Source organism: Microvirga arabica (genome assembly GCF_016811235.1).
Classification (GTDB): domain Bacteria; phylum Pseudomonadota; class Alphaproteobacteria; order Rhizobiales; family Beijerinckiaceae; genus Microvirga; species Microvirga arabica.
This window is the reverse complement of the sequence record NZ_JAFBID010000012.1, coordinates 54806-109961: the sequence shown is the minus strand read 5'-3', so window position 1 is coordinate 109961 and position 55156 is coordinate 54806. Positions and strand designations below refer to the sequence as shown.

The following is a 55156-nucleotide window of genomic DNA, read 5'->3' as shown; positions in this document are numbered from 1 at the left end:
GCATCGTGCGCCTCCAGAAGATCGCGGGCGCGCCGGTAGGGATGCGCGAACGTGATGGATTCCTGCGGACGCAGGAAGAGCGTCTTGCTCGTGCAGGCATCGAGAAAATCACGGTCGTGGCTCGCCACCACGATGGGCGCGGTATAGCCCGCGTTGTTGATCCACGTCTCCAGCTTGAACAGCTTTTCAAGGTCGAGGTGGTTCGTGGGCTCGTCGAGCAGCAGGATGTCCGGCTCGGTAATCCAGGCGCGCGCGATAAGCGCCAGGCGCTGCCATCCGCCGCTGAGTGCCCGCATGGGCAGGCGGCGTAGATCGGCCGGCGTGTCGAATTCATCGAGAACCATGTCGACGCGCCATTCCTGGCTCTCCCGCTCATCTGCCGGGAGCGCCCGATGCAGGACATCGTGGAAGGACAGATCGAGGAGACCGGCAGGAACATCCTGCTCGACGAGCGCGACACGCAAGCCCCGCGAGCGGATGATGTCGCCATGCGTCGGCTCGTCAAGGCCGGCAAGGCATTTCAGGAGGGTGGACTTGCCGGCGCCATTGGCTGCCACGAGGCCGAGGCGGTCACCCTCGCCGATGACGAGGTTCAGGTTCTGGAACAGGGGCGTGTGGGCAACGATGCCGACATTGCGAAGGCTCAAAGAGGGCATGGGGTGAATCTCTGGTGCAGCGCGCTCAGGCCTTGGCCTCAAGGAGCGCGAGGAATCGTGAACGTGTCAGACGCGCCGGATCCTTGCGGAGCCTGGGCGCGAAAAGCCGTTCAGAGCTGACCAGAATGGGATGAAGCGGTTTTCAGAGAACCGTCAGATCCGTTCGATGGCCGGCCCTGCAACAAGTGGCTGCAGGGCGTGCCCAGGGCCGAACGTGCGTTGATGCATCGCTTCAATCATGCAGCCCTCCCCGGTTCGAGTCGTGATCGATCTAATAAGCTTAACCGCAATGAGATCCAGATGCAACGGCCAGAGGTCCTTCGGCTTTTGTGCGCGTGTTGCGGCCTGTGTGATACCTCACGTAAAAATTCCCTTAGGCTGCCTATATTCCTGAAGACTACCCTCCAACAGAGTTATCCTTTGTCATGAGCCCGCGCCCTTTCTTCCTCCATGGCTTCCTGAGCATTGGGATCCTCGTGGCGGCTCCTCCGGCGGCCATCGCCCAGGCCCTGGGAGAATGGCGCGCGCTCACAGCCGAGGAGGAGCAGGCTCGCATCGGGGACACGCCGAGCGGCGAGACTGATCCGTCGATGATCGAAGCTGACTTCGATGGAGACGGAAGACAAGACAGGGCCTTGGTCGCGGTCAGGAGGTCCAACGGCGCCCGAGGACTCGTCGTCGCCACGAGGGGCAAGGTTCAGGTGATCAAACCTGAAGACGTGGAGCCACAAGACGGGCTGCGGCTTGCCGCGCCTGGACCCTGGGATACGGTCTGCGGCAATGCCTTTCGGGCGTTCCATCAGGGGACCTGCAACGATGGTTATCCCAGCCGGGTGGAGCTCAGGAATCCGGGCATTCTCTGGATCGGCAACGGCCGAACCGTTCTTTATTATTGGGACGGAAAAACGAACCGCTTCAGCGGTGTCCTGATGGTCGACTAACGCCTCAACGGTTCGTCCGGCTCCCGAAGATCGCACTCCCCACCCGCACATGGGTGGCGCCGAGCTGGATGGCCGCGTCGAAATCGGCGCTCATGCCCATGGAGAGCACCGTCAAGCCATGCCGCCGGGCGATAGTGTTGAGGAGGGCGAAATGCGGCGATGGCGGGTCCTCGGCCGGCGGGATGCACATGAGGCCCTCGATCGTCAGGCCGTATTTCGCGCGGCAGGCTTCGAGAAAGGCATCGACCTCGGTCGGGATCACCCCACCCTTCTGCGGCTCCTCGCCGGTGTTCACCTGAACGAGAAGACGCGGCGTCTTTCCCTGCTTGGCGATCTCTTTCGCCAGCGCCTCCGCCAGCGACGGGCGGTCGAGGGTGTGGATCACGTCGAAGAGCTCCACCGCTTCCTTCGCCTTGTTGGACTGGAGCGGTCCGATCATGTGCAGTTCCACGCCATCGTAGCGCTCGCGCAGGGCCGGCCACTTCGCCTTGGCCTCCTGCACGTAGTTCTCGCCGAAGATCCGCTGGCCGGCGGCGAGCACCGGCTCGATGGCGTCCGCCGGAAACGTCTTCGAGACGGCCACGAGGGTGACGGAGGCAGGGTCCCGGTCATAGTCGGATGCCGAGCGCCGGATGCTCTCCTGCACCTGCCTCAAGCCTGCGACGGCGTCGTTCTCGCTCATGGAGATGTCCCTTCTTGTGCGCTGTCCCGCCGCGTTCCCCTCCCCCTTGCAGGGAGGGAGAGCCGCGCAGCGGCCGGGTGGGGGTGGTGCGACGGGGTGAGAGCTTTCGAGATCAGGCGCTGTATCAGCCTTGCAGCTTGATCGCTGAAGCGCTGCGCTCCGACGTTCCAACCCCCACCCCTAACCCCTCCCCGCAAGGGGGAGGGAACACACCGAATCGAATCTCGACCGCCTCCACAACGCGAAACCGTTGACCGCGCGGGAGAGCTGTGTCCTAGTCCGCCGCAACGTGGCGGCGCAAGCCGCTTGAATCTTCAAACGACGGATAAAGACGGAAAATGAGGCCCGAGCGCTACAACGCCAAGGAAGCCGAGCTGAAATGGCGGAAGGTCTGGAACGACCGCGACCTGTTCAAGACCAACAACGACGACCCGCGTCCGAAATACTACGTGCTCGAGATGTTCCCATATCCGTCGGGGCGCATCCACATGGGCCACGTGCGCAACTACACCATGGGCGACGTGGTGGCGCGCTACAAGCGCGCCCGCGGCTTCAACGTGCTCCATCCCATGGGCTGGGACGCCTTCGGCATGCCGGCGGAAAATGCCGCCATGCAGAACAAGGTCCACCCCAAGGAGTGGACCTATGCCAACATCGCGACCATGCGCGCCCAGCTGCAGAGTATGGGTCTGGCCATCGACTGGAGCCGTGAGATCGCCACCTGCGATCCGAGCTATTACCGGCACCAGCAGCGCATGTTCCTGGACTTCCTGGAGGCCGGGCTGGTCGACCGCAAGACCGCCAAGGTGAACTGGGATCCGGTGGATCACACGGTGCTCGCCAACGAGCAGGTGATCGACGGGCGCGGCTGGCGCTCGGGCGCCCTGGTGGAGCAGCGCGAGCTGACCCAGTGGTTCCTGAAGATCACCGATTTCGCCCAGGACCTGGACGACCGGCTCGATACCCTGGACCGCTGGCCCGAGAAGGTGCGCCTGATGCAGCGCAACTGGATCGGCCGCTCCGAGGGCCTGCTGGTGCGCTTCGCGTTGAGGCCGGAGACCGTGCCGAACGGCGAAACCGAGCTGCAGATCTACACCACGCGCCCCGACACCCTATTCGGCGCGAAATTCATGGCGGTTGCGCCCGATCATCCGCTGGCGAAAGCTGCGGCCGAGAAGAACCCGGAGCTCGCCGCCTTCATCGAGGAGTGCAAGCGCGTCGGCACGGCCCAGGAGGCCATCGACAAGGCGGAGAAACTCGGCTTCGACACCGGCATCCGCGCCGAGCACCCGTTCGATCCGAGCTGGACCCTGCCGGTCTATGTGGCGAACTTCATCCTGATGGAATACGGCACCGGCGCCATCTTCGGCTGCCCGGCGCACGACCAGCGCGACCTCGACTTCGTCAACAAGTACGCCTTAGGCAACACGCCCGTGGTCTGCCCGCCCGACGTGGATCCGGCTACCTTCGTGATCACCGACGTGGCCTATGACGGCGAAGGCCGGATGATCAACTCCCGCTTTCTCGATGGCATGACCATCGCAGAGGCCAAGGAGGAGGTCGCCCGCCGCCTGGAAACACAGACCCGCGGTAACCATGCGGTCGGCGAGCGCAAGGTGAATTTCCGCCTGCGCGACTGGGGCATCTCGCGCCAGCGCTACTGGGGCTGCCCGATCCCGGTCATCCATTGCGATGCCTGCGGCGTCGTGCCGGTGCCGAAAGACCAGCTGCCCGTGGTGCTGCCGGAGGACGTGTCCTTCGACATGCCGGGCAATCCGCTCGATCGTCACGCAAGCTGGAAGAATGTAGATTGCCCGCAATGCGGCGCCAAGGCCCGGCGCGAGACGGACACCATGGACACCTTCGTGGATTCGTCCTGGTACTTCGCCCGCTTTACCGACCCGACCCTGGTCGATCAGCCGACAGATCGCGCGACGGTCGATGCATGGTTGCCGGTCGATCAATATATCGGCGGCATCGAGCACGCGATCCTGCACCTGCTCTACTCGCGCTTCTTCACCCGCGCGATGAAGAAGACCGGCCATGCCGGCCTCGACGAGCCGTTTGCCGGCTTGTTCACGCAGGGCATGGTGGTGCACGAGACCTACAAGGATGCGAGCGGCGCCTGGGTGCTGCCCTCCGACGTGCGCTTCGAGACGGAAGGCGGCGTGCGCAAGGCCTTCCATGTGGAGACCGGCGCCCCGATCGAGATCGGCTCAATCGAGAAGATGTCGAAGTCGAAGAAGAACACGGTGGACCCGGACGAGATCATCGCCTCTTACGGGGCCGATACCGCCCGCTGGTTCATGCTCTCCGACTCGCCGCCGGAGCGCGACGTGATCTGGACCGAAGAGGGCGTGCAGGGCGCAGGCCGCTTCATTCAGCGCGTGTGGCGCCTGATCGGCGAAATTGCGGACCGGATGGCAGGCGCTAAGGGTGCCGCTGCCGAGGGTCCGATTGCACTCGCCGTGCGCAAGGCCGCCCACAAGGCGCTCGCCGCCGTCGAGGAGGATGTGGAGCGCCTGCGCTTCAACCGCTGCGTTGCCCATCTCTACGAACTCGCCAATTCCCTGCAGGATCTGGCGAACCAGGCGAAAAGCACCGACGAGCCGGGCGTCGGCACGGCCTTTGCCGAGGCCGGGCGCATTTTCGTGCAGCTGCTCGCCCCCATGATGCCGCATCTGGCGGAGGAATGCTGGGAGTCCTTGGGCCAGTCCGGCCTCGTGGCCGATGCGGCTTGGCCGCAGGTGGACCGTTCGCTGCTGGTCGAGGACACGGTGACCCTGCCGGTGCAAGTCAACGGCAAGAAGCGTGCCGACGTGACGGTTGCCCGCGACGCGGATCAGGCTACAGTCGAGGCTGCCGTGCTGTCCCTCGAGGCCGTGCAGAAGGCCATGGAGGGCAAGCCCGCCCGCAAGATCATCGTCGTTCCCCAGAGGATCGTGAATGTCGTCGCTTAACCTGAAGGGCCTCGCCCGCGTTGTTGTCGTGGCAGGCTTGTCTCTCGGCTTGTCTGCCTGCTTCCGGCCCCTCCACGGCCCGACGGCGTCTGGGCAATCGCTCCAGACGGAGCTTGCCTCCATCGACGTGCCGGAGGTGGAATGGCCGCCTCAGCTGGCCAATGCGGGCCATTACCTGCGCAGCGAACTGATTTATGCGCTGAACGGCTCGGGATCGGCGACGCCGAAGCGCTACAACCTGCGTCTGGCCTTCACGAAGTCGCAGACGAGCCCGATCGTCGACTCGCAATACGGTACGGCGAGTTCCGTCATCGTCGGCGGAACGCTGACTTATACGCTGACCACCCTCGACGGAGCCACGGTGATCACCCAGGGCACGGCCACCTCCACGGCGAGCTTCGACCGCTTCCCGCAGCGCTTCGCCAATATCCGTGCGGCGCGGGACGCGGAGATCAGGCTTTCCAAGGATCTGGCCGACCAGGTGAGAACCCGGCTGTCGGCGGTGCTCGCCACCCGAACCTGACATCATGGTGGCCGTCAAAGCCGGTGACGTGGAGGGGGCGCTGCGGCGTCCCGATCCGCGCATCGGCGTCTTCCTGTTCTATGGGCCCGACATGGGTCTCATCAACGAGCGTGCCCGCATGGTGGCCGAGCGCTCCGTGGACGACGCCTCCGACCCGTTTCAGCTCATTCGCATCGACGGCGACGACATCGCGACCGATCCCGGACGCCTGGCCGACGAGGCCGGCACCATGGGGCTGTTCGGGGGCAAGCGCGCCATCTGGGTCAAGTCCACCTCGCGCAACATCGCGCCAGCCGTGGACGCGGTGCTGAAAGGCGAGTTGCAGGATACGGTGATCGTCATCGAAGGCGGCGACCTGCAAAAGTCCTCACCCCTGCGCACTCTCTGCGAGCGCTCGCAGAAGGCCCTCGCCCTGCCCTGCTATGCGGACGAGGCCAAGAATCTCGGCGCCGTGGTCGACGAGACCTTGAAGGCGGGCGGCTTTTCGATCCAGCGCGACGCCCGCACGGCCCTGATCGCGAGCCTCGGGGGCGACCGCCTCGCCACGCGCGGCGAGCTCAACAAGCTCATGCTCTATGCCCATGGCCAGCGGGAAATCACGCTGGCCGACGTGGACGCCATCATGAGCGACGTGTCGAGCCTTGCCATGGATGCGGTGATCGATGCGGCTTTCGCCGGCGAGGGCACGGGCCTTGAGACCGGCTCCCGGCGTCTCGCGGCCGAAGGCGTGAATGCGAGCGTGCTGCTCGGTGCGGCGCTCCGCCATGCTCTGATGCTGCTGACGGCCCGCCTCACCGTCGAGGAAGGTCGCTCGATCCCGGCCGTCATGGAAACCATGCGCAGTCTGCATTTCCGGCGAAAGCCCCTGGTCGAGCGCCATCTCCAGCGCTGGACCGGCGACAGCTTGAAAAACGCGATCTCCCTGCTGCAGGCCAACCTGCTCCAGACCCGCCGCATGGCCGATCTCGGCGATACGATTGCAGCGAAGACATTGCTCGACATCGCCCGTACTGCGCGGCGTTGAGCTGTTTTTGGGACTATCTTTGTTTAAGCTAGAACGCGAGCGGTTTAGCCAGCTTGTCGTAGATCGGAATGCGCCAGTTGTCATAGTCCGATCTGTCGGGCTCATCGTAGAGAGACTTGAGGAAGTTCTCGAAAGATGATGCTTGGTACCAAATGTGATCGTTGCCGTCGGTGCCCCAAATGTTGGTGTTATGCACCCAACAGAAAATTTGCCCGAACTCTTCAGCGCGCAGAGACATGAGAATCTGCAAGCCACCTGGGGTGGAGCCGATGAACAGCATGTCCGGCGGGTTGCCTCTGCCGTAAACGTCGCCGCCCGAATACTTCCTGACATCAGACCAGGAATAGAATAAATCAACGAAGGTGACCGGCTCTGTGGAAGGGTAATACTCCAGCGGGACGGCATAGAAGAAGAGACGCGGATAAACGCAGCCCCCGTTGAAGGCAAGCATGAACCGGCGGTAGCCGTCGGGCAATCTCGTGCCGTTCGTCTTCTCCCAGATTCGGATGTCGTGGCTCGGATCCTTAACAAAGGACCAGTCCTGCTCGCCCTCGTTCTAGCGCTCAGTGACGGGAACGATCAACCGTCGGATCGTCTTCATCGCTCCCCACGCGTCTCGACCAAGCTCTTATAGATCCTTACGGATTCAACCGACGGCAGAGCCCGTCGAGCTGGTCCAAGGTCTTGTACTTGATGCGCAATTCGCCGCCCTGACCTTTGTGGTCGATGCTGACGGTGAGGCCGAGCACGTCCTGCAGGGCCTTCTCGAGCGCGCGGGTGTCGGGGTCCTTCTCCGCCGGGCCGGGCTTGCCGGCTTTCGCCGCTGCCTTCGACGAGCCGCCTGTATCGCTCTGCGCGATCTCCTCGACCTGGCGCACGCTCATGCCCTCGTCGATAACGCGCTTGGCCACCTGAACCGGGTCGTTGACGGAGAGCAGCGCGCGGCCATGCCCGGCTGTGAGCTTGCGGTCGATCAGAAGCTTGCGCACCGGAGCCGGCAGCTCGGTGAGGCGCAGCATATTGGCGATGTGGCTGCGGCTCTTGCCGATGATCTTCGACAGGTTCTCCTGCGTGTAGGAGAACTCGGCCATCAGGCGCGAATAGCCCTCCGCCTCCTCGATGGGGTTGAGATCGGCACGCTGGACGTTCTCGAGGATGGCGTATTCGAGCGAGGTTTTGTCGTCGATCTGGACGACCACCACCGGCACCCGATGCAGCCCCGCCTTCTGGGCCGCGCGCCACCGGCGCTCGCCGGCGACGATCTCGTATTCGTCCCGATGGTTCGGCAAGGGCCGGACGACGATGGGCTGGATGATGCCACGGTCCTTGATGGACTGGGTCAGCTCGCTCAGGTCCGTGTCATCGAACACCTTGCGCGGGTTGCGCGGGTTCGCGCGCAGGAACTCCACCGGCACGGATTTCGGCGTGAAGCCCTTGCGCTCGAGATTGCCCATTTCCTCGCCGACTTCGCCGATCAGGGCGGCCAATCCACGGCCCAGCGATTTCATCTCTTTAGCCATTGCGGTCTCTCACACTCTCAGGCGGCGCGCAGCGCGCGCTCGCGCTGGATGACTTCAGAGGCCAGCCGCAGATAGGCCTGCGAGCCGGCGCATTTCAGATCGTAGAGCAGAACCGGCTTGCCGTGGGACGGCGCCTCGGACACGCGCACGTTGCGCGGGATCATGGTCTCGTAAACCTTAGCGCCCATGAACTGGCGCACGTCGGCCACCACCTGTCCCGACAGATTGTTGCGCGGGTCGAACATGGTCAGCACGACCCCGTGGATAGTAAGCTCGGGGTTCAGGGCCGAACGGACCTGCTCGACGGTCTTGAGCAGCTGGCTGAGACCTTCCAGAGCAAAAAATTCGCATTGGAGCGGCACCAGAACCGCGTCAGCTGCGGTCAGGGCGTTGATGGTCAGGAGATTCAGCGATGGAGGGCAATCGATCAAAATATAGGTAAAAGGTTCGATTACTTCCGAGGCAGAAAGTTCCTGGATGGCCGAGCGGAGGCGATGAGCCCGGTTGCGCTCGTTCGCGATCTCCAGCTCGACGCCGAGGAGGTCGAGAGTCGAGGGCGCGACCGACAATCCGGGCACCACCGTGTCGGTGATGCTCTCCTCCAGCGAGGCTTCGCCGGCGAGCACATGGTAGGTCGAGGTCTGCCGGTTCTTGCGGTCGATGCCGAGACCCGTGGAGGCGTTGCCCTGCGGGTCGAGATCGATGATCAGCACCCTCTCGCCGATGGCGGCGAGTGCCGTGCCGAGGTTGATCGCCGTCGTGGTTTTGCCGACTCCGCCCTTCTGGTTGGCGAGCACGAGAACGCGCGGCGTCACCCCACGCGTGCCTGCTTCGGGTCCGTTACGGTCGGTCATCATGAATGGCTCTCGATGGAGGTTATGCGAAGAATCCTGGCGCTGGAATCGGTCGAGCTCGGCAGGGTCTCCGCCTCGAATGTCCACTTTTTCCGAGCCTCGGTCAATTCGATCTCGGCGTCCCGGCCCTTGGGGAAGAGGCCAATTGTCCCCGCTTTCAACACAGGCGCGGTCCAGTCCAGGAGCTGAACCAGCGATGCCAGGGCGCGGGCTGAGACCACATCGGCCTTGCCCACGAAGCCCGGAATGACGGTCTCCAGCCGCGCCTCATGCACCGTCGCGGCGGAGCCGGTCACCCGGGAGATGTGCCGGAGGAAGGCACATTTGCGCGAATTGCTCTCGACGAGGTGGACCTTCAGCCCCCTCTCCGCCCCCGCGATGGCGAGGACGAGGCCGGGAAAACCGGCTCCGGAACCGAGATCGAGCCACGTCTTGGCCTCAGGCGCGAGGTCGAGAAGCTGGAGCGAATCGACGATGTGGCGCTCCCAGATCTGGTCGAGCGTCGCCGGGCCGACGAGGTTCTTGATCGCCTGCCAGCGGCGAAGCTCGCGCTCCAAGAGCTCAAGCTTCACGAATGTTTCACGTGAAACATTCAGATCGGATGCCGTGATCCCGGAGGTCATGCCTGCACCGGATCAACAGACCGAACCGAACGTGCCGGCGCTTTACGGGCATGGGCGGCCAACAACGTCAGGGCTGCAGGCGTGATGCCTTCGATACGGGCGGCTTGACCGATGGTTCTCGGACGCACCAGATCGAGCTTGGCCTTGATCTCGTTCGACAGGCCGGGAAGCCTCTGGAAGTCGATGCTCTCCTCCAGCACCACGCCCTCATCGCGCCGATAGGCAGCGATGTCCGCCTGCTGCCGGTCAAGATAGACCGCATAGGTAGCATCCGTCTCCAGGCGCTCCTGCACGGACGATGAGACTACAGCGAGATCAGGCCAGACCCGCTCCAAATCGCTCCAGCCAATGGTTGGATAGGACAGAAGCTGATAGGCGGAGCGGCGGATGCCGTCCTGGTTCAGCCCCAGTCCATGCCGCGCCGCTTCCTGCGGGGTGACCGCCAAGGTCTGAAGCCGCTGCCGGGTCCCCCGGATTTCCTCCTGCGAGCGCCGGAAATATGCCTCGCGCTCGGAGCCGACGCAGCCGATCTCCAGCCCCTTGCCGGTCAGCCGCTCGTCCACATTGTCGATGCGCAGGCTGAGCCGGTACTCGGACCGGGAGGTGAACATGCGGTAGGGCTCGCTCACCCCGCGGGTAATCAGGTCGTCGACCAGCACCCCAATATAGGATTCGGCTCGATCGAACACGATACCGTCCTGGCCGCAAGCGCGACGGGCCGCATTAAGTCCAGCAACCAACCCTTGGGCGGCCGCCTCCTCATAGCCAGTGGTGCCGTTGATCTGGCCGGCGAGAAACAGCCCCTGCACGGCCTTGGTCTCAAGCCCTGCGTTAAGGTTGCGCGGATCGACGTAATCATACTCGATGGCATAGGCCGGCTGGAGCATGCGCACCCTCTCCAGGCCAGGAATGTGCTTCAGAAACTCAAGCTGCACATCCTCCGGCAGGGAGGTGGAGATGCCGTTCGGATAGACCGTGATGTCGTCGAGGCCTTCCGGCTCCAAGAAGATCTGGTGCCCGTCTCGGTCGCCGAAGCGCACCACCTTGTCCTCGATGGAGGGGCAGTAGCGCGGTCCCGTCCCCTGGATTTCGCCCGAATACATGGCTGAGCGGTGCAGGTTGTTCCGGATCAGCGCATGCACCTTGGCCGTGGTGCGGGTGACGCCGCACTCGATCTGCGGGTTGGTGATGCGGGTGGTGAGCAGGGAGAACGGCACGGGCTCGTCGTCAGCCGCCTGCTTGTCGACACCGGCCCAGTCGATGGTGCGGCCATCAAGGCGGGGCGGGGTGCCGGTCTTGAGGCGGCCGAGATTGAAGCCGAGCCGCGCGAAAGTCTTGGGCAGGCCGAGCGATGGGCGCTCGCCCATGCGACCGGCCGGGATCTTCCTCTCGCCGATATGGATCAGGCCGGACAGGAAGGTGCCGGTGGTGATGACCACAGCACCGGCCCCAAGCTGCCGCCCATCCGTGAGCAGCAGGCCGGCGACTCGGTCGTCGCAGACGATAAGGTCGTCAGCCTCGCCCTCGACGATGGTGAGGTTGGGCGTGTTCAGGAGTTCCGCCTGCATGGCGCGGGCATAGAGCTTGCGGTCGGCTTGGGTGCGGGGCCCGCGCACGGCAGGCCCTTTACGGCGGTTGAGAAGCCGGAACTGGATGCCGGCCCGGTCGGCGATGCGGCCCATGATGCCGTCAAGGGCATCGATCTCGCGCACGAGATGGCCCTTGCCGAGACCGCCGATGGCCGGGTTGCACGACATGGCACCAACGGTCGAGAGCTTGTGGGTGACGAGAGCCGTGCGGGCGCCCATGCGCGCGGCAGCCGCAGCCGCTTCGGCTCCGGCATGGCCGCCGCCCACGACGATCACGTCGAACGAAGAACTCATGATGCTTTCCATAAACAGGGGTCTACGCAGCGCCGGGTCTCAGGTCAAAAGGGCAAAATGTTTCACGTGAAACATTTTGGGCGATCCCCATCACCACACACCTGATCCACAAGCTATCCAGAGCGGATTCAGCACCGTTCCACCGATTCGTGAACAGCCGAAATCAGGAGTTGCAAAGATTCGCCGGATGGTTAGCGGCACGGCTCGCCTGCAAGCTTATTTGCCGATGCAGAAGCTGGAGAACAGCCGGTCGAGCACATCCTCCACATCCACCCGCCCGGTGATCTCGCCGATGGCACGAGCTGCAAGCCTAACCTCTTCGGCGGCAAGCTCCAGAGGACCCCGGGTCGCCAGCATATCCCGTGCCCGGATCAGGCATCCTTGAGCGCGGTCCAAGGCTTTTCGATGACGCTCGCGGGTAATCACCGCATCCCCCTGCCCCATCAGGCTGCCGGCTTCCGCCTCAAGGCGGGCGATCAGGTCCCGCAGCCCCTCGCCGGTTGCTGCCGCGATCATCAGGTCGCAACCGGGTCGGACTCCACTCACATCCGCCTTGGTCCCCACCTTCAGCACGCGTCGCGCCGGAGGAGGTGCGCTCTCCTCCCCCTCCGGCGGCACGAGCCAGAGAACCAAGTCGGCATCCTGCGCCCGCGCCCGCGCGCGGGACACGCCCTCCTGCTCGATGAGGTCGGCGCTTTCCCGCAGGCCGGCCGTGTCGACGATGATCACCGGCAGGCCGCCAAGATCGCAATGAACCTCGATCACGTCGCGGGTGGTGCCGGCAATCGGCGACACGATGGCGACATCCCGTTGGGCGAGCGCATTGAGCAGGGTCGACTTGCCGGCATTGGGCGGCCCCGCAAGCACCACTGTGAGTCCCTCCCGCAGCCGCTCGCCGCTGCGGTTGGCCAGCGCCCGGCCGATCTCGCCCTGGACCCCGTCGATCATCCGCAGGATGTCCGCCTCCAGATCCTCCGGCACATCGCCTTCATCGGAGAAGTCGAGGCTCGCTTCGAGCAGCGCCAGAACCTGAAGGATGCTCTCGCGCCAGCCCTCGGCCGCATTCCCGAGCCGCCCACCGAGCTGGAGCATCGCCTGACGACGCTGGGCTTCCGTCTCAGCATCGATGATATCGGCGAGCCCCTCCACCTGGGAGAGATCCATCCGCCCGTTGAGAAAGGCCCGGCGGGTGAACTCGCCGGCCTCGGCCGGACGACAGTTCTCGACAGAGCCGAGCGCCCGCAGCACGGCGACACGCGTGGCAAGTCCCCCATGGATGTGCAGCTCGGCCTGATCCTCGCCGGTAAAGCTCCCCGGCCCCGGCATCCAGAGCACGAGGGCCTGATCGAGGGGATCGCCGGTTTCAGGGTTGCGCAAAGTCCGCACCACCGCCCGCCGGGGCTCCGGCACGTGGCCTGCCATCCGCTCCAGGATTGTGCGGCTTTCCGGGCCGCTGATCCGGATCAGGCACACGGCGGACCGGCCGTGGCCGGAGGCGATGGCGAAGATCGTATCGTCAGACCGCATGCGCGTGAACCTCGTGAGGATAACAGGACTTAACTCTGGCAAACCTTGAAACAAACAGGCATCCGGGATCGGTTCGGATCGATCATCCCAGCCGGGTTAGCCCGGAATCAGGAGCAGGACCCATGAACCGCCTCAAGGACGCCTCCTCCCCTTATCTCCTGCAGCACCGGGACAATCCTGTCCATTGGTGGGAATGGGAGCCTGAAGCCCTGGCCGAGGCCAAGCGGCAGGGCAAGCCGATCCTGATCTCCATCGGCTATGCCGCCTGCCACTGGTGCCATGTGATGGCGCACGAGAGCTTCGAAGATCCGGATACCGCCGCGGTCATGAACGAGCTGTTCGTGAACATCAAGGTCGACCGGGAGGAGCGGCCCGATGTGGACCACGTCTATATGAGCGCCCTGCATCTTCTGGGCGAGCCCGGCGGCTGGCCGCTGACCATGTTTCTCACGCCGGAGGGCGAGCCGTTCTGGGGCGGCACCTATTTCCCAAAGGAGCCGCGCTTCGGCCGCCCCGGGTTCGTTCAGGTGCTGCGCGAGATCAGCCGCCTCTATCATGCAGAGCCCGAGCGGGTTCTCAAGAACCGCGACGCCATCAAGCAGCACCTCGCCAAGGTCGAGGCGGGCGACGGCGGTGTCCTCGGTCTTGCGGATCTCGACCGGATGGGTTTGCGCCTCACAGAGCTCATCGACACGGAGCATGGCGGGCTTCAGGGCACCCCGAAGTTTCCCAACCCGCCGATCCTCGAATATCTCTTGCGCTATGCCCGGCGAGCCAATGACGGCGCGGCGCGACATCGCTTTCTCCTGACCCTGGAGCGCATGGCGCTTGGCGGCATCCAGGATCATCTCGGCGGCGGCTTTGCCCGCTACTCCGTGGATGAGCGCTGGCTCGTGCCGCATTTCGAAAAGATGCTCTACGACAATGCGCAGCTGCTGGAGCTCTACGCCCTGGGCTTCGCGGAGACCGGCCGCCCCCTCTTCCGTCAGGCGGCGGAAGGTATCGTCACCTGGCTCGAGCGGGAGATGACCACGCCGGAGGGCGCCTTCGCGTCGAGCCTCGATGCGGATTCGGAGGGCGAGGAGGGCCGGTTCTATGTCTGGAGCCTGGCCGAGATCCGCGAGACCTTGGGCGAGGAGGACGCCGCCTTCTTCGCCAAAGTCTACGACATAACCGAAGCGGGCAATTTCGAGGGCCACAACATCCCGAACCGGCTCATCTCCGGCGAAGCCCCACCTGCTGCCGAGGAGCGGCTGTCGGCCATGCGGGCAAAGCTCTTGGAGCGGCGCGAGTCGCGGGTGAGGCCCGGCCTCGACGACAAGGTGCTGGCCGACTGGAACGGGCTGATGATCGGAGCCCTCGTGCGAGCCGCTCCCCTGCTTGGCCAGCCTGAATGGATTGCCCTCGCGCAACAGGCTTATCGTTTCGTAGCCGAGTCCATGAGCCGCGATGGTCACCTCGGTCATTCCTGGCGGGCCGGGTCCCTGATCTTTCCCGGCTTCGCCCTCGACCATGCCGCCATGATGCGCGCGGCGCTCGCACTCTTCGAGGCCACGTCCGATGCCGCCTACCTGCGGGATGCGCTGACCTGGCGGGACGTCCTGCTCAACGAGTTCATGGTCGAGGAAACGGGCTGCCTCGCCATGACGGCGAAAGGCGCAGACCCCCTCGTCGTGCGTCCCCAGCCGGTTCATGACGAGGCGGTGCCGAACGCCAACGGTGTCTTTGCAGAGGCCCTCGTGCGGCTGGCCCAGATCACGGAAGCCACTGACGACATCCAACAGGCCGCCGACACCCTGGACCGGCTCATCGGCGTCGCCCGCGCCTCGCCCCTCGGCCACACCTCGATCCTCAACGCCCTCGACCTGCACGTGCGAGGCCTGAGCATCGTGGTCACGGGCAATAACGCGCTATCGCTCTATGAGGCGGCCCTGCAGATTCCCTATCCCGACCGCAGTGTCCGCTGGCTGCGCGAGGACGAAGCGCTCGACGACAACCACCCGGCCAAGGCCCTGGCCACCTCGGATGCGGATGCCCAGGCCCTCGTCTGCGCCGGTCAGCGCTGCTCGCTGCCAGTCACGGATGCGGAGGGGTTGAGGACGCGGGTGCGGGAGATGCTAGCGTTGCCGGCCTGAGCCTGCGTCTCAGCAATCCAGCGCTCGTTTAACCTCTTCCCGCTTCAGATGCGTCAACGGAAGAGCCGTATCGGACTTCACCCGGGTCAGGGCAAAATTCGAGCGGATGTCGCCGATCATCGGCAGGGTCAGAAGCTTCTCTGTCAGCAGCCGCTCGTAAGCCTTGAGGTTCGGCACCACGATCTCGGCCATGAAATCGGCCGTGCCGGACACCATGTGGCAGGCCACCACCTCGGCCATGCCTAAGAGCGCCTCCTGCAGCGCCTGCGCATTGTCGCGGGAATGTTTTTCGACCTTGATCTCGACGAAGACGGTTAACCCGAGACCGACCGATTCCCGGTCGAGCACGGCCCGATAGGTGCGGATGAAACCGTCGCGCTCCAGGCGGCGGACCCGGCGCAGGCACGGCGAGGGCGAGAGACCGACCTGATCGGCGAGTTCCTGGTTGGTCAGGCGTCCGTCAGCCTGCAAGGCGTTGAGGATTCGCAGATCGATGCCGTCGAGATCGATGTAGGGCATGATTTCACCGCTACTGAGGTTTCGCGCAATCTTCTGCTAAGAAGAGACGCCCCGCAAGCCGAACTTCGCAAGGACATGCCCTGCCCCGCAAGCCTATGCTTCAGAGCATCGAAGGAGGCTTGCCATGTCCGACCTCGGTTGCACCCCCTCTCCCCGCCAAGTTCGTCCCGCTCTCCTTGGCTGGATCACCGCTCTGGCCACCGTGACGATCTGGGCCCTCTGGGCCGTCGGCACCCGCCATGCGGTCACCCACGATATGCCGCCCGCTGCCATCGGCCTGGTGCGGTTCGGCGTCCCGGCCCTGGTGTTGCTTCCCTTCAGCTGGCGAGCCGGTCTGTTTCCGAAGGGCCTGAGCCTGGCCAAAGGCCTCGGTCTTCTCGGCTCCGGAGCCCCGTTCTTTCTCATCGTTGCGTCGGGCATGCAGTTTGCCCCCGCGGCGGAGATTGGACCGCTTCTGCCGGGCACCATGCCGCTCTTCGTAGCGCTGATTGGCTGGTTGGTTTTCGGAGAGCGACTCGCAGGCGTGCGGGTCTTCGGCTTTGCTCTCATCCTGACCGGCATCGTGTGCATCGGCGGCTATGGTGTGCTGTTTGCCGCCGATGGCGCCTGGCGGGGCCACCTTCTGTTGCTCACCGGCGCCTGCCTGTGGGGGATCTACACCCATGCCTATCGCCGCAGCGGCTTGTCGGCCCTGCAGGCAGCAGCCCTCATCGGACTCTGGTCGTTCCTCATCCTGCTGCCTTTCGGCCTTCCCGCGCTCGTACAGGTGCTCGGCAAGGGTCTGGCCGGACCGATCCTTCTGCAGGCGCTTCTCCAGGGCCTCCTCTCGGGCGTTGTCGGAATCATTCTCTACGGCATGGCCATCGACCGCCTCGGCGCATCCCGGGCGGCCGCCGTGTCGCCCCTATCCATCGTGCTCGCGGCTCTCATCGCCATTCCGGTATTGAAAGAAATCCCAAGTCCTGCCGCCTGGACCGGGATAGTTTTGGCCACTCTCGGCGTTGTGTTGGCTAGCGGCGTCTTTAGCCAGGGCTCCAAGCCTTGAGGGTGCACAGGTCTCGGACAACACAGGAGCGTCGATGTTCTTTTTCTTCTCGAACCGCATGGGCTGCGCGGGCTCGCTGCTGGTTTCAGCCGTGCTGACCCTGATCGTGCTGGCGTTCCTGGGGGTGTTCTGACGCGGCCGCAGCTTCGGCCCTCGCCTTCTCGCAGGCCTCGATCGCCTTCAGGAAACTGTGCTCGACATCGTTGCGGTCCGCGGGTTCTGCCACATCGCGCTCGGCGGCGGCCTTGATCAGATGGGCGTGGCGGAGGAGCCCATCGCGTTGCTCCTCCAGACGAATATGCTCGGCAAGACGCCTGATGGCTTCGAGCATGTGGATCAGCACCGCCGGATGGGTGGACGCTGCCTGGCGGATCTGATGGAAGGCCGCGTCGAAGATCCCCTCGTAAGTGGTGACCTGCCGATAGATGCGGACACGTCCTGCACGGTCGCGCACGGTCTCAGCGGGAAGGCACCGCCCCATGACCTCGGATAAGCCGGCCCGCAACCGGTCGACCACGACGGTCGCGGTAAAGGGATCGTTGATCCCCGGCGAGAGGGCACGCAGAGCCACCTCCACCAGATGGCGAATGGGAAACTCCAGATCCTGGGTCGGGGTGCGCTCGTCACCGCTGACGATGAACTCGCCGATCTCCTTGCGAACCTTCATAGGGTCACCGGTCGGCGGGTAGACCAGAACGCGCTTGTCGCCGTTGACGATGAAATCGCCGGCGCGGAAATCGAGCCGCGCGATGACGTTGCGCTTCTCGGTCCATTCGAGGATGTCGTCGTAATCGATGGCCTGGACATAGCCTCCGTAGGGCAGCTCGATACGCTCCGCCTTCTCGTCGAAATCGGGGGGCAGATCAGGAGGGACGTGCTCAGGCGGACGACCGTCGAGCTTTGGTAGATCCTCCACGGCATTGTGCAGTTCCCGGCGGACCCGCCGCACGACCTCGTCGGCCACCACCAGACGGGCCACCCCCTGGATGAACGCTATGAGCGCCAGAACGCAGATGAGGGACAGAACCGTGCCCACGGTCACGGAGGCATGCGGCACCTGCGGCATGGGCGCATTGCCATGGATCGAGCGCAGCACGATCACATTGTACATGTGGTCATCGAGAAGATGCCAAGCACGATCTGGGTTCGCAGATCGGACCTGAAAATGCGGATGAGCCGCGAGCCGTAGGAATTGGCCGCCAGGGTGATCGCCACCACCGTCACGGAGAAGGCCATGCTGGCCATGGTGATGATGGCGGAGAGCAGCGTGGAGATGAGATTGCGAGCATCCTCCCCGTCACCGCTGTTGATCCACCAGTGCGCCTGATCCTCAAATCCGTTACCCGCATCCACCCAGAGCAAGGTGGTCGCGATGCCGATCCCCACAGCACTCAAACCGGAGGGGATCAGCCACAGGCTTGTTCTGAGACTGTCCCAGATCGTCAGCAACCAGTTCAGCATGCCGACTCAACGCCCAAGCTAAGGGTGCAGGTTCCTTCCCAGCCACGTTCGCAGGCGGCAACAAAAAACCCCACCCTCCAGACCGGAGGATGGGGCCATCATTCCGCAGGCGGACGGCCCGCCCGGCTTAGGTGTTCATCGAATCGAAGAAGTCGCCGTTCGACTTGGTCTGACGCAGCTTGTCGAGCAGGAACTCGATGGCGTCCACTGTGCCCATCGGGTTGAGGATGCGGCGCAGCACGTACATCTTCTTGAGCGTGTCGCTAGGTACCAGCAGCTCTTCCTTGCGGGTGCCCGAGCGGGTGATGTCGATGGCCGGGAAGGTGCGCTTGTCGGCGACCTTGCGGTCCAGGATGATTTCCGAGTTGCCGGTGCCCTTGAACTCTTCGAAGATCACCTCGTCCATGCGCGAGCCGGTGTCGATGAGCGCGGTGGCGATGATGGTGAGCGAGCCGCCCTCCTCGATGTTGCGCGCCGCACCGAAGAAGCGCTTCGGGCGCTGGAGCGCATTGGCGTCGACACCGCCGGTGAGCACCTTGCCGGAGGACGGCACCACCGTGTTGTAGGCGCGGCCGAGGCGGGTGATCGAATCGAGCAGAATGACCACGTCGCGGCCGTGCTCCACCAGGCGCTTGGCCTTCTCGATCACCATCTCGGCCACCTGCACGTGGCGGGTCGCCGGCTCGTCGAAGGTGGAGGCCACGACCTCACCCTTCACGGAGCGCTGCATGTCGGTGACCTCCTCCGGGCGCTCGTCGATGAGCAGCACGATGAGGTAGCACTCGGGATGGTTGGTGGTGATCGACTGCGCCACGTTCTGCATCAGCACGGTCTTACCCGTGCGCGGCGGCGCCACGATGAGGGCGCGCTGTCCCTTGCCGATGGGCGACACGATGTCGATGATACGCGGCGAGAAGTCTTTTCGCGTGGGATCGGCGATCTCGAGGTTGAAGCGCTCGTGCGGGAAGAGCGGCGTCAGGTTGTCGAAATGGACCTTGTGCCGGATCTTCTCCGGATCCTCGAAATTGATGGTGTTGACCTTCAGCAGCGCGAAATAGCGCTCGCCTTCCTTCGGGCCGCGGATCGGGCCGTCCACCGTGTCGCCGGTGCGCAGACCGAACTTCCGGATTTGGCTCGGGCTGACGTAGATATCGTCGGGACCGGGCAGGTAGTTCGAATCGGCCGAGCGCAGGAAGCCGAAGCCGTCCTGCAGCACCTCGACGACGCCCGCGCCGATGATCTCCACCTCGCGCGCCGCCAGCTGCTTGAGGATCGCGAACATGAGCTCCTGCTTGCGCATGGTGCTCGCGTTCTCGACCTCGAGCTCCTCGGCGAAGGCGATGAGTTCGGTCGGCGTCTTGGATTTCAGGTCTTGAAGCTTGATTTCCCTCATCGGGGAACACTCTCGGGGTAAGGTCGCGGGCAGGTTGGGCTGTACGCGGGAGGAGACAGGGGAAACGTTCGACAGGGCCGCCGGGTTCACGAACCGTGACTGGAGAGCCCCGAGGGCCCGTGCAGCGCACCTGTCTTTGAGGAAGAGAATTCTTATGTAGCGGTTTTCGGGAAAAGTCTCAAGGGGCTTTGGATCACAACATTCGTGAGGGTCATCCCAGACGCAGCGTAGCGAAGATCCGGGATCGGGTCACCGCATTGTCATTCCCGGCCGGAGCGCAGCGGAGGGGAAGGGAATCCACCCACACCCTCAGCGCGATAGATCCCCTTCCCGCACTTCGTGCGCCGGGGATTTCACTGCCGGGCCAAAATCAGAACGGCTTCACGATCACCAGGATCACGATGCCGATCATCAGCACGGTCGGCACCTCGTTGAGGATGCGATAATATTTCGCCGGACGCGTGTTCCTGTCGGCGGCGAATTCCTTGAGACGGCGCACATAGACGCCGTGCAGGCCCGACATGATCAGCACCAGGGCGAACTTGGCGTGCATCCAGCCGGAGGTGTACCAGCCGCCGTCCCACACGAGGTAGAGGCCGAGCACCCAGGTGACTGCCATGGCCGGGTTGATGATCGCCTTGAGCAGGCGCCGCTCCATGATCTTGAAGGTCTCGGACTGGATCGAATCCTTGGGCGCGTCGCAGTGATAGACGAAAAGGCGCGGCAGGTAGAGCATGCCGGCCATCCAGGCGATGACGGCGATGACGTGAAACGCCTTGAGCCACAGATACAGCATTGTGTTTTAAGCCCCCCGCACGCGGGCGATCATCTGCGCCACGTGCTCGACCGGTGTCTCCGGCAGGATGCCGTGCCCGAGATTGAAGATGTGCGGGCGGCCGCGGGCCGCTGCGAGGACATGGTCGATGCCCTGCTCCAGCGGCTGTCCGCCAGCGATCAGGGCCAGCGGATCGAGGTTGCCCTGGGTGGCGAGCGTGTTGGGCAGAGTCGGGAGCACGACGGCCGGATCGAGCGTCCAGTCGAGGGCCAGCCCGTCGCCGATGCCGGCCGCGGCGAAGCGGTGGAGGTTGGCACCGCCGCCGCGCACGAAAACGATCACCTTGGCGTCGGGCCGTGCCGCTTTGAGACCTTCCACCATGCGGCGGATCGGGCTGAGCGACAGCCGGTCGAACAGCGCCGGCGGCAGGGCCGACCCGAAGCTCTCGAAGATCTGCACGGCCTCGGCGCCCGCATCGATCTGGCGGATGAGATAGGCCGTGGAGGCGCGCACGAGGCGGTCGATGAGCGCGTCCATGAAGGCCGGGTCGCGATAGGCGGTGATCCGGGCAGGCGCCTGGTCCGGCGTGCCCTTACCGGCGATCATGTAGCTCGCCACCGTCCAGGGCGCGCCGCAGAAGCCGAGCAGCGTGGTCTCCTTCGGCAGGCTCTTGCTCAGGCGATCAAGCGTTTCGAAAACGGGATCGAGCCGCTCCAGCGGCAGCTCGTCGGCCAGCCTGGAGAAGTCCTTGGCTTCGGTGATCGGATCGAGCTTGGGTCCCTCGTTCTCGACGAAGCGCACGTCCTGGCCGAGCGCATGGGGGATGACCAGGATGTCGGAGAACAGGATCGAGGCGTCGAAGCCGAAGCGGCGGATCGGCTGAAGGGTTACCTCCTCGGCGAGCCTTGGGTTGTAGCAGAGATCGAGGAAGGAGCCGGCCTGCTTGCGGGTCTCCCGGTATTCCGGCAGATAACGGCCGGCCTGACGCATGATCCAGATCGGCAGAGGCCAGACCGGCTCGCCGTTCAGCACGCGCAAAATCGCCTTGGTGGAACGTGTGCTCACAGGCCCTCTCTTAAAAGAAGAATCTTTGAATCTAAGAATCTGATGTTTCTCTTGGGCCGTGAATCACAAAGCCGCAACCCCGTCCACAGGCGGTCCACACACCTCAAGGCTTTAAGGGTTCATTAACGAATGGGGCAGGCGCGCCACAATCCTTTCCGAAATCTTAAAGCTTAACAGCCCGTTAACGAAAGTTAACCAAATCTGAATCAAAAAGACGCGAGTGATTCGTACCGGATTCTCCCAAAGGGCCGATTCGAGACTCACACAACGGGGAGCTCTGTTGATGGTTTGCGACGAATCCCACAGGGCCTTTTGCTGGACCTCTCAGCCCAAGCGTTTTATCCACACTGATCGACTCCTCTTCATGGAGACATCGGGCCGTGGGACGCAGCTATTTCCATCTCCATCTCGTCTCCGACTCGACGGGTGAAACCCTCATCACCGTCGCCCGCGCGGTGGTGGCGCAATATGAAGGCGTGGCGGCCATCGAGCACGTCTATCCGCTCGTGCGCTCCAACACCCAGCTCGAACGGGTGATCCACGAGATCGAGACCGCGCCGGGCATCGTGCTCTACACCCTGGTCGAGCAGGATCTCGCCAGCCGCCTGGAGGAGGTCTGCCGCGCCACCGGCTCGCCGCATCTCTCCGTGCTCGAGCCGGTCCATGCCCTGCTCTCCTCCTATCTCGGCACGCACTCGACCGCCCGGCCCGGCGCCCAGCACATGCTGAACGCCGAATACTTCAAGCGCATCGACGCCATGAACTTCACGCTCCTGCACGACGACGGGCACCTGCCGCACGATCTCGACGACGCGGACGTGATCCTGGTGGGGGTGAGCCGCACCTCGAAGACGCCGACCTCCATCTATCTCGCCAACCGGGGCCTCAAGACCGCCAACATTCCCCTGGTGCCCGGCGTGCCGCCGCCGGCGATCCTGGAGACGGCCAAGACCGCGCTGATCGTCGGCCTCGTGGCGACCCCTGAACGCATCGTGCAGATCCGGCAGAACCGGCTCTTGAGCCTGAACGCTGACGACGACACCTCTTACGTGGACCGCGAGGCGGTGGCCGAGGAGCTGGCGGCCTCCCGGCGGCTCTTTGCCCGCAACGGCTGGCCGGTGATCGACGTGACCCGCCGCTCCATCGAGGAGACGGCGGCAGCAATCATCGATCTTCACCGCGACCGCCGCCAGCGCCTGAGCCAGGACTAGGCCATGCCCGCCCTCTGGACCCACTCCGACAAGCTGCTGCTCGCCTCCACCAGCGCCACCCGCTTAGGCCTGCTCGTGAGCGCGGGCCTTTCGGTCGAAACGCAGAATTCCGGCATCGACGAGCGTGCCGTCGAGGAGGCGGCCGCGCATGAAGGCCTCGATCCGGTATCGCTCGCCGGCAGGCTTGCGGCGGAAAAGGCCCTGGCGGTCAGCCGCCGCCATCCGGACAGGGTGGTGCTCGGGGCCGACCAGGTGCTGGAGTGCGACGGCGAGGTGTTTCACAAGCCGGCTGACCACGCGGCGGCCCGTGCCCAGCTCATGCGCCTCGCAGGACGGGAGCACTCTCTCCATTCCGCCGGAGCCCTTGCGATCGGCGGGCAGGCCGTGGAGCGCTTCTCGGACACCGCCCATCTCACCCTGCGGCCCCTGACGGATCAGGCTGTCGATCTTTATCTCGACCTTGCCGGGCCCGATGTGCTCAAGAGCGTGGGCGTTTACCAGCTCGAAGGGTTTGGCATCCATCTCTTCGAGACGGTCGAGGGGGATCACTCCACGATCCTGGGCCTCCCCCTCCTGCCGCTTCTCGCTGCCCTGCGCCGCCTCGGCTGCCTGGCGCTTTAGGACAAGAATTCATGACGAAGGCCTTCGTCGTCGGCCATCCGATCAAGCATTCCCGCTCGCCGCTGATCCACGGCCATTGGCTGAAAGCCTATGGGCTCGACGGCTCCTACGAGCGCATCGACGTAGCGCCTGTGGATTTCGGGGACTTTTTGCGCGGCTTTCACGCGCAGGGCTTTGCCGGCGGCAACGTCACCCTCCCCCACAAGGAGATGGCCTTTCACGGCGTCGAGCGCAGGACCGAGCGGGCGCAGCGTGTGGGTGCGGTCAACACCCTCTGGCTCAAGGACGGCGTGCTCTGGGGCGACAACACGGATGCCCTCGGCTTCATCGGCAATCTCGATGCCAGCCTGGGGACGGGCTGGGAACAGGATGTGGAGACCGTCCTCGTGCTCGGGGCCGGCGGTGCCGCGCGAGCCGTGGTGGCAGGCCTCCAGGACCGACCCCTCAAGCGCATCTTCGTGGCAAACCGCACTGGGTCGAAGGCGGAGGACCTCGCCCGCGATCTCAGGCCGGGCAGTGCGGTCTCCCTGGAGACCGCCGCCTGGGAGGCGCTGGGACGGGTGATCCCGCACGCTCAGCTCATCGTCAACACCACGTCGCTGGGCATGGCGGGCCAGCCGCCGCTCGCCATCGACCTCTCCCGCGCGCCCCGCAACGCCGTGGTGACGGACATCGTCTATGTGCCTCTCGAAACGCCCCTGCTCGCCGCCGCCGCCGCGCAGAACTTACGAACTGTCGATGGTCTCGGCATGCTGCTGCATCAGGCGGTTCCCGGCTTCCGGCGCTGGTTTGGCGTCACCCCGGAGGTCACGCCCGAGCTGCGGGCCGTGATCCTGGCCGATCTCGAGGCCGCCCGATGACCTTCGTGCTTGGACTCACCGGCTCCATCGGCATGGGCAAGTCGGCCACCGCTGACCTCTTTCGCCAACTCGGCGTCCCGGTCCACGATGCCGACGCCACCGTGCACAGGCTCTATCACGGCCGTGCCGCGCCGCTGATCGAGAAAGCCTTTCCCGGCACCGTGGCGGACGGCACTGTCGATCGTGCGAAGCTCGGCGCCGCCGTTCTCAACAGCCCGGAGCGCCTCAAAGAACTCGAAGCCATCGTGCATCCGTTGGTGCGGGAGGAAGAGGAGAATTTTCTCGCTCGCGTTTCGGCCCTCCCCATTGCGGTGCTCGATATCCCCCTGCTGTTCGAGACCGGAGGCGACAGGCGCTGCGATGCCACCCTGGTGGTCACGGCGCCCGCTGAGGTGCAGCGTGAGCGTGTGCTCGCCCGGCCCGGCATGACGGCGGAGAAATTTTCTGCCATCCTGGCCAAGCAGATGCCCGACGCCGACAAGCGCGCCCGGGCCCACTTCCTGGTCGACACCAGCCGCGGCTTCGCCTCCGCCGAGGCGCAGGTGCGCTCCATCCTTGTTTGCCTCGCCGGCCGTCCCGGACGGCGTCACCGTTTTTGATGAAGAGTGTTTGTGATGTTGCGTGAAATCGTTCTCGATACCGAAACCACCGGCACCAGTCATGCAAGCGGCGACCGGGTGATCGAAATCGGCTGCGTGGAGATGCTCAACCACATCCCCACAGGCAAGAGCTATCACGTCTACATCAACCCGGAATGTCCCGTGTCACCCGGCGCCTTCGCGGTCCACGGGCTCTCCGACGAGTTTCTCGCCGACAAGCCGGTCTTTGCGACGATTGCGGACGAGTTTGCGGATTTCGTGGCCGACGCCCGGCTCGTCATCCACAATGCGGCCTTCGACATCGGCTTCCTCAACGCGGAATTTGCCCGCACCGGCCACCCGCAGTTCGCCCTCGCCGACGCGATCGATACGCTCTCGATGGCCCGGCGCAAGCATCCGGGCGCGGCCAACAACCTCGATGCGCTGTGCGCCCGCTACGGGATCGACAACTCCCGGCGCACCAAGCACGGGGCGCTCCTCGACGCCGAGATCCTGGCCGAGGTCTATATCGAGCTGATCGGCGGCCGTCAGGTGGGCTTTGACCTGTCGCTGCAGCCGATGGCCCGCCGGAGTGCCGCGGCGGCGGAACGGGCCGCGCGCGACGCGAAACCACGCACCCTGATCTCCCGCCTGACGGACGCCGAGCGCGCCGCGCACGAGGCCTTCATCCAGTCCATCGGGCCGAGCGCGATCTGGCATGAGTATCTCGGCGAGACGAAGCCGGAGGCCACTTCCTGATCTTGAACCTACCTCCGCCCTCACCCTGAGGAGCAGCTGTCAGGCTGCGTCTCGAAGGAGGATCCAGTGCTTTCTGGAAGCTCCTTCGAGACGGATTGCCGACGCAATCCTCCTCAGGATGAGGTTTGAGGATGTGGTAGACACAAAAAATCGGGCGAAGCCCTCGCCTCGCCCGATCTGAAAAATTCTGAACCTCGTCGGAGCGCTTACGACAGCGTCTGACCGGCGCCGTTCTCCTGCTGCCCCTGGACCTCGGCGGCGCGCTGGCGGTAGAGGGCCACGAAGTCGATCGGGTCGATATAGAGGGGCGGGAAGCCGCCGTTGCGCACCGCATCGGCCACCATCTGGCGGGCGAAGGGGAAGAGCAGGCGCGGGCACTCGATCATCACCACCGGGTGCAGCTGCTCCTGCGGGATGTTCTGGATCCGGAACACGCCCGAATAGGTGAGCTCGAAGGCGAACAGCACGTCCTTGCCGCCGATCTTGGCATCGCCCTCGAGGGTCAGGTCGATCTCGAAATCGGCCTCGGCCAGCTGCTTGGCGTTCACGTTGACCTGCAGGTTGATCTGCGGGCCTTCCGTCTGCTGCTGCAGGGAGCGGGGCGCGTTGGGGTTCTCGAAGGAGAAGTCCTTGCAGTATTGCGCAAGGGCGTTCAGCGAAGGCGCTGCGTTGTTTGCCGCATTCTCGGCCATGGTGTCTTGCTCCCTAGGAGTGTCTCGTCGAGCCCGGGCGGAACGCCTCGTCAGCTGAGGCGTCGGCTAGCGGCGGGCCATGGATCTTCGCGCTACCATGCTTCTCATGCGGGAAGCAAGATTTTGGGCCAACTCATTCGCTTGTCGGGGGCACAGGTGGATGTTACGACCTCAAGACCCCATATGCGAAGAATGGCACCTTCGCCTCCTCGACACAACGCCCGGCCGCAACCGGGCGCGGGCAGGCTCACAACGGATCGACGATGCAAGATTCCTTCGACATCACGACCCTCATTTTCATTGTTCTCGCCGTGTTCGTGATCTGGCGCCTCCGCTCCGTTCTGGGGCAGAAGACCGGGAGCGAACAGCCGCCCTTCGATCCGATGTCGCGCCGGGATGCCCCCTTGCGCCCAGGCAATGCGCCGGCCGAGCCCGATCACAATGTGGTGCGCCTTCCCGGGGCCAACGGGCCGCGTCCTGCCGCCGAGGTTCCCCCGGCCGAGCGCTGGAAGGGCATCGCCGAGCCCGGCACGCCCACGGCTCAGGCGCTGGACGGCATCGCCCGCATCGAGCCGAATTTCGATGCCGCCGAATTTTTGGAGGGGGCCAAGTCCGCCTACGAGATGATCGTGACGGCGTTTGCCCAGGGTGACCGCAATACGCTCAAGGACCTTCTCTCCCGGGAGGTCTATGAGGGCTTCGAGCGGGCGATCACCGAGCGCGAGCGCCGGGGCGAGACGGTGGAGACCACCTTCGTGTCCATCGACAAGGCCGAGATGGCCGGGGCCGAGCTCCAGGGCAAGAATGCCCAGGTGGTGGTGCGCTTCCTGTCCAAGCTGATCACCGCCACCCGCGACGCTTCCGGGGCCGTGGTGGACGGCAGCCTCGAGACCGTGGCCGATGTCACCGACGTGTGGACCTTCGCCCGCACCCTCGGCAGCCGCGATCCCAACTGGCTGCTCGTGGCGACCGAAGCGGGGCAATGAGGGATGCCGGGCGGGTCCTTGTCGCCTGTCTTCTTGTCTGGACGCTGAGCATGTCCGGTGCTGCGGCCGGACCGGCTCTGAAGGACCTCGCACGCCTGGAACCCCTCGCCTTCGAGGATCTCCCCGGTTGGGAGGCGGACGATCACGCCGCCGCCTTCCGGGCCTTCCTGCGCTCCTGCCGGGCCCTTGAGGCTGCCTCCGCCGAGCTGCGCCCGGCCCAGGCACCTCAAGGGAACCTTCTCGCCGTCTGCCGCGAAGCCCTGAAAACCCCTGAGGTTGGCAAGGCCGAGGCGAAACGCTTCTTTGAGACACATTTCCAGCCGCATACAGTGGTTCCGCATTCCGGCGGCGGCTTTCTCACCGGCTATTACGAGCCGGAGTTCCAGGGCTCGCGCACCCCGGATTCCACCTACAGGGTTCCCCTCCTCGACCGGCCGCAGGATCTCGTCACTATCCCGCAGGGCGAGACCCTGCCGGGGATCGAGAAAGGTTTTCAGGCGGCACGGCGCACGGCCAACGGCTACGAGCCCTATCCGGATCGCGCCGCCATCGAGGACGGCGCCTTAAGAGATCTCGCCAGTCCCATCGTGTTCCTTCGCGAGCCGGGCGAGGCCTTCATCATCCATGTGCAGGGCTCCGCCCGAATCCGCCTCGCGGACGGCTCCGTCATGCGGGTCGCCTATGCGGGGCGCAACGGTCGCCCCTACACGTCCATCGGCCGGGTGCTGGTGCAGCAGGGCGAGATGGACCTGGAATCCATGACGCTCGCAAAGCTCATGGGCTGGCTGAAAGACCATCCGGAGCCCGCCAAGGCCCTGATGCGGAAGAACGAGTCCTACATCTTCTTTCGCGAGGCCGCGGAGCTGGCGCCGGAGGACGGCCCCATCGGCGGGGCCGGCCACCCGCTCGTGCCCGGCCGGAGCCTCGCCGTCGACCGCTCTCTCTGGGCCTATGGCCTTCCGGTCTGGCTTGACGGGCGATTGCCCCTGACCCTGGACGAGGCGGAGCCGCTTCAACGGCTCATGATCGCGCAGGATACGGGCTCGGCCATCGTCGGGCCGGCCCGGGGCGATTTCTTCTTCGGCAGCGGCGAGGAGGCGGGCCGCCGCGCCGGGCTCCTGCGCCATTCCGTGCGCTTCGTGGTCCTGCAGCCCAAACCCCGTTCATGACCCGCAAAAGCCGCACCCGCCAGCTCAGCCCCGAGGAGAAGCGGCTCTGGTCCCATGTGGCCCGGCACGTGAAACCCATGCAGGGCAAGGCCCTGCCGCCGGAGCCTGAGCCCGAGGCCAAGCCCACCACGGCCCCTGCTCCGGTGGCGCCGAAGCTCCCGCCAGCCCTGCCCCCTCTCCCGCCCTCGAAACCTGCCCTGCCCCCGATGGCCCCTGTGGAGCGCAAGACGCTCCAGGCCCTGCGCCGGGGCCGCAAGGACGTGGACAGCGTCATCGACCTGCACGGGATGCGCCAGGAGGAGGCGCATTTTGCTCTGCTGAGCTTTCTGCATCGCGCGCAGGGCTCCGGCCATGCCCTCGTTCTGGTGATCACCGGTAAGGGCGGTGCAGCGGTCAGCAACGGGCTGTTCGAGGAGCGCGGGGTCTTGCGTCGCATGGTGCCGCACTGGCTGCGCCTGCCCGACCTGCGCCATCTGGTGATCGGCTTCGAGGAGGCCTCTCCTCAGCATGGCGGATCCGGTGCACTCTATGTCAGGCTCCGCCGGCGGCGGAGCTCCAGTTGATTGCTTTGTCGCGTTTTCTGTCACAAAACCGGCAACCACTTTTGTGGAAAACGCTCTGGGTAAGACGATGACTCCCTTCGGCGAACGGGTGCGGCAGCTGCGCCAGGAGCGCGGGCGCATGTTGAAGGACATGGCCGCGCATCTCGGCGTCTCGAGCGCCTATCTCTCTGCCCTGGAGCGCGGTGAACGCGGCAAGCCCACCTGGACGCTCATTCAGGGCGTGCTGCAGTATTTCCACATCATCTGGGACGAGGCCGACGAACTCACGCGTCTTGCTGACCTGTCCGATCCGAAGGTGAAGATCGACACGGCCAACACCGACCCGAAGGCCACGTTGTTGGCCAACCGCCTGGCGCGGGAGATCCGCGGCCTCACGCCGGAGGAACTCGACCGGATGGTGGCGGTGCTCGATCAAGCGCTGGAGCGGGAGCGCCAAGCCACCTGTGGTGTTGCGGCCGACGCCCAAGCCCCCGTTGCACCCCGGTAAAAGCTTGACCTCCCCTGCCTCGGATGCGAAAGCGCCCCGTCTTTCACAAACCCGGTGGCCTATGTCCCAGACCCGCATCGACGTTCTCACCCTCGGCAACGCCATCGTTGACGTGCTCGCCCATACGGACGAGGCCTTCCTGCTTAGTAAGAAGGTCCACAAGGGCGCCATGCAGCTGATCGACGAGGCGCGTGCGGAAGAGCTCTACGGCGACATGGGACCGGCCATCATCGTGTCGGGGGGCTCGGGCGCCAACACGGCCGCGGGCGCAGCCTCCTTCGGTGTGAAGGCAGGCTTCATCGGCAAGGTGAAGAACGACGAGACGGGCAAGCTGTTCGCCCACGATCTCAAGGCCATCGACGTGCATTACGACGTGGCGCTCGCCCAGGACGGCCCGGCCACCGCCCGCAGCTTCATCCTGGTGACGCCGGACGGCGAGCGCACGATGAACACCTATCTCGGGGCCTGCCAGAACCTCACCCCCGACGACGTGAACCCGGACACGGTGCGTGCCTCGTCCATCGTCTATCTCGAAGGCTATCTCTGGGATCCGCCGGCCGCCAAGGAAGCCTTCCGCAAGGCGGTCAAGATCGCCCACGAGGCCGGCAACAAGGTGGCGCTGACGCTCTCCGACGCCTTCTGCGTCGACCGCTACCGCGACGAGTTTTTGGGTCTCATGCGCGACGGCAGCCTCGACATCCTGTTCGCCAACATCCACGAGCTGCAGAGCCTCTACGGCACCTCGGACGCCGACACCGCGCTCGCAGCATTGCGTGAGGAAAACGTGCTCGGCGCCATCACCCGCTCGGCCGACGGCGCGCTGATCGTGAGCCGTGGTGAGACCAGGGCCGTGCCGGCCTTCCCCGTGGAGCGTGTGGTCGACACCACGGGCGCCGGTGACCTCTTTGCCTCCGGATTCCTGGCCGGTCTCGTGAAGAACCTGGATCTCACCGACTGTGCCCGCCTCGGGGGCCTCGCTGCCGCCGAGATCATCAGCCATCTCGGCGCCCGCCCGCAGGTGAGCCTCAAGGAGCTGGCCGAGCAGCAGGGTTTGCTGGGCTAGTCACGTTCCCCTCTCTGTCATCCCCGGGCTTGTCCCGGGGATCCACGTTTTTACGCGATGTAAGACGTGGATGGCCGCAACAAGTGCGGCCATGACGAGTGTTTTAGACTAACTCCCTCCAGTCTGCCCGAACCAAAGCCCGAACAGAGCCGCGAGCGAGACGAGCGCCAGGAATCCGTTGAACAGCACGAGCAGGAACGGTGGAAGGCGCTGCACATCCGGGTGCGGCGGCTGCGAGCCGGTAAAGACCTGGCGCCAGACGGCGGCCGCGAAACAGAAGGCGCTGAACAGGATCAGCACCGAGCCCGTCGAGAGGATCATCCAATCCGGCACCACGCCTGCGAGCAGCTTCTGCGCCCCGATGCCGGAGGCGAGCGCGGCGAGACCGGTGCGCACCCAGGCCGCATAGGTGCGCTCGGCGGCGAAGACCGTGCGGTTGGCAGCCAGTTCCGTGCGCCGGTCGGCGCTGTCCTTCAGCTGAACGGTGGCTTTGGCAGTCGTCTTGGCCGCTTTCTGCGTATGCTCCGCCGCCTCTTGGGTGTTTTCCGCAGCCTCTTGGGTCTGCTCGGCGGCCTCCTGGGTCTGCTCGGCCGCTTCCTTGGCGTGCTCGGCGCTGACTTTGAGTTTCTCGTCGACGGGCTGCGTGGCCATGCATCCTCCGATCATCCGGAGGCACAACGCTCAAGATTGGGAAATGGTTGGCTTCAGGCGCCTGTGCCGAGCAGTGCAGACAGCGGCCACGCAATTGCGAGCCATGTGAGACCGGCGAGGACGAACAGGGCACCCGTGGAGAGGCTCGATGTCTTATCGCCCCAAAGCGCATCCATGATCCGGCTTGGCTGATCCGCCGCACTGGCAGCCATCCCCATGGATGCACTCGAACCGGTGGTCGAGCCGAAGAACATGAGGGCTCCGAGCCCACCCATGCCCAATCCCACATAGGTGGAGATATCGAACATCTCGACGGCAGAACGCCCGTCGAGGAGCCACACAGCCAAAGCCGTGACGATCAGCGCCAGGACGTTGAGGAGGACCAGCCCTTTAGCAAACCGCTTCATGCTGGGCTCAAAGCCGTCGCAGCGCCACCGTCTCGATCCGGTGGCTCGCGCCTTTCTTCAGGATCAGGCTCGCGCGCTGGCGGGTTGGGATGATGTTCTCCTGCAGGTTCAGAAGGTTGATGCGGTTCCACAGGCCCTCGGCGATGCCGATCGCCTCCGCCTCGGGCAGTTCCGCATAGCGCCGGAAATAGGACAGCGGATCGCGGAAGGCGGTGTGGCGCAGGCGCAGGAAGCGGTTCACGTACCAGCGGTGAAGGTCCGCCTCATCGGCGTCGATATAGACCGAGAAGTCGAAGAAGTCGGACACGAACGGAATGGCCGTGCCGTCTTTCGGCATGCGCGCCGGCTGGAGCACGTTCAGCCCCTCGACGATGAGGATGTCCGGCCGGTCGACATTGGTTTCCTCGCCGGGCACCACGTCATAGACGAGGTGCGAATAGAGCGGTGCCTTCACGTTGCGTTTTCCCGCCTTGATGTCGGCGAGGAAGTGCAGAAGTTTTCCGGTGTCGTAGCTCTCCGGAAAACCTTTGCGCTCCATGAGCCCGAGCCGCGTCAGCTCGGCGTTGGGCAGGAGGAAGCCGTCCGTGGTGACGAGGTCCACCTTCGGGGTGTTGGGCCAGCGGGCCAGCAGCGCCTTGAGCACGCGGGCCGTGGTGGACTTGCCCACCGCCACCGAGCCCGCCACGCCGATGATGTAGGGCACCTTGGCGTCCTTCTCGGCGAGCAGGAAGCGCTGCGTCGCCTTGAACAGGCCTTGGGTGGCCGCAACGTAGAGGGAGAGCAGGCGCGACAGCGGCAAGTAGATCGCCGCCACTTCATCCAGCGAGATCGGGTCGTTGAGGGATTGCAGCTGCACCACCTCGTCGGCGGTGAGCGTCATGGGCGCGTCGGCGCGCAGCTTCGCCCATTCGTCGCGGGAAAAGACCCGATAGGGCGAGAGGCCGTCATCGTCCTCGACGGCGGAAACCACGTTGGGCTGGTCCATGCGAACCACCTCTCGAGTTTTTAGGTCTTGCGCGCGGCCTTCTCCGCAAGACCCGACTGCGCCGTGCGGCGCTCCAGTTCGGCCATGACGTCACTTAGAGGAATATCCGCGCCCTGCAACACGACCAAAAGATGATACAGCACGTCGGCGGCCTCCGCCGTGAGATTCTGCCGGTCGCCCTCGACGGCCGCGATGGCGGCCTCCACCGCCTCCTCGCCGAGCTTCTTGGCTGCCTTGGCAGGCCCGCCGCTGATGAGCTTGGCCGTATAAGACTCGGTTTCGGGCGCCGCGGCACGTTCGGCTACGATGCGGGCGAGGTCGTCGAGAGTGAAGGAGGTCATGGTCGAGCTATCCCGGCAGGGTCACGACAAGGGGGCCGTTGCGGGTGGCAACGACGGTGTGTTCGTACTGGACCGTGGGCGCTCGCGGCTCGCTGAACAGGGTCCAGGGATCGTCCCCGTCCTCGGCCCATTCCGCTCCCAGGGACAGGAAGGGCTCGACCGTGAAGACCAAGCCCTCGTTCATGATCCTGCGTTCCGAGCGGTCCGGCCAGGTGGCGATCTCCTTCGGCTCCTCGTGCAGGGAATACCCGATGCCATGGCTCGCCAGATTGCGAACCAGGGTGTAGCCGTTCTTCTCGGCAAATTGCCCGATGGCCTGGCCGATCCCCGCAATCGGTTTGTTGGCCCCAACTTGGCGCAAGCCGATCCATAGGGCGCGCTTGCCGTCCCGGCACAGGCGCTTGGTGGCGTTCGTGATCGGTGGAACGGCGAAGGACGCGCCGGTATCAGCGAACACGCCGTTCTTTTCCGCCGAGATGTCGATGTTGACGAGATCTCCTGCCGCGATCCGCCGGGAGCCGGGAATGCCGTGGGCGACCTCTTCGTTCACGCTGATGCAGGTGGCGCCGGGGAAATCGTAAACGAGCTCCGGGCCGGACTGGGCGCCGGCCTTTTCGAGAAGCCTGCGGCCGATTGCATCGAGTTCTGCCGTGGTCATGCCCGGCTCGAGCGCCGCCGCCATGGCCTCGAGGGTATTGGCCACGATCCTGCCGATCTCCTGGAGCTTGGCCAGATCGTCCTCGTTGGAGACCGTCATGGGCTGAGTTCTTTCATGCTGTCCGGATTGAAGCGCTGTGTGCCGGCTCATCCAGCCGCATCTTCAGTCCTGCCTTCGCCATATAGCCCTTGGCTTCCGAGATCGTGTGCGTGCCGAAGTGGAAGATCGAGGCGGCGAGCACCGCGCTGGCATGGCCCTTCTCGACGCCGTCGACCAGATGGTCGAGATTGCCGACGCCGCCCGAGGCGATCACCGGCACCGAGACCGCATCCGCGATGGCACGCACCAGAGGAAGATCGTAGCCGCCCTTGGTGCCGTCCCGGTCCATGGAGGTGACGAGCAGCTCCCCTGCCCCAAGCGCGGCGGCCTGCTTGGCGAACGCGATGGCGTCGATGCCGGTGGCGGTGCGGCCGCCATGGGTGAAGATCTCCCAAGCCGCGGGCTCACCCTCCCCTGAGACCTTCTTCGCGTCGATGGCGACGACAATGCACTGGTTGCCGAATTTTTCCGACGCCTCGCGCACGAAATCCGGGTTCTTCACCGCGGCGGTGTTGATCGACACCTTGTCGGCACCGGCGAGCAGCAGGTTGCGGATGTCCTCGACGGTTCGCACGCCCCCGCCCACGGTGAGCGGCATGAAGCACGCCTCGGCCGTGCGCCGCACCACGTCGAGCAGGATCCCCCTCGCCTCGTGGCTCGCCGTGATGTCGAGGAAGCACAGCTCGTCGGCGCCGGCCGCATCATAGGCCTTCGCGGCTTCCACCGGATCGCCCGCATCGACGAGGTCGACGAACTGCACGCCTTTCACGACGCGCCCGTCCTTCACGTCGAGGCAGGGAATGAGACGCACTTTCAGCATGGTTCACTCTTAATCACCTTCCCCTTGAGGGGGAAGGTCGGACCGCAAGGTCCGGGATGGGGTGGATGCGCGAGGCTTGCAGAACGAGGTGTTTCCACCCTACCCCGCTGCTGCTCGCGCAGCGTCGACCCTCCCCCTCAAGGGGAGGATGGAACGGGCACTTTTTTCAGCAGCGCCAGCGCCTCGACCGGATCGATGCGCCCGTCATAGAGGGCGCGGCCGGAGATGGCGCCGTTGAGCACGGCGCAGTCGGGTTGGGTCAGGCGCTCGATATCGGCCATGGAGGCGAGGCCGCCGGAGGCGATCACCGGGATCGAGACGGCGCGTGCCAATCCCAAGGTCATCGGGAAGTTGAGACCTTTGAGAATGCCGTCGCGAGCGATGTCCGTGTAGATGATGGCGGCAACGCCCGCATCCTCGAAGCGGCGGCCGAGCTCTTCGGCCGAGAGGGTCGAGGTCTGGGCCCAACCCTCCACGGCCACCAACCCATCCTTGGCGTCGATGCCGACCGCGATCTTGCCCGGATGGAGCCGCGCGGCCTCGCGCACGAAGTCCGGGTCGCGCACGGCGGCCGTGCCGATGATCACGCGGGACACGCCCTTCGACAGCCAGCCCTCGACGGTCTTCATGTCGCGGATGCCGCCGCCGAGCTGCACCGGGATGCGCACGCGCTTGAGGATGTTTTCCACGGCCGCGGCATTCATCGGCTTGCCAGCAAACGCCCCGTCGAGATCCACCACGTGCAGCCATTCGAAGCCCTGAGCCTCGAAGGTGGCGGCCTGGTCGGCGGGATCGTCGTTGAACACGGTCGCCTGGTCCATGTCGCCCTGGATCAGGCGGACGCAGAGTCCCTCTTTGAGGTCGATGGCAGGATAGAGGATCACGGGCGCCACCTCAGGAAATTGGCGATGAGCCTGAGGCCGAGCGCCTGGCTCTTTTCGGGATGGAACTGGGCGCCCACGAGGTTGTCGCGCCCCACGATGGCCGTGACTGGACCGCCGTAATCGGTGGTGGCGACCACATCGGCCGGGTCGGCGGCGCTAAGCGCATAGGAATGCACGAAATAGGCGTGCAGCCCGTCCGGTCCGGTGGGAATGCCGTCGAGAACCGGATGCGGCTTTGCCAGCTCAAGCGTGTTCCAGCCCATATGCGGGATCTTCAAGGCAGGATCCTTCGGCACGATCGCCTTCACGTCGCCCTTGATCCAGTCGAGACCATAGCTGGTCGTATGCTCGAGGCCCCGCGTGGCCATGAGCTGCATGCCCACGCAGATGCCGAAGAAGGGACGCTTGTCCTCGTGGACGCGCCGCTGCAGCACCTCCACCATGCCGGGCACGGAATCGAGGCCGCGGCGGCAATCGGCGAAGGCGCCGACGCCCGGCAGCACAATCTGGTCGGCTTTGGCGACAGCATTCGGGTCGGACGAGACCGTGATGGAGAGATCAAGCTCCGCCTCCCTGGCCGCCCGCTCGAAGGCCTTGGCGGCGGAGTGCAGGTTGCCGGACCCGTAATCGATGATGACGACGCTCACCGGGGACGCTCCGCATCGGGGAAGAGGCCGATCACCGGCTCGGACCGCCTCGGGGTGGACAGGATCGGCGAGGGCGCCGGGCTGCGGGGCAGGGGGGCCGGCTTGGCGTCGAGCCAGCGGGCGAAGGCCTTGGCCTCCGCCTCGTCCTGGTCGGCGGCCGTCACCGCATCGACCGCCGGGCGGCCGCGGCGGGCGAGGGTCCAGCGCCGCAGGCTGTTGGCCTCCAGGCCGATCAGGCTCTGCAGCAGGAGCTGGGCGACGGAGCCGGCGAGCGGATGCACGTCTAAGAGGGCCAGCAGGCCACCGAAGGCGAAGACGAGGATCAGCACGGCAAGGCCGGCGAGCCACAGGCGATGGACGAAGAACCACAGGAAGGTGAAGAGGAAGGCGCCCCACGAGAAGGCATCCTTCACGAGCTCGGATTCGTCCAAAGCGCTTGGATCACCCGGCCTCGCATCGCGCGGGAGGTGCAGGGTATAGGTGGTCATGGCGACGTTTCCTCAGGCCATGCCCGGTGAGGTGAACCTCGGATTACCGGACAGGGGTCTCTTGATGGATCTAGAGCGTACCCTTGGTGGAGGGAACGCGGCCCTCTTCCCTTGGGTCCAGTGCCACGGCCTGACGCAAGGCCCGTGCCAGGCCCTTGAAGCAGCTCTCGGCGATATGGTGGCTGTTCTCGCCGTAGAGCGTCTCCACGTGCAGGGTCAGACCTGACTGGATGGCAAACGCCTGGAAGAACTCGCGCACCAGCTCGGTGTCGAAGGCGCCGATCTTCTCCGTCGGGAAGGTGGTGCGGAACACCAGGAAGGGGCGGCCCGAGATGTCGAGGGCGATGCGCGTCAGGGTCTCGTCCATCGGCAGATGGATGTCGGCATAGCGCGTGATGCCCTTTTTATCACCAAGCGCCTTCAGGATGGCCTGACCCAGCGCGATCCCGGTATCCTCGGTGGTATGATGCTGGTCCACATGCAGGTCGCCGGTCACCTTCACGGAGAGGTCGAAGTGACCGTGTCGGGCGAACAGTTCGAGCATATGGTCGAGGAAGCCGACCCCCGTGGAGATCTCGGCCTTGCCGGTGCCATCGAGGGCAATCGACAGGGCGACATCGGTCTCGGCGGTGCGACGGCTGACGCTCGCGGAGCGCATCATCAAAATCCTTTGCGGAACAAGAGACCCGCGCCTTCTAGCAAGCCGCGCGGAGAATTGCCACCCGCGTTGCTTTTGGCCGATCAATGATTAAGTCAGCGGGATAACGGCCCATGGCCGCCCAGTTCTTCCCCGCCGGAGCCCTGCCTTGTCCGAAGACGCCACCCCTCGCATGCATGCCACCACGATCCTCATGGTCCGCAGAGGCGGCCGCACCGTCATCGGCGGCGACGGGCAGGTGAGCCTCGGCCAGACCGTGGTGAAGGGCAATGCGAAGAAGGTCCGGCGCCTTGCCAAGGGTGGGGTGATCGGCGGCTTTGCCGGTTCGACGGCGGATGCCTTCACCCTGTTCGAGCGCCTCGAGGCCAAGCTTGAGCAATATCCGGGCCAGCTCACCCGTGCCTGCGTGGAGCTCACCAAGGACTGGCGCACCGACCGCTATCTTCGCCGCCTGGAGGCGATGATGCTGGTGGCCGACAAGGATGTCGGCCTGCTGCTCTCCGGCGCCGGCGACGTGCTGGAGCCGGAAAACGGCATCATGGCCATCGGGTCCGGCGGCAACTACGCGCTCGCGGCAGCAAGAGCGCTCGCCGAATACGAGACGGACCCGGAGACAATCGTCCGCCGGTCGCTCGGCATAGCGGCCGAGATCTGCGTCTACACGAACGCGAATATCGTCATCGAAACGTTGGAAACCTGATTGCCCGTCATGGCCGGGCTCGTTCCGGCCATCCACGTCTTGAGAACCGCCACGTCGTAAGACGTGGATCCCCGGAACAAGTCCGGGGATGACGACAAAGAGCCAAGAGATCCCATGACCACCTTTTCTCCCCGCGAAATCGTTTCCGAACTCGACCGCTACATCGTCGGCCAGAACGACGCCAAGCGCGCGGTCGCCATTGCGTTGCGCAACCGCTGGCGCCGGCAGCAGCTCGAAGGCTCGTTGCGTGAGGAGGTGGCGCCGAAGAACATCCTGATGATCGGCCCCACGGGCTGCGGCAAGACCGAAATTTCCCGCCGTCTCGCCAAGCTCGCGGGCGCGCCGTTCCTCAAGGTCGAAGCGACCAAATTCACGGAGGTGGGCTATGTGGGCCGCGACGTGGAGCAGATCGTGCGCGATCTCGTGGAGATCGGTATCGGCCTCGTGAAGGAGGAGCGCCGCCGGCAGGTGCAGGCGAAGGCCCATATCGCCGCCGAAGAGCGCGTGCTCGACGCGCTGGTCGGCACCACTGCGAGCGCCGTCACGCGCGATTCCTTCCGCCGCAAGCTGCGCGCCAACGAGCTCGACGACAAGGAGATCGAGATCGAGCTGCAATCGGGCGGAGGGCAGGGGATGCCCATGTTCGAGATCCCCGGCATGCCGGGCGCGTCCGTTGGTGCGATCAATCTCTCCGACATGTTCGGCAAGGCGTTCGGCGGACAGCGCAAGACGCGCCGCACCACTGTGCGTGAGGCCTATGAGCCGCTGGTCACGGAAGAGGCCGACAAGATGCTCGATCAGGACGCCATCGTGCAGGAGGCCCTGCGCCAGGTGGAGAACAACGGCATCGTGTTCCTCGACGAGATCGACAAGATCGCAGGCCGCGAGGGCCGCACCGGTGCGGATGTGTCACGTGAAGGCGTGCAGCGCGATCTCCTGCCGCTGATCGAGGGCACGACAGTGTCGACAAAATACGGGCCGGTGAAGACGGACCACATCCTGTTCATCGCGTCCGGCGCCTTCCACGTGTCGAAGCCGTCGGATCTCTTGCCCGAGCTGCAGGGCCGCCTGCCGATCCGTGTGGAGCTCTCGCCGCTCACCGTCGAGGATTTCCGCCGCATCCTCACGGAGACGGAGGCGAGCCTCATCAAGCAATCCGTTGCGCTGATGAAGACGGAAGGCGTCGACCTCGTCTTCACCGACGATGCCATCGACGCGCTGGCTGAAGTGGCCGTGGAGGTGAACAACACGGTCGAGAACATCGGCGCACGCCGCCTGCAGACCGTGCTGGAGCGCGTGCTCGACGATGTGTCCTACACGGCGCCCGACCGTTCCGGCGAAACGGTGAAGATCGACTCCGCTTACGTGCGCGGCGAGGTGGAAGAGCTGGCGAAGAACACGGATTTGAGCCGGTTTATTTTGTAAGCCGAAACACTCCCGTCATGGCCGGGCTCGTCCCGGCCATGACGAAAAGGTGTGGAACCACCCCGCCGATTCGCGACTTGCCCCGGGATGAATCCGGACCTGCAGGATCTCAAAGCCAAGGCGCTCGTCATCCATGAGCGTCTCTGTGAGCTCTATGGCTGCCCGATTCCGTATTTCCACACTCTTGATCCGGTGAGCGAGCTGATCTCCTCGCTTCTGTCCCACCGCACCCGCAATGCGGATTCCGGCCGCGCCTTCAAGGCGCTGCGGGCACGCTTTAGCGACTGGCGCGCGATGATGAACGCGCCGACCGAAGAGGTGGAGGCGACGATCCAGGGCGTGACTTGGCCGGAGCAGAAGGCGCCGCGCCTGCAGGCGGTGCTGCACGCTATTCAAGAGCGCCATGGCAGCCTGTCGCTTGACTTCTTGAAGGATATGCCGGTCGAGGAGGCGCGGGCCTGGCTCGAGAGCATTCCGGGCATCGGCCCGAAAACGAGTGCGGCGGTGCTCTCCTTCTCCGTGCTGCGCAAGGCGGCGCTACCGGTGGACAGCCACCACCATCGCGTTGCCCAGCGCACGGCCCTCATTCCGCAATCGACGGCTGTCGGACCGTCCCATGCGGTGCTCGCCGCCCTTCTGCCGGAGGATTGGGATGCGCAACAGGTTTACGACAACCACGAAGTCATGATGCTGCATGGCCAGCGCTGCTGCTTCTTCAAGAACCCGGCCTGCCACCGCTGCGCAATCTTGGATCTGTGTCCGACCGGGCAGGGCAGGGTGGAGGGAAGGCGGGTTTCACCGGTCAGATCCGAGGCGGTTTCCGACGATCTTCATTCCTCACGTTCCCGCGAGAGCTAGTCCCAAATTCCCCGAGAACGGAACGACATCCGTATTTCTGCGTTCGCCTCCCAACCCTTGGAGGAGTGAATCCATGCGTAAATTCTTCATGGCCGTGGCTGCCACGGCCGCCCTCGGCACCTTTGGCCTCGCGGCTCCGGCTTCCGCCGGCGAAGCGCAGACCGCGCCCGTGAATGAGCTTGTCGCGGCCATTCAGAACGGCACCGTCAACACCGATTACTCGCAGTATATTGAGCGCCGCGTTTACCGCAGCCCCCGCGTGGTGGAGCGCCGCGTCTATCGTGGCGGCCCGCGCTATGGGGATCGTCGCTACTACGGTGACCGCCGCTACTACCGCCGCGACCGCGGCAACGCCCTGGCGGCCGGCGCCCTGGGTCTCGCTACCGGTGCCATCATCGGCGGCGCGCTCGCTCAGTCGCAGGCCCAGGCCGCTCCGGTCTATGGCAGCAACCATGCCTATTGCTCGCAGCGCTTCAAGTCCTACGACCCGGCCTCGGGCACTTATCTCGGCTATGATGGCCTGCGCCATCCCTGCCCGTAACATTGAGCAAGTCTACATGAACGAAGCGGGCCGAAAGGCCCGCTTCTTTTTTGCCCGGAAGCCTTACTTCGCCGCAATGACGGCGATCTCGACCTTGAAGGCGGGCGTCGCGAGCTTCGCCTCGACGGTGGCGCGGGCCGGCGTGTTGCCGGGGGACACCCAGGCATCCCATACGGCGTTCATCTCCTGGAACGTGCCCATATCGGTGATCCAGATATTGGCCATCAGGATCTTCGACTTGTCGGTGCCGGCCTCGGCCAGCAGGCTGTCGATGATGGACAGGATTTCCTTCGTCTGCTCGGTGACGCTCTTGCCTGCGCTCTCCTGAGCGACTTGGCCTGCGAGATAGACGGTGTTGCCGTGAACGACGGCGCCGCTCATGCGCGGGCCGGGCTTGATGCGCTGGATCGTCATGGATTGTCCTTGAGCCTCACTTTACGAAAACGGGACCTGCCTTTTCGGGGGCAGGGGGCGTGAGGTCAAGCGCATCGTGCGTAAAAGTGGGTCCGGTTTTCCGCCCCGGCGATGCGCTCGATCAAGAGACCGTCAATAGAGCGTGGTGCGCTGCCGCTCGGGCAGCGCCTTGTCGTAGGCCTCGCCGCCCGCCTCGTTGTTCGTGAGCGCCGCCAGGATCTGCCCGGCGCTCGGCAGGCTCTCGCGCGGCACATGACGGGCCGGGTTCCACAGCTCCGAGCGCAGGATCGCGCGGGCGCATTGGAAGAACACCGTCTCGACGGTAATCACGACGACGGATTTCGGCGGCTTGCCGTCGACGGCAAAACTCTCCAGCAGGCCTGGCTCGACCGAAATCACCGCACGCCCGTTCACCCTTAAAGTCTCGCCGATGCCGGGGATCAGGAAGAGCAGGGCGACGCTCGGGTCCTGCACGATGTTGCGCAGCGAATCGATCCGGTTGTTGCCGCGCCGGTCCGGCAGGAGCAGGGTCCTGTCGTCCCGGATGCGCACGAATCCAGGCCCGTCGCCGCGGGGCGAGCAGTCGAGCCCCTCCGGACCGCGCGTGGCCAGCGCCGCGAAGGGCGAAGCCTCGATCAGGGCGCGGTATTCCGGCACGAGCCGGTCCGCCTCCTTCAGGAGCGAGGCCTTGTTGACCTCCCCATAGAGGGCTTCGAGCTCGGAGAGGCTGGTGATGGTGTGGGGCATGATTCGGGTTCTGCCTGTGCGGTGCCTAGGAATATACGGTTCGCCGCCACGGTCCAGCGACTGTGATTTGACATTGGCGCGTGCGCCTGCACCTCCATTGCTTGAGCCAAGCCATTGATGCAGGATCGAGACCGGTCATTCGCCCATGAAGCAAACCGAGACAGGACCTGCAGCCGAGGCGGCTTTGCTTAAGGGTCGCATCCCCTGGCGGGAGATCCGCCTCGTCTCGGGCCTCGTGCTCGCGGCCTTTCTCCTCACCCATTTCAGCAATCATGCCCTGGGGCTCGTCTCCATCGAGGCGATGGAAGCCGGGCGCGCCTGGTTCAACCGCCTATGGCGCAACCCGGTCGGTACGGTCCTCCTCTACGGCTCTCTTCTCCTCCACTTCCTTCTGGCGCTGCAGGCCCTCTACCGCCGCCGCACCCTGCGCATGCCCGTCCGCGAGGCGGCGCAGCTGACTTTGGGCTTGAGCCTGCCCTTCCTCCTGATTGGGCATGTGACGGGAACCCGGATCGAGTGGGCGCTGACCGGCCATGATTCCGGCTATCCCGAGGTGGTCAGGAGCCTCTGGCTGCTGAGTCCCGAGATCGGCGCACGCCAAGCGGTTGCGCTCATCATCGCGTGGCTGCACGGGTGCCTCGGGGTCTATTTTTGGCTGCGCCCGAAACCCTGGTTTCCAAGGTGGGCGCTGCTCCTCTACACGGAGGCCATCCTTGTTCCCATTCTGGCGCTGCTCGGCTTTGCGGAAGCGGGCCGGGAGATCGCCGAGGCGCCGGAGCGGTTTGCCGTGCGCACGCCTCCCGGATCCGATCTCCTGCCCCTGGTTGGCCCTGGCCTCTATGCCTTCTTCGGCGGTCTCCTGGCCCTGACGATTGCCGGGCGCATCGTGCGCAGCGCCAATCTGTGGTCGCGGCGGGTCCGCATCCGCTATCCCAACGATCAGGTCGTCACCGTGCCGTCGGGCTTCAGCGTGCTGGAAGCAAGCCGCACGGCCGGGATCCCGCACATCTCGGTCTGCGGCGGGCGGGGCCGCTGCTCCACCTGCCGGGTGAGGGTGCTCGACGGCCTGGAGCACCAGCCGCCGCCCACCGCCCAGGAGCGGGGCACGCTCGCGCGCATCAAGGCCGGCTCCAATGTGAGGCTCGCCTGCCAGTTCAGGCCTGTCGGCGAGATCGCCGTCGTGCCGATCCTGTCCACGGGCCGCAACGGCGTAACGGCGCTGGTGCGCGGAGGCCGCGCCCAGGGGCAGGAGCGGGAGGTGGCGGTGCTGTTCTGCGACCTGCGCGGCTTCACGAGCCTCACCGAAAAGCGCCTGCCCTTCGACACGGTGTTCATTCTCAACCGCTACTTCGAGGCGGTGGGCGAGGCGGTGGAGGATGCGGGCGGCTATATCGACAAGTTCATCGGCGACGGGGTTCTGGCCCTGTTCGGCCTCAACACGACCCCGCAGGAGGCCGCACGCCAAGCCCTCGACGCCGCGCTCCGGATCAAGGCGGCGCTCGCCCGCCTCAACGAGGATTACGCCAGCGAGTTCGAGCATCCCCTGCGCATCGCCATGAGCCTCCATGCGGGCCCGGCCATCGTCGGCCAAATGGGCTACGGCCAGGCGACCAGTCTCACGGCCGTGGGCGACACCATCAATGCAGCAAGCCGCCTGGAGGGGCTCGCCAAGGAGCTCGACGTGGAGCTGGTGATCTCCGAAGACCTCGCCACCCGCGCCGGCCTCGACCTCTCCAGCCGCAACCGCCAGATCGTCTCCATCCGGGGACGGGCCGCGCCGTTGGGGAGTTGGATCATTCCGGAGGTGGGGAGTTTGGCGCGGTCATCATGAGTTCGTCGAGTCCCGGCTGAAACAACAAAAAAGCGCGGTTTTCACCGCGCTTTCTTTTCGTCTGAAGTGAAGCGATCTTACTCGCCGGCAGCCTTCTGCTGGTCGCGCTGGGCGCGCTCGGCGTCGCGTTCGGCCTTGAGCTGCTCGGTGATGTCTTCGCCAGTCTCCTGGTTGACCACCTTCATGGAGAGACGGACCTTGCCGCGCTCGTCCATGCCGAGGAACTTCACCTTCACCTTGTCGCCTTCCTTGACCACATCGGTGACCTTGCCGACGCGGTTCTTGGCGAGCTCCGAGATGTGCACGAGGCCGTCGCGGGAACCGAAGAAGTTCACGAAGGCGCCGAATTCCATCACCTTCACGACCGTGCCCTCGTAGATCGTGTTGATCTCGGGCTCGGCCACGATGGAGCGGATCCAGTTGTAGGCCGCCTTGATCGACTTGCCGTCGGCCGACGCGATCTTGATCAGGCCGTCGTCGTTGATGTCGATCTTCGCGCCGGTCTTCTCCACGATCTCGCGGATGACCTTGCCGCCCGAACCGATGACTTCGCGGATCTTGTCGACCGGGATCTGCATGGTCTCGATGCGCGGAGCATGCTCGCCGAGCTCGGCGCGCGGTGCGGTGAGCGCCTTGTTCATCTCGGCGAGGATGTGCGTGCGGCCGGCCTGAGCCTGGTCGAGCGCCACGCGCATGATCTCTTCCGTAATGCCGGCGATCTTGATGTCCATCTGGAGCGAGGTGATGCCCTGCTCGGTTCCGGCCACCTTGAAGTCCATGTCGCCGAGGTGATCCTCGTCGCCGAGAATGTCGGACAGGACCGCGAAGCGCTCACCCTCGAGGATGAGGCCCATGGCGATGCCCGCCACCGGACGGCGCAGCGGCACGCCCGCATCCATCAGGGCGAGCGAAGCGCCGCAGACGGAGGCCATGGACGAGGAGCCGTTGGACTCCGTGATCTCCGACACGACGCGGATCGTGTAGGGGAACTCGTGAGAGGCCGGCAGCATCGGGTGGATGGCGCGCCAGGCGAGCTTGCCGTGGCCGATTTCGCGGCGGCCGGGCGAGCCCATGCGGCCCGTCTCACCGACGGAGTAGGGCGGGAAGTTGTAGTGCAGCAGGAAGGTTTCCTTGCGGGTGCCTTCCAGCTCGTCGATGAACTGCTCGTCCTCGCCGGTGCCGAGCGTGGTCACGACCAACGCCTGGGTCTCGCCGCGGGTGAACACGGCCGAACCGTGGGTGCGGGGCAGAACGCCCACTTCCGACTGGATCGGACGGACCGTCTTGAGATCGCGGCCATCGATGCGGGATCCGGTGTCGAGGATGTTCCAGCGCACGACCTTGGCCTGGATTTCCTTGAAGGCAGCCTTGACCTTCTCGGGCTCGAACTTCGGCTCGCCGTCGGCCGGGAGCAGCTCGGTCATCACCTTCGCCTTCACGGCGTCGACGGCGGCGTAGCGGTCCTGCTTCTTGGTGATCTTGTAGGCTTCGCGCAGATCGGTCTCGGCGATGGCGAGAACGGCCTGCTCAACCTCGGACGAATCCGCAGGCTGGTAGTCGCGCGGCTCCTTGGCGGCCTTCTCGGCGAGGCGGATGATGGCCTCGATCACCGGCTGGAAGTGCTTGTGGCCGAACATCACGGCGCCGAGCATCACATCCTCGGGCAGTTCCTTGGCCTCGGACTCGACCATGAGCACGGCGTCGGCGGTGCCGGCGACCACGAGGTCGAGCGAGGTCTGGTCCATCTCCTGCAGCGGCGGGTTCAGCCGGTACTGGCCGCCGATATAGCCGACGCGGGCGGCGCCCACGGGACCCATGAAGGGCACGCCGGAGAGGGTCAGGGCCGCGGAGGCGGCAACGAGGCCGACGATGTCGGGATCGTTCTCAAGGTCGTGCGAGAGCACGGTCACGACAACCTGCGTGTCGTTCTTGTAGCCTTCGACGAAGAGGGGGCGGATCGGGCGGTCGATGAGGCGGGAGACCAGGGTCTCCTTCTCGGTCGGACGGCCTTCGCGCTTGAAATAGCCGCCCGGGATGCGGCCGGCGGCGTAGGTGCGCTCCTGGTAGTTCACCGTGAGCGGGAAGAAGTCGAAACCGGGCTTCGGCTCCTTGGCCGACACGACGGTGGCGAGAACGGTGGTCTCACCGTAGGTGGCGACGACGGCGCCGTCGGCCTGGCGGGCCATCTTGCCCGTCTCGAGCACGAGCTTGCGGCCGGCCCAGATCAGTTCTTCGCGTTGAATATCGAACATGCTTTTTCGTCTTTCATGACAGCAGGAGCGGGGGCTCGATGCCATGAGCAAGACGGCAAGAGACTCACGCCGGTGGGCATGCCCACCTTATAAGCCCCTTGCGATCCTGCCATGGTCATCGCGTCAACCGCCTCCTCGGAGGACACCGGGACTTGATCGTCGACCGGTGTAGAAGCCGTCCGGAGCCGGGCTCCGGACGGAAGTCTTTTGAAGAAGCTTAGCGGCGGATGCCGAGCTTCTCGATCAGCGTGCGGTAGCGGCTCTCGTCCTTCTTCTTCAGGTAGTCGAGAAGCGAACGGCGCGACGACACGAGCTTCAGGAGGCCACGACGGGAATGGTTGTCCTTGTTGTGGGTCTTGAAGTGACCGGTCAGGTTGTTGATCCGCTCGGTGAGAATAGCGACCTGCACCTCGGGGGAGCCGGTGTCGCCAGCCTTCTGGGCGAATTCCTTCACAAGCGCGTTCTTGCGCTCAGCCGTAATCGACATCGTCAGTCCTTTCAGGTTGGTTTTGTCAGGAGACCTTGAGCCCTCAGGCTTCAGGTCCGGTTCGTCCGGAAGGGCCGGGCCGGGATGTCGTCCAGCGCGGTCCGGATCCGGACGCGTCTTTCGGGGCTTAAAGCCTCAGAAAAGATGGCGCACCATACACGAAATGCGCCGGAGTGCCAGAGAAATCGTTTTTCTCAAGCGGAGCAATAAGATGCGCCGTTTTGAGGCAAACCCTGGCGGAACAAGTTTTCCAGGTCACGGTTGGTGAACCAGAGACCCCCAAGATAGGAAACCAGCATCATGACTGCCACCACAGGCATGGCCGACCTCACGTCCTCGGAAGACATCCGCAACATCTTCATTACCGGCCTGGAAAACGCCCACGCCCTTGAGAAGCAAGCCATCCAGCTCATGGAGCGGCAGGTCGAGCGGTTCGAGAACTATCCCGAAATGTCCGATCTTCTGCGCCGGCACATCGTCGAGACGGAAGGCCAGATCCGCCGCCTCGACGAGGCCCTGCACAGCTTCGGGGCCGATCGCTCGATCCTGAAGGACATGGCCACGCAGTTCATGGCCAACCTGGCCGCAGCCGGCCACATGCCGATGGCCGACGAGGTTCTGAAGAACACCTTCGCCAACCACGCCTTCGAGAATTTCGAGATCGCGTCCTACAAATCCCTCATCGCCATGGCCGAGGCCTCCGGGAACCAGAAGTTCATCCCGGCGCTCCAGGAGAGCCTGCGCGAAGAGGAAAAGACCGCTCAGGCGGTGTACGACATGATCGTGCCGATCACCCAGAAGTTCCTGACGCGCTCGGCGCAGGGCCTGAAGGCTGACCGGTAAACTTGCTGAACGCTTCTAACGAAATGGCCGGGCTTGTCCCGGCCATTTCCATGTCTGAAAGGCTCCTCACCGTCATTCCGGGGCGAGCGGAGCGAGAGCCCGGAATCCATAAACTCGACTGCGCCGGAGAGGGCGCTCAGCGTCGCGTCTCTTTCTGGATCGTTAGCGGTTATGGATTCCGGGTTCCGCTGCGCGGCCCCGGAATGACAGCGGGTGGGATTTTAGGCCCCCAAATTGAACACCCGGTGGGGCACGAGTTCGCCGCGCTCGACGTCGCCGACCGCGATGAGCACGCCGTTGCAGGTGGCATAGACCTTCCCCGACAGGGGCGCCTCGCGCCCGCGCAGGATAATCGACTGGCCGCGCATGAGACGGCCGGCCATGTCGCGGCTCACCGCAATCGACGGGATTTCGCTCAGCGCCGTCTCCACCGGGCGCAGGGCCGCCGGATCGGTGGCGACATCGTCCACGGTGACCGCATCGTGCTCCGTGAAAGGACCGACGCGGGTCCGCCGGAGCGCCGCGATATGGCCGAGGCAGCCGAGCGCCCGGCCGAGGTCGCGCGCGATGGCCCGCACATAGGTGCCCTTGCCGCAATCGGCCTCGATCACCGAGCGGTTGCCGTCGTGGTGCACGAGGGCAAGCCGGTCGATCTCCACCGTGCGCGGCTGCAGTTCCACCACCTCGCCGTCACGGGCAAGATCATAGGCGCGCTCGCCGGCAATCTTGATGGCGGAAAAGCGCGGCGGCACCTGCTGCACCTGACCTGTGAACCGGGGCAGGAACGACTCGATCTCAGACGGATCGGGCAGCCTGTCGGTGCGCTCGACAACCTCGCCCTCGGTATCGTCCGTGGTGGTCTCCGCCCCCCAGGCCACGGTGAACACGTAGGATTTGCGCCCGTCCATGACGAAGGGCACGGTCTTGGTCGCCTCGCCGAGAGCGATCGGCAGGATGCCGGAGGCGAGCGGATCCAGGGTGCCGGCGTGACCCGCCTTCTTGGCCGAGAGGCCCCGCTTGACTACTGCCACCGCATGGGTCGAGGTCATGCCCACGCCCTTGTCGAGGATGATCCATCCGTTGACGTCGCGCTTCTTCGGTCGGTCCCCGTGGGGCCTCCGCTGCGGGCGTTCCTCGCTCATTGATCCTGCTCGTCGCTGTCGTCGGAGAGGTCGATATCGGATCTGCCCGTATCGCGGGCCACACGCTCGGTGCGCAGCAGCGCATCGATCCGGGCAGCCTCGTCGAAGCTCTCGTCGCGGCGGAAGCGCAGGTCGGGGGCGAATTTCAGGTTGACCCGGCGGGCCACCTCCTGGCGCAGCACCTTCTTGTGCTTGTCGAGCGCTTTCAGCACCGCTTCCTCGTCACGGCCGCCGAGCGGCATGACGTAAGCCGTAGCGAGCTTAAGGTCCGGCGACATGCGCACTTCCGGAATCGTGATGACGTTTCTTGTCAGCACGTCGTCCTGCACATCGCCGCGGGAGAGGACCTCGGCAAGCGCGTGACGCACAAGCTCGGCCACGCGCTGCTGGCGCTGGGAGGGTCCAGTGGTTTGTTCAAAGCGCTTAGCCATTCACGCGCTCCTTTGCATAAGAGACGAAACGGTCGAAGGCATCCTTCGACGGAAAAGCGCGTTGCGGGATGCAAAGCGCCTCCAATTTGCTGATGAAAAGAAACAGATTGCCTTTCAGGGTGACGATTTTCGTCACCTTGCTCCAGACGAACTCGCCTCTGAAGCCTTCGCTCGACCAGCTGATCCCATCGTCATGAAACGCGAAAGCCAGAGGTTTGTTGGCCATGCTGTAACGCTTGAAGACCCATGCGGGAAGAATCCGGTCGAAGAGAACATCGATAAGTGCGACGCAAACAAGGAGACCTGCATAAAGCGGCAAAATTTTAGAAAGGTACGTCCAGGACAAAACCTCCTCTGCGGTGAGGTCGGCGTCCCAGGTCAAGAACAGCAAGATGGCAAGGTTAACGCCAACAAGCAAAGCATATCGCCAAGGCCAGAGAGCATATTGGACAGGGTTGAGCTTACGCCGAGCTTCTCGGGAGGCTTGGTAATCGGCAAAGCTATAGGTGTAGCTTGCGCTATGTACCACCTCCGGGCGGCCTTCAGCTGCTTGTTCTTGCATTGTCATCTCACCGGGATCGGACCGGATGGTTCAAAAAACATGGCCGGGAGACAACCCGGCCATGTTGGTCTCTATTTCAGGATCACGCCATGAAGCGCAAAGCGAAGCCTTAAAGGCTGCGCTTCACCTCTTCTACGCGGTAGCACTCGATGAGGTCGCCGACGCGCATGTCCTGGTAGTTCTCGAAGGACATACCGCATTCCTGACCCGAGGTGACCTCGCGGGCATCGTCCTTGAAGCGCTTGAGCTGGCTCAAGCGGCCTTCGTGGATCACCACGTTGTCGCGGATCAGGCGGACATGGGCGCCGCGCTGGACCACGCCGTCGAGGACGCGGCAGCCGGCGATCTTGCCGACCTTCGACACGTTGAACACCTCGAGGATCTGCGCCTCGCCGAGCCGCTCCTCGCGGAGCGTCGGAGCCAGCAGACCGGACATGGCCGCCTTCACGTCATCCACGAGATCGTAGATGATGTTGTAGTAGCGGATCTCGATGCCGGCACGCTCGGCCGCCTCACGGGCTTCCTTGTGGGCACGCACGTTGAAGGCCAGGATGATGGCGTTCGAGGCTTCCGCCAGGGTGACGTCCGATTCCGAGATGCCGCCGACGCCAGCCTGGACGATGCGGGCGGCCACTTCCTCGTTGCCGACCTTCTCGAGAGCGCCCACGATGGCTTCCGCCGAGCCCTGCACGTCGGCCCGGACCACGAGCGGGAATTCCTTACGGCCCGCTCCGGCCTTGAGGTCGTGCATCATGTCGGCGAGCGTGCGCCCGGCCGAACCCATGCGGGCCGCCTGACGTTCGCGCTTCTGGCGGGTGCGGTACTCGGTGACCTCACGGGCACGGGCCTCGGACTCGACCACCGCAACGCGGTCGCCGGCCTCAGGTGTGCCGTTGAAGCCCAGAACCTCGACCGGAACCGAGGGACCAGCCTCCTTCACGTTGGCGCCGAGATCGTTGATCAGGGCACGCACGCGGCCCCATTCGGCGCCGGCCACCACGATGTCGCCGGTGCGCAGGGTTCCGCGCTGCACGAGCACGGTGGCCACAGGACCGCGGCCGCGATCGAGCTTTGCCTCGATGACGGTGCCTTCCGCCGAGCGCTCGGCATTGGCCTTGAGCTCGAGGATTTCGGCCTGCAGCTGGAGACCTTCGAGAAGGGTCTCGAGACCGTCGCCCGTCTTGGCGGAAACCTCGAACTCGAGGGTCTCGCCGCCCATGGACTCGACCACGATGGAGTGCTGCAGCAGCTCGGTGCGCACCCGCTGCGGGTTCGCGTCGGGCTTGTCCACCTTGTTGATCGCCACGATCAGGGGCACGCCGGCCGCCTGCGCGTGGTTGATCGCCTCGACGGTCTGCGGCATGACGCCGTCATCGGCCGCCACCACCAGCACGACGATATCCGTCACCTTGGCGCCGCGGGCACGCATGGCCGTGAAGGCCGCGTGGCCGGGCGTGTCGATGAAGGTGATCTTGCCGCCGAGCGGCGAGGTCACCTGATAGGCGCCGATATGCTGGGTGATGCCGCCGGCTTCGCCGGACACCACGTTGGTCTTGCGGATCGCGTCGAGCAGCGAGGTCTTGCCGTGGTCGACGTGGCCCATGATGGTCACGACCGGCGGACGGGTGACGAGGTTCTCGTCCACGTCCGGGGTGTCGAACAGGCCTTCCTCGACGTCCGATTCCGCTACGCGCTTTACCGTGTGGCCGAGCTCTTCCGCAACGATCTGCGCGGTATCGGCATCGATCACGTCGGTGATCTTGTGCATCTGTCCCTGCTTCATCAGGAACTTGATCACGTCCACGGCACGCTCCGACATGCGGTTGGCGAGCTCCTGGATGGTGATCGTCTCCGGAATCGTCACCTCACGGGCGATCTTTTCCTTCTGCTCCACCTGGCGGTGGCCCATCAGACGCTGGTTGCGGCGACGGAAGGCGGCGAGCGAGCGGGTGCGCTCCTCTTCGCCCGAGGTCGCGTTGGCCAGGGTCAGGCGGCCACGGCGCTTCTCCTCGCCGGGAGCGGCCTTGGGGGTCTTCGGCAGGGCGGCGGGCTTGGCCGCGACGCCGGGACGGCGGATGGTGCGTGCACCCTCCTCGTCATCCACCAGGGCAGCGCGGGCCGCCACGGGAGGAGCCGTGCGGGCGTGGGGCTTTGCCGTTTCCGGATCGGGGGCGACCGGAGCGGCAGGACGCGCCATGTGGTTCAGGCTCGGCGGACGGCCTCCCATGGTGCCACCGCCGCTGCGGGGACCACCATAGCCGCCCGGACGGGGACCATCCTGGCGCGGGCCGCCGGGGCGCGGGCCGTCCGAACGGGCGCCGGCGGGACGCGGCCCATCGGAGCGGGGACGATCCGGGCGAGGGCCTTCAAAACGGCCGCCGTCCGGGCGCGGGGCGCCGGTGCGGGCTGCCGGAGCGGCGCCTGCGGCCTGGCGGGGAGCCTCCTCGCCGAGACGGCGGCGGGCTTCGTCCTCGGCGCGGCGCTTGCGCTCCTCGTCCTGACGGCGGCGGTCCTCTTCCTCGCGCTTGCGGGCTTCGGCAGCTTCGCGGTCCTTAGCCTCTTCAGCCTCGCGCTCGGCGCGGCGGGCAGCCTCTTCAGCCTGGCGGCGGCGGTCTTCCTCGTCGCGGCGGCGCGCATCGACGAGCGCGTTCATGCGCGCATCACGCTCCTGCTCGGACAGGGTCTGCAGCACCATGCCGCCTGAACGGGGCGTATTCGGAGCGGACCGCTGCGGGCGGCCACCCTGGGCGGGCGCCGCCGGCTTCGGGGCCGGAGCCGCCGGTGCGGCAGGCTTGGGCGCAGCCGCAGGGGCCGCGGCCTGTTGCGGCGCGGGCCTGTCTTCCTTGCCCCCGGTGGGGCCAACGGCAGGGCGACGCTTGACCGTCTCGACCACAACCGACTTGGATCGGCCATGGGAGAAGCTTTGGCGCACCACGCCCTGTTCGACGGGGCGCTTCAGAGAAAGCGTCTTGGACGACACATGAAGAGTCTTGTCGCCCTGGTTTTTCGTATCGGTCATTCCGCCTCAGTTCCTGCGGGTTTCATAGTCTTGGGTTCGCCGGTCTCGTTTCCGAGGCCAGTTTGATCGGCGTCGAGGCCGCGAAAGACGCGGTAACGATGCCAGCGGTTCAGAAAGCCGTCGCTCCCAGCGCCCGCGACGAGGGCAGCATGTATCACATTTGACCGGCCTAATGCCAAATCCAATTCGTCATTCGACAATTCTTGGATGACCGGAAAGCTAGATATCGCCTCGCCGAAGCGTTTTCGCAACTGGTTCGCTAATTTTCTTCGCCCATCTTCGGCCGCTTCTGCGGCATGAATAAGGGCAACGATGGGCTTATCCGTGATGGTCGACTCGACCTTGTTGAAGCCGGTGATCACCGATCCGGCCTTGTTGGCGAGCGCCAGACCCTGCCGGAGATCGTCCCGGAGAAGACGCTCGATGTCCTGGGCCAGGGTCTCCGGAACCTTGGCCTCGGCCTTGAAGGCGCGGGCGAAGAGGCGACGTTTGGCCGCCTCTTCCACCATGTCGGCACGGGCCGTCACCCAGACGCCGCGGCCCGGCAGCTTGTGCCTGAGATCGGGCACGACCTGGTGGTCGGGCCCGAGGACAAAGCGGATCAGTCCCGCGGGCGCTTTCGCCTCGCGGGTGACGATGCAGGTGCGCTCCGGTTCATGCCGCGGCACGAATGCTGACCTCGCTTTGCCATAACCGGTTTAAGACGGCTGAGCCTCGGTCTCGGCCTCTTCGGCCGATCCCTCGGTCTCCACTGTCTCTTCCGGCTGCTCGATCCAGCCCGCCTTCACGCGGGCGGCCATGATCATGTTCTCGGCATCCGCACGGGACACGTCGAAGCCGTCGAGCGCCCCCTTGTAGCGGGTGGCCTCGGGGCCGCGGCCTTCCGTCCAGCCGACGAGATCGTCGGTGGCGCAGCCGGCCAGATCCTCGACATTCTTGATGTCGTTCTCGCCGAGAGCCACCATCATGGCGGTCGTGACGCCGTCGATCTCCTTCAGGTCGTCGGAGACGCCCAGTTCCTGGCGGCGGGCGTCGTTCTCGGCCTCGATGCGGGCGAGGTATTCCTGGGCGCGGCTCTGGATCTCGGCGGCCGTGTCCTCGTCGAAGCCCTCGATGGCCGCCACTTCGCCGGCATCCACATAGGCGATTTCCTCGACGGAGCGGAAGCCTTCCGAGGCGAGCAGCTGGCCCACGACCTCGTCCACGTCGAGGGCGTTCATGAACAGCTCGGTGCGCTCGGCGAATTCCTTCTGACGGCGCTCGGATTCCTCGGCCTCGGTGAGGATGTCGATGTCCCAGCCGGTGAGCTGCGAGGCCAGACGCACGTTCTGGCCGCGGCGGCCGATGGCCAGCGAGAGCTGGTCGTCGGGTACCACCACCTCGATGCGGTCGGCCTCCTCATCGAGCACCACCTTGACCACTTCGGCCGGCTGGAGCGCGTTGACGATGAAGGTCGCCTGGTCGGGCGACCACGGGATGATGTCGATCTTCTCGCCCTGGAGCTCGCCCACCACCGCCTGGACGCGGGACCCGCGCATGCCGACGCAGGCGCCGACCGGATCGATGGAGGAGTCGCGCGAGATCACGGCGATCTTGGCGCGCGAGCCCGGATCGCGGGCCACGGCCTGGACCGTGACGATGCCGTCATAGATCTCCGGCACCTCGGAGGCGAAGAGCTTCGCCATGAACTGCGGATGCGTGCGCGACAGGAAGATCTGCGGCCCGCGCGCTTCGCGGCGCACATCGAAGAGATAGGCGCGGATGCGGTCGCCGGGACGGAAGGTCTCGCGGGGAATGAGCTCGTCGCGGCGGATAATGGCCTCGCCGCGGCCGAGATCGACGATCACGTTGCCGTACTCGACGCGCTTGACGGCGCCGTTCACGATCTCGCCGATCCGGTCCTTGTATTCCTGGTACTGGCGGTCGCGCTCGGCGTCGCGCACCTTCTGGACGATCACCTGCTTGGCCGATTGTGCCGCGATGCGGCCGAAATCGAAGGGCGGCAGGGTGTCGGCGATCACGTCGCCAACTTGCGCCGCCGGGTTGTGGCGGGTGCGGGCCTCGGCCAGCGTGATCTCGCGGGAATCGTTCTCCACCGCGCCGTCCTCGACCACCAGCAGGTGCCGGGCCAGGCGCAGCTCGCCGGTCTTCCCGTTGATCTCGGCATGAATGTCGGTCTCGGCGCCGTAGCGGGACCGGGCCGCTTTTGCGATGGCATCCGCCATGGCATCGAGGACGATCTGCTTGTCGATCACCTTCTCGCGGGCGACCGCATCGGCGATCTGCAAGAGTTCAAGCCTGTTGGCACTGATAGCCATCGAGGTCGCTCCTTAGTTCGGTTTCGTCTCAAGAACGGGCTGCAATAACCGCATCCCATTCCTTTTCGTTGCTTGGCCGCATGATCTTACCGGTGAACCGGCATCCACTTCACCGGATCATGCGTCGTTGGACGGGTTCTGCGGCTCATCGGGCGCATCCACCACATCCGTGTCTTCATCAAGGTCGTCCGTGGTCGGCGCCGTTCCCCGGCGCAGCGATTCACGGATGAGGTCGTCGGTCAGAACGAGGTGCGCCTCGCCCAGATCCGTCAGAGGCAGGCGCGCGATGGGATCGAGGCCTTCCTTCACGTCCGGCAACTCGACAACGAGCTTCCCGTTCTCGACGCCCCGGAGGAAACCGCGGAAACGCTTG

At 65.1% G+C, this 55156-nt stretch carries 58 protein-coding genes (1 of these 58 only partly in view); 22 read left to right on the top strand and 36 right to left on the bottom strand.

Features of this window, described 5'->3' with window-relative positions:
• Positions 1-656: ATP-binding cassette domain-containing protein (locus JQC81_RS09175; protein WP_203271503.1), on the bottom strand; the 656-nt coding region annotated here is incomplete at its 3' end.
• A 425-nt stretch (positions 657-1081) separates the two neighbouring features.
• Here JQC81_RS09175 and JQC81_RS09170 point away from each other — a divergent pair.
• Complete coding sequence (locus tag JQC81_RS09170; RefSeq protein WP_203271502.1) at positions 1082-1597, top strand: hypothetical protein; 516 nt, start codon at positions 1082-1084, stop codon at positions 1595-1597.
• Positions 1598-1601: 4 nt separating this feature from the next.
• Here the strand turns inward: JQC81_RS09170 and JQC81_RS09165 are convergent, their stop codons facing one another.
• On the bottom strand, positions 1602-2279 hold the full coding sequence (locus tag JQC81_RS09165; protein WP_203271501.1) for a YggS family pyridoxal phosphate-dependent enzyme: 678 nt from the start codon (positions 2277-2279) through the stop codon (positions 1602-1604).
• 338 nt (positions 2280-2617) lie between these two features.
• Between JQC81_RS09165 and leuS the strand changes: the two genes are divergently transcribed.
• Genes leuS through holA form a run of 3 tightly spaced genes read left to right on the top strand, consistent with a single transcriptional unit; the run spans position 2618 to position 6786 of the window.
• Positions 2618-5239 (top strand): leucine--tRNA ligase, encoded by a 2622-nt coding sequence (gene leuS, locus JQC81_RS09160; protein WP_203271500.1) that lies wholly within the window; start codon positions 2618-2620, stop codon positions 5237-5239.
• On the top strand, positions 5226-5762 hold the full coding sequence (gene lptE / locus JQC81_RS09155) for an LPS assembly lipoprotein LptE (protein ID WP_203271499.1): 537 nt from the start codon (positions 5226-5228) through the stop codon (positions 5760-5762). Before leuS ends, lptE begins: the two co-directional genes overlap by 14 nt.
• Positions 5763-5766: 4 nt before the next feature.
• The gene (holA, locus tag JQC81_RS09150; RefSeq protein WP_203271498.1) at positions 5767-6786 is read left to right on the top strand and encodes a DNA polymerase III subunit delta; all 1020 of its coding nucleotides are present in this window, start codon (positions 5767-5769) and stop codon (positions 6784-6786) included.
• Positions 6787-6814: 28 nt separating this feature from the next.
• Here holA and JQC81_RS09145 read toward each other — a convergent pair whose 3' ends face one another.
• The 6 genes from JQC81_RS09145 to mnmE form a co-directional block, all read right to left on the bottom strand.
• Positions 6815-7288, bottom strand: coding sequence for an SMI1/KNR4 family protein (locus JQC81_RS09145; protein ID WP_312887497.1), 474 nt, complete (start codon positions 7286-7288; stop codon positions 6815-6817).
• Between the two features lie 136 nt (positions 7289-7424).
• Entirely contained in the window at positions 7425-8306 is an 882-nt protein-coding gene (locus JQC81_RS09140) for a ParB/RepB/Spo0J family partition protein (RefSeq protein ID WP_203271496.1), read from the bottom strand.
• Positions 8307-8323: 17 nt separating this feature from the next.
• Complete coding sequence (locus tag JQC81_RS09135) at positions 8324-9163, bottom strand: ParA family protein (RefSeq protein ID WP_203271495.1); 840 nt, start codon at positions 9161-9163, stop codon at positions 8324-8326.
• Positions 9160-9783 (bottom strand): 16S rRNA (guanine(527)-N(7))-methyltransferase RsmG, encoded by a 624-nt coding sequence (gene rsmG / locus JQC81_RS09130; RefSeq protein WP_203271494.1) that lies wholly within the window; start codon positions 9781-9783, stop codon positions 9160-9162. Before rsmG ends, JQC81_RS09135 begins: the two co-directional genes overlap by 4 nt.
• A complete protein-coding gene (gene mnmG, locus JQC81_RS09125) occupies positions 9780-11666 on the bottom strand; it encodes a tRNA uridine-5-carboxymethylaminomethyl(34) synthesis enzyme MnmG (protein WP_246520319.1) in 1887 nt (628 codons plus the stop codon). The genes rsmG and mnmG overlap by 4 nt, the downstream gene beginning before the upstream one ends.
• Positions 11667-11882: 216 nt before the next feature.
• A complete protein-coding gene (gene mnmE, locus JQC81_RS09120; protein WP_203271492.1) occupies positions 11883-13193 on the bottom strand; it encodes a tRNA uridine-5-carboxymethylaminomethyl(34) synthesis GTPase MnmE in 1311 nt (436 codons plus the stop codon).
• A gap of 122 nt (positions 13194-13315) precedes the next feature.
• Between mnmE and JQC81_RS09115 the strand changes: the two genes are divergently transcribed.
• Positions 13316-15328, top strand: a complete 2013-nt coding sequence (locus JQC81_RS09115; RefSeq protein ID WP_203271491.1) for a thioredoxin domain-containing protein — start codon at positions 13316-13318, stop codon at positions 15326-15328.
• 9 nt (positions 15329-15337) lie between these two features.
• On the opposite strand, the gene JQC81_RS09110 is transcribed toward JQC81_RS09115, so the two are convergent.
• Positions 15338-15847, bottom strand: coding sequence for an Lrp/AsnC family transcriptional regulator (locus tag JQC81_RS09110; RefSeq protein WP_203271490.1), 510 nt, complete (start codon positions 15845-15847; stop codon positions 15338-15340).
• A gap of 124 nt (positions 15848-15971) precedes the next feature.
• Here JQC81_RS09110 and JQC81_RS09105 point away from each other — a divergent pair, with 124 nt between their 5' ends.
• A complete protein-coding gene (locus JQC81_RS09105; RefSeq protein WP_203271489.1) occupies positions 15972-16892 on the top strand; it encodes a DMT family transporter in 921 nt (306 codons plus the stop codon).
• Positions 16893-16977: 85 nt separating this feature from the next.
• Here the strand turns inward: JQC81_RS09105 and JQC81_RS09100 are convergent, their stop codons facing one another.
• From JQC81_RS09100 to hemE, 5 genes are all read right to left on the bottom strand, one after another.
• On the bottom strand, positions 16978-18003 hold the full coding sequence (locus JQC81_RS09100) for a DUF2254 domain-containing protein (RefSeq protein ID WP_203271488.1): 1026 nt from the start codon (positions 18001-18003) through the stop codon (positions 16978-16980).
• A complete protein-coding gene (locus JQC81_RS33810; protein ID WP_203271487.1) occupies positions 17991-18353 on the bottom strand; it encodes a DUF2254 family protein in 363 nt (120 codons plus the stop codon). The genes JQC81_RS09100 and JQC81_RS33810 overlap by 13 nt, the downstream gene beginning before the upstream one ends.
• Positions 18354-18480: 127 nt before the next feature.
• Positions 18481-19746 carry a transcription termination factor Rho gene (gene rho / locus JQC81_RS09090; RefSeq protein ID WP_203271486.1) on the bottom strand — a complete coding sequence of 422 codons (1266 nt, stop codon included), beginning with the start codon at positions 19744-19746 and terminating at the stop codon, positions 18481-18483.
• Positions 19747-20116: 370 nt separating this feature from the next.
• Positions 20117-20539, bottom strand: coding sequence for a protoporphyrinogen oxidase HemJ (gene hemJ, locus JQC81_RS09085; protein ID WP_203271514.1), 423 nt, complete (start codon positions 20537-20539; stop codon positions 20117-20119).
• A gap of 9 nt (positions 20540-20548) precedes the next feature.
• Entirely contained in the window at positions 20549-21586 is a 1038-nt protein-coding gene (hemE, locus tag JQC81_RS09080) for a uroporphyrinogen decarboxylase (RefSeq protein WP_203271485.1), read from the bottom strand.
• Between the two features lie 380 nt (positions 21587-21966).
• Here hemE and JQC81_RS09075 point away from each other — a divergent pair, with 380 nt between their 5' ends.
• The 5 genes from JQC81_RS09075 to dnaQ are packed head-to-tail and all read left to right on the top strand — an operon-like array spanning position 21967 to position 25615.
• The gene (locus JQC81_RS09075) at positions 21967-22797 is read left to right on the top strand and encodes a pyruvate, water dikinase regulatory protein (RefSeq protein ID WP_203271484.1); all 831 of its coding nucleotides are present in this window, start codon (positions 21967-21969) and stop codon (positions 22795-22797) included.
• 3 nt (positions 22798-22800) lie between these two features.
• Positions 22801-23418 carry a Maf family protein gene (locus tag JQC81_RS09070; RefSeq protein WP_203271483.1) on the top strand — a complete coding sequence of 206 codons (618 nt, stop codon included), beginning with the start codon at positions 22801-22803 and terminating at the stop codon, positions 23416-23418.
• An 11-nt stretch (positions 23419-23429) separates the two neighbouring features.
• The gene (locus JQC81_RS09065) at positions 23430-24278 is read left to right on the top strand and encodes a shikimate dehydrogenase (RefSeq protein ID WP_203271482.1); all 849 of its coding nucleotides are present in this window, start codon (positions 23430-23432) and stop codon (positions 24276-24278) included.
• On the top strand, positions 24275-24877 hold the full coding sequence (gene coaE / locus JQC81_RS09060) for a dephospho-CoA kinase (RefSeq protein WP_203271481.1): 603 nt from the start codon (positions 24275-24277) through the stop codon (positions 24875-24877). Before JQC81_RS09065 ends, coaE begins: the two co-directional genes overlap by 4 nt.
• A gap of 15 nt (positions 24878-24892) precedes the next feature.
• Positions 24893-25615 (top strand): DNA polymerase III subunit epsilon, encoded by a 723-nt coding sequence (dnaQ, locus tag JQC81_RS09055; protein WP_203271480.1) that lies wholly within the window; start codon positions 24893-24895, stop codon positions 25613-25615.
• A gap of 206 nt (positions 25616-25821) precedes the next feature.
• On the opposite strand, the gene secB is transcribed toward dnaQ, so the two are convergent.
• Positions 25822-26307 (bottom strand): protein-export chaperone SecB, encoded by a 486-nt coding sequence (gene secB, locus JQC81_RS09050; RefSeq protein ID WP_203271479.1) that lies wholly within the window; start codon positions 26305-26307, stop codon positions 25822-25824.
• Between the two features lie 263 nt (positions 26308-26570).
• On the opposite strand from secB, the gene JQC81_RS09045 reads away from it, so the two are divergent.
• The 5 genes from JQC81_RS09045 (at position 26571) to JQC81_RS09025 (ending at position 30575) form a co-directional block, all read left to right on the top strand.
• Positions 26571-27293: a Tim44/TimA family putative adaptor protein gene (locus JQC81_RS09045; RefSeq protein ID WP_203271478.1), complete on the top strand. Its 723-nt coding sequence runs from the start codon at positions 26571-26573 to the stop codon at positions 27291-27293.
• 50 nt (positions 27294-27343) lie between these two features.
• Complete coding sequence (mltA, locus tag JQC81_RS09040) at positions 27344-28462, top strand: murein transglycosylase A (RefSeq protein ID WP_246520318.1); 1119 nt, start codon at positions 27344-27346, stop codon at positions 28460-28462.
• A complete protein-coding gene (locus JQC81_RS09035; protein WP_203271476.1) occupies positions 28459-29025 on the top strand; it encodes a Smr/MutS family protein in 567 nt (188 codons plus the stop codon). Before mltA ends, JQC81_RS09035 begins: the two co-directional genes overlap by 4 nt.
• Positions 29026-29092: 67 nt before the next feature.
• Positions 29093-29512: a helix-turn-helix domain-containing protein gene (locus tag JQC81_RS09030; protein WP_203271475.1), complete on the top strand. Its 420-nt coding sequence runs from the start codon at positions 29093-29095 to the stop codon at positions 29510-29512.
• Between the two features lie 61 nt (positions 29513-29573).
• A complete protein-coding gene (locus JQC81_RS09025; RefSeq protein ID WP_203271474.1) occupies positions 29574-30575 on the top strand; it encodes an adenosine kinase in 1002 nt (333 codons plus the stop codon).
• Positions 30576-30683: 108 nt separating this feature from the next.
• On the opposite strand, the gene JQC81_RS09020 is transcribed toward JQC81_RS09025, so the two are convergent.
• The 10 genes from JQC81_RS09020 to hisB form a co-directional block, all read right to left on the bottom strand.
• Positions 30684-31226: a YidH family protein gene (locus JQC81_RS09020; RefSeq protein WP_203271473.1), complete on the bottom strand. Its 543-nt coding sequence runs from the start codon at positions 31224-31226 to the stop codon at positions 30684-30686.
• Between the two features lie 53 nt (positions 31227-31279).
• Positions 31280-31633 (bottom strand): hypothetical protein, encoded by a 354-nt coding sequence (locus JQC81_RS09015; protein WP_203271472.1) that lies wholly within the window; start codon positions 31631-31633, stop codon positions 31280-31282.
• Positions 31634-31640: 7 nt separating this feature from the next.
• On the bottom strand, positions 31641-32618 hold the full coding sequence (coaA, locus tag JQC81_RS09010) for a type I pantothenate kinase (RefSeq protein ID WP_203271471.1): 978 nt from the start codon (positions 32616-32618) through the stop codon (positions 31641-31643).
• A 20-nt stretch (positions 32619-32638) separates the two neighbouring features.
• Positions 32639-32959 carry a phosphoribosyl-ATP diphosphatase gene (locus JQC81_RS09005; protein ID WP_203271470.1) on the bottom strand — a complete coding sequence of 107 codons (321 nt, stop codon included), beginning with the start codon at positions 32957-32959 and terminating at the stop codon, positions 32639-32641.
• Between the two features lie 7 nt (positions 32960-32966).
• Positions 32967-33716: a type I methionyl aminopeptidase gene (map, locus tag JQC81_RS09000; protein WP_203271469.1), complete on the bottom strand. Its 750-nt coding sequence runs from the start codon at positions 33714-33716 to the stop codon at positions 32967-32969.
• 13 nt (positions 33717-33729) lie between these two features.
• Positions 33730-34536, bottom strand: a complete 807-nt coding sequence (gene hisF, locus JQC81_RS08995) for an imidazole glycerol phosphate synthase subunit HisF (RefSeq protein WP_203271468.1) — start codon at positions 34534-34536, stop codon at positions 33730-33732.
• 137 nt (positions 34537-34673) lie between these two features.
• On the bottom strand, positions 34674-35429 hold the full coding sequence (gene hisA, locus JQC81_RS08990; protein WP_203271467.1) for a 1-(5-phosphoribosyl)-5-[(5-phosphoribosylamino)methylideneamino]imidazole-4-carboxamide isomerase: 756 nt from the start codon (positions 35427-35429) through the stop codon (positions 34674-34676).
• The gene (gene hisH, locus JQC81_RS08985) at positions 35417-36067 is read right to left on the bottom strand and encodes an imidazole glycerol phosphate synthase subunit HisH (protein ID WP_203271466.1); all 651 of its coding nucleotides are present in this window, start codon (positions 36065-36067) and stop codon (positions 35417-35419) included. Before hisH ends, hisA begins: the two co-directional genes overlap by 13 nt.
• Complete coding sequence (locus tag JQC81_RS08980; RefSeq protein WP_203271465.1) at positions 36064-36555, bottom strand: DUF2628 domain-containing protein; 492 nt, start codon at positions 36553-36555, stop codon at positions 36064-36066. Before JQC81_RS08980 ends, hisH begins: the two co-directional genes overlap by 4 nt.
• Before the next feature lie 70 nt (positions 36556-36625).
• On the bottom strand, positions 36626-37213 hold the full coding sequence (hisB, locus tag JQC81_RS08975; RefSeq protein WP_203271464.1) for an imidazoleglycerol-phosphate dehydratase HisB: 588 nt from the start codon (positions 37211-37213) through the stop codon (positions 36626-36628).
• A 172-nt stretch (positions 37214-37385) separates the two neighbouring features.
• On the opposite strand from hisB, the gene hslV reads away from it, so the two are divergent.
• The 4 genes from hslV (at position 37386) to JQC81_RS08955 (ending at position 40737) form a co-directional block, all read left to right on the top strand.
• Positions 37386-37913 (top strand): ATP-dependent protease subunit HslV, encoded by a 528-nt coding sequence (gene hslV / locus JQC81_RS08970; RefSeq protein WP_203271513.1) that lies wholly within the window; start codon positions 37386-37388, stop codon positions 37911-37913.
• 114 nt (positions 37914-38027) lie between these two features.
• Positions 38028-39338: an ATP-dependent protease ATPase subunit HslU gene (gene hslU / locus JQC81_RS08965; protein WP_203271463.1), complete on the top strand. Its 1311-nt coding sequence runs from the start codon at positions 38028-38030 to the stop codon at positions 39336-39338.
• Between the two features lie 87 nt (positions 39339-39425).
• Positions 39426-40196 (top strand): endonuclease III domain-containing protein, encoded by a 771-nt coding sequence (locus JQC81_RS08960; protein ID WP_203271462.1) that lies wholly within the window; start codon positions 39426-39428, stop codon positions 40194-40196.
• Positions 40197-40269: 73 nt separating this feature from the next.
• Positions 40270-40737: a BA14K family protein gene (locus tag JQC81_RS08955; RefSeq protein ID WP_246520317.1), complete on the top strand. Its 468-nt coding sequence runs from the start codon at positions 40270-40272 to the stop codon at positions 40735-40737.
• 63 nt (positions 40738-40800) lie between these two features.
• Here JQC81_RS08955 and JQC81_RS08950 read toward each other — a convergent pair whose 3' ends face one another.
• Together JQC81_RS08950 and JQC81_RS08945 are read right to left on the bottom strand one after the other, a co-directional pair.
• Positions 40801-41151 (bottom strand): RidA family protein, encoded by a 351-nt coding sequence (locus JQC81_RS08950; RefSeq protein WP_190845354.1) that lies wholly within the window; start codon positions 41149-41151, stop codon positions 40801-40803.
• Between the two features lie 132 nt (positions 41152-41283).
• Positions 41284-41898, bottom strand: a complete 615-nt coding sequence (locus JQC81_RS08945; RefSeq protein ID WP_203271461.1) for a pyridoxamine 5'-phosphate oxidase family protein — start codon at positions 41896-41898, stop codon at positions 41284-41286.
• 145 nt (positions 41899-42043) lie between these two features.
• Here JQC81_RS08945 and JQC81_RS08940 point away from each other — a divergent pair, with 145 nt between their 5' ends.
• Positions 42044-43729, top strand: coding sequence for an adenylate/guanylate cyclase domain-containing protein (locus JQC81_RS08940; RefSeq protein ID WP_203271460.1), 1686 nt, complete (start codon positions 42044-42046; stop codon positions 43727-43729).
• 77 nt (positions 43730-43806) lie between these two features.
• Here JQC81_RS08940 and pnp read toward each other — a convergent pair whose 3' ends face one another.
• On the bottom strand, positions 43807-45981 hold the full coding sequence (gene pnp, locus JQC81_RS08935) for a polyribonucleotide nucleotidyltransferase (protein WP_203271459.1): 2175 nt from the start codon (positions 45979-45981) through the stop codon (positions 43807-43809).
• Between the two features lie 217 nt (positions 45982-46198).
• Positions 46199-46468, bottom strand: a complete 270-nt coding sequence (gene rpsO, locus JQC81_RS08930; RefSeq protein ID WP_203271458.1) for a 30S ribosomal protein S15 — start codon at positions 46466-46468, stop codon at positions 46199-46201.
• Positions 46469-46768: 300 nt separating this feature from the next.
• Between rpsO and JQC81_RS08925 the strand changes: the two genes are divergently transcribed.
• Positions 46769-47311 (top strand): ferritin-like domain-containing protein, encoded by a 543-nt coding sequence (locus tag JQC81_RS08925; RefSeq protein WP_203271457.1) that lies wholly within the window; start codon positions 46769-46771, stop codon positions 47309-47311.
• 221 nt (positions 47312-47532) lie between these two features.
• Here the strand turns inward: JQC81_RS08925 and truB are convergent, their stop codons facing one another.
• From truB to rimP, 7 genes are all read right to left on the bottom strand, one after another.
• Positions 47533-48453: a tRNA pseudouridine(55) synthase TruB gene (gene truB / locus JQC81_RS08920; protein ID WP_203271456.1), complete on the bottom strand. Its 921-nt coding sequence runs from the start codon at positions 48451-48453 to the stop codon at positions 47533-47535.
• Entirely contained in the window at positions 48450-48884 is a 435-nt protein-coding gene (gene rbfA / locus JQC81_RS08915; RefSeq protein WP_203271455.1) for a 30S ribosome-binding factor RbfA, read from the bottom strand. Before rbfA ends, truB begins: the two co-directional genes overlap by 4 nt.
• On the bottom strand, positions 48877-49446 hold the full coding sequence (locus tag JQC81_RS08910) for a YcxB family protein (RefSeq protein WP_203271454.1): 570 nt from the start codon (positions 49444-49446) through the stop codon (positions 48877-48879). The genes rbfA and JQC81_RS08910 overlap by 8 nt, the downstream gene beginning before the upstream one ends.
• A 109-nt stretch (positions 49447-49555) precedes the next feature.
• Complete coding sequence (infB, locus tag JQC81_RS08905; RefSeq protein ID WP_203271453.1) at positions 49556-52465, bottom strand: translation initiation factor IF-2; 2910 nt, start codon at positions 52463-52465, stop codon at positions 49556-49558.
• The gene (locus tag JQC81_RS08900; protein WP_203271452.1) at positions 52462-53133 is read right to left on the bottom strand and encodes an RNA-binding protein; all 672 of its coding nucleotides are present in this window, start codon (positions 53131-53133) and stop codon (positions 52462-52464) included. The genes infB and JQC81_RS08900 overlap by 4 nt, the downstream gene beginning before the upstream one ends.
• Before the next feature lie 30 nt (positions 53134-53163).
• Positions 53164-54783, bottom strand: coding sequence for a transcription termination factor NusA (gene nusA, locus JQC81_RS08895; RefSeq protein WP_203271451.1), 1620 nt, complete (start codon positions 54781-54783; stop codon positions 53164-53166).
• Positions 54784-54900: 117 nt separating this feature from the next.
• A protein-coding gene (gene rimP, locus JQC81_RS08890) for a ribosome maturation factor RimP (protein ID WP_203271450.1) crosses the window boundary here: on the bottom strand, positions 54901-55156 show its final stretch. The gene runs 365 nt beyond the window's last position; the window shows 256 of its 621 coding nt (coding positions 366-621); the start codon falls outside the window, past its right edge; it ends in the stop codon at positions 54901-54903.

What these genes read in the sequence shown, in the direction of transcription:
- pnp (WP_203271459.1), bottom strand. Translation starts at nt 45,981, where the DNA reads ATGTTCGATATTCAACGCGAAGAACTGATCTGGGCCGGCCGCAAGCTC.
- JQC81_RS09110 (WP_203271490.1), bottom strand. Translation starts at nt 15,847, where the DNA reads ATGCCCTACATCGATCTCGACGGCATCGATCTGCGAATCCTCAACGCC.
- JQC81_RS09015 (WP_203271472.1), bottom strand. Translation starts at nt 31,633, where the DNA reads ATGAAGCGGTTTGCTAAAGGGCTGGTCCTCCTCAACGTCCTGGCGCTG.
- holA (WP_203271498.1), top strand. Translation starts at nt 5,767, where the DNA reads ATGGTGGCCGTCAAAGCCGGTGACGTGGAGGGGGCGCTGCGGCGTCCC.
- JQC81_RS08925 (WP_203271457.1), top strand. Translation starts at nt 46,769, where the DNA reads ATGACTGCCACCACAGGCATGGCCGACCTCACGTCCTCGGAAGACATC.
- lptE (WP_203271499.1), top strand. Translation starts at nt 5,226, where the DNA reads ATGTCGTCGCTTAACCTGAAGGGCCTCGCCCGCGTTGTTGTCGTGGCA.
- truB (WP_203271456.1), bottom strand. Translation starts at nt 48,453, where the DNA reads ATGAGCGAGGAACGCCCGCAGCGGAGGCCCCACGGGGACCGACCGAAG.
- hslU (WP_203271463.1), top strand. Translation starts at nt 38,028, where the DNA reads ATGACCACCTTTTCTCCCCGCGAAATCGTTTCCGAACTCGACCGCTAC.
- JQC81_RS08955 (WP_246520317.1), top strand. Translation starts at nt 40,270, where the DNA reads ATGCGTAAATTCTTCATGGCCGTGGCTGCCACGGCCGCCCTCGGCACC.
- hisB (WP_203271464.1), bottom strand. Translation starts at nt 37,213, where the DNA reads ATGCGCTCCGCGAGCGTCAGCCGTCGCACCGCCGAGACCGATGTCGCC.
- JQC81_RS09070 (WP_203271483.1), top strand. Translation starts at nt 22,801, where the DNA reads ATGCCCGCCCTCTGGACCCACTCCGACAAGCTGCTGCTCGCCTCCACC.
- map (WP_203271469.1), bottom strand. Translation starts at nt 33,716, where the DNA reads ATGACGGTCTCCAACGAGGACGATCTGGCCAAGCTCCAGGAGATCGGC.
- JQC81_RS09100 (WP_203271488.1), bottom strand. Translation starts at nt 18,003, where the DNA reads ATGTACAATGTGATCGTGCTGCGCTCGATCCATGGCAATGCGCCCATG.
- JQC81_RS08910 (WP_203271454.1), bottom strand. Translation starts at nt 49,446, where the DNA reads ATGCAAGAACAAGCAGCTGAAGGCCGCCCGGAGGTGGTACATAGCGCA.
- rho (WP_203271486.1), bottom strand. Translation starts at nt 19,746, where the DNA reads ATGAGGGAAATCAAGCTTCAAGACCTGAAATCCAAGACGCCGACCGAA.
- JQC81_RS08950 (WP_190845354.1), bottom strand. Translation starts at nt 41,151, where the DNA reads ATGACGATCCAGCGCATCAAGCCCGGCCCGCGCATGAGCGGCGCCGTC.
- JQC81_RS08960 (WP_203271462.1), top strand. Translation starts at nt 39,426, where the DNA reads ATGAATCCGGACCTGCAGGATCTCAAAGCCAAGGCGCTCGTCATCCAT.
- hisF (WP_203271468.1), bottom strand. Translation starts at nt 34,536, where the DNA reads ATGCTGAAAGTGCGTCTCATTCCCTGCCTCGACGTGAAGGACGGGCGC.
- JQC81_RS09105 (WP_203271489.1), top strand. Translation starts at nt 15,972, where the DNA reads ATGTCCGACCTCGGTTGCACCCCCTCTCCCCGCCAAGTTCGTCCCGCT.
- JQC81_RS09025 (WP_203271474.1), top strand. Translation starts at nt 29,574, where the DNA reads ATGTCCCAGACCCGCATCGACGTTCTCACCCTCGGCAACGCCATCGTT.
- JQC81_RS09115 (WP_203271491.1), top strand. Translation starts at nt 13,316, where the DNA reads ATGAACCGCCTCAAGGACGCCTCCTCCCCTTATCTCCTGCAGCACCGG.
- leuS (WP_203271500.1), top strand. Translation starts at nt 2,618, where the DNA reads ATGAGGCCCGAGCGCTACAACGCCAAGGAAGCCGAGCTGAAATGGCGG.
- JQC81_RS09170 (WP_203271502.1), top strand. Translation starts at nt 1,082, where the DNA reads ATGAGCCCGCGCCCTTTCTTCCTCCATGGCTTCCTGAGCATTGGGATC.
- JQC81_RS09140 (WP_203271496.1), bottom strand. Translation starts at nt 8,306, where the DNA reads ATGGCTAAAGAGATGAAATCGCTGGGCCGTGGATTGGCCGCCCTGATC.
- rbfA (WP_203271455.1), bottom strand. Translation starts at nt 48,884, where the DNA reads ATGGCTAAGCGCTTTGAACAAACCACTGGACCCTCCCAGCGCCAGCAG.
- JQC81_RS09045 (WP_203271478.1), top strand. Translation starts at nt 26,571, where the DNA reads ATGCAAGATTCCTTCGACATCACGACCCTCATTTTCATTGTTCTCGCC.
- secB (WP_203271479.1), bottom strand. Translation starts at nt 26,307, where the DNA reads ATGGCCGAGAATGCGGCAAACAACGCAGCGCCTTCGCTGAACGCCCTT.
- JQC81_RS09065 (WP_203271482.1), top strand. Translation starts at nt 23,430, where the DNA reads ATGACGAAGGCCTTCGTCGTCGGCCATCCGATCAAGCATTCCCGCTCG.
- mltA (WP_246520318.1), top strand. Translation starts at nt 27,344, where the DNA reads ATGTCCGGTGCTGCGGCCGGACCGGCTCTGAAGGACCTCGCACGCCTG.
- JQC81_RS09035 (WP_203271476.1), top strand. Translation starts at nt 28,459, where the DNA reads ATGACCCGCAAAAGCCGCACCCGCCAGCTCAGCCCCGAGGAGAAGCGG.
- rsmG (WP_203271494.1), bottom strand. Translation starts at nt 9,783, where the DNA reads ATGACCTCCGGGATCACGGCATCCGATCTGAATGTTTCACGTGAAACA.
- JQC81_RS08980 (WP_203271465.1), bottom strand. Translation starts at nt 36,555, where the DNA reads ATGACCACCTATACCCTGCACCTCCCGCGCGATGCGAGGCCGGGTGAT.
- hslV (WP_203271513.1), top strand. Translation starts at nt 37,386, where the DNA reads ATGCATGCCACCACGATCCTCATGGTCCGCAGAGGCGGCCGCACCGTC.
- dnaQ (WP_203271480.1), top strand. Translation starts at nt 24,893, where the DNA reads ATGTTGCGTGAAATCGTTCTCGATACCGAAACCACCGGCACCAGTCAT.
- nusA (WP_203271451.1), bottom strand. Translation starts at nt 54,783, where the DNA reads ATGGCTATCAGTGCCAACAGGCTTGAACTCTTGCAGATCGCCGATGCG.
- JQC81_RS09020 (WP_203271473.1), bottom strand. Translation starts at nt 31,226, where the DNA reads ATGGCCACGCAGCCCGTCGACGAGAAACTCAAAGTCAGCGCCGAGCAC.
- JQC81_RS09165 (WP_203271501.1), bottom strand. Translation starts at nt 2,279, where the DNA reads ATGAGCGAGAACGACGCCGTCGCAGGCTTGAGGCAGGTGCAGGAGAGC.
- JQC81_RS09135 (WP_203271495.1), bottom strand. Translation starts at nt 9,163, where the DNA reads ATGATGACCGACCGTAACGGACCCGAAGCAGGCACGCGTGGGGTGACG.
- infB (WP_203271453.1), bottom strand. Translation starts at nt 52,465, where the DNA reads ATGACCGATACGAAAAACCAGGGCGACAAGACTCTTCATGTGTCGTCC.
- coaE (WP_203271481.1), top strand. Translation starts at nt 24,275, where the DNA reads ATGACCTTCGTGCTTGGACTCACCGGCTCCATCGGCATGGGCAAGTCG.
- coaA (WP_203271471.1), bottom strand. Translation starts at nt 32,618, where the DNA reads ATGGACCAGCCCAACGTGGTTTCCGCCGTCGAGGACGATGACGGCCTC.
- JQC81_RS08945 (WP_203271461.1), bottom strand. Translation starts at nt 41,898, where the DNA reads ATGCCCCACACCATCACCAGCCTCTCCGAGCTCGAAGCCCTCTATGGG.
- JQC81_RS09030 (WP_203271475.1), top strand. Translation starts at nt 29,093, where the DNA reads ATGACTCCCTTCGGCGAACGGGTGCGGCAGCTGCGCCAGGAGCGCGGG.
- rpsO (WP_203271458.1), bottom strand. Translation starts at nt 46,468, where the DNA reads ATGTCGATTACGGCTGAGCGCAAGAACGCGCTTGTGAAGGAATTCGCC.
- mnmE (WP_203271492.1), bottom strand. Translation starts at nt 13,193, where the DNA reads ATGCGGTCTGACGATACGATCTTCGCCATCGCCTCCGGCCACGGCCGG.
- JQC81_RS09005 (WP_203271470.1), bottom strand. Translation starts at nt 32,959, where the DNA reads ATGACCTCCTTCACTCTCGACGACCTCGCCCGCATCGTAGCCGAACGT.
- JQC81_RS33810 (WP_203271487.1), bottom strand. Translation starts at nt 18,353, where the DNA reads ATGCTGAACTGGTTGCTGACGATCTGGGACAGTCTCAGAACAAGCCTG.
- JQC81_RS08940 (WP_203271460.1), top strand. Translation starts at nt 42,044, where the DNA reads ATGAAGCAAACCGAGACAGGACCTGCAGCCGAGGCGGCTTTGCTTAAG.
- mnmG (WP_246520319.1), bottom strand. Translation starts at nt 11,666, where the DNA reads ATGAGTTCTTCGTTCGACGTGATCGTCGTGGGCGGCGGCCATGCCGGA.